Source organism: Pedobacter hiemivivus (genome assembly GCF_005144565.1).
GTDB classification, from domain to species: Bacteria; Bacteroidota; Bacteroidia; order Sphingobacteriales; family Sphingobacteriaceae; genus Pedobacter; species Pedobacter hiemivivus.
Genome location: NZ_SWDX01000011.1, coordinates 115,344 through 166,176, shown reverse-complemented (window position 1 = coordinate 166,176; position 50,833 = coordinate 115,344). Strand labels below are relative to the sequence as shown.

42 protein-coding genes and 1 pseudogene (1 of these 43 running past the window's edge) are annotated in these 50,833 nt (G+C 37.9%); 5 read left to right on the top strand and 38 right to left on the bottom strand.

Annotated features, from left to right (window positions below):
- The 29 genes and pseudogenes from FBD94_RS22460 to FBD94_RS22320 all read right to left on the bottom strand — a co-directional run.
- A pseudogene (locus FBD94_RS22460) lies at positions 1-188 on the bottom strand (IS5/IS1182 family transposase); the annotation flags it as partial.
- Between the two features lie 150 nt (positions 189-338).
- Complete coding sequence (gene metK, locus FBD94_RS22455) at positions 339-1,589, bottom strand: methionine adenosyltransferase (RefSeq protein ID WP_131609496.1); 1,251 nt, start codon at positions 1,587-1,589, stop codon at positions 339-341.
- A 41-nt stretch (positions 1,590-1,630) separates the two neighbouring features.
- Positions 1,631-3,244 carry a capsule assembly Wzi family protein gene (locus FBD94_RS22450; protein WP_136881879.1) on the bottom strand — a complete coding sequence of 538 codons (1,614 nt, stop codon included), beginning with the start codon at positions 3,242-3,244 and terminating at the stop codon, positions 1,631-1,633.
- Positions 3,245-3,251: 7 nt separating this feature from the next.
- Positions 3,252-5,204 (bottom strand): polysaccharide biosynthesis protein, encoded by a 1,953-nt coding sequence (locus FBD94_RS22445; protein ID WP_136881874.1) that lies wholly within the window; start codon positions 5,202-5,204, stop codon positions 3,252-3,254.
- 224 nt (positions 5,205-5,428) lie between these two features.
- Entirely contained in the window at positions 5,429-6,541 is a 1,113-nt protein-coding gene (gene gmd / locus FBD94_RS22440) for a GDP-mannose 4,6-dehydratase (RefSeq protein WP_136881873.1), read from the bottom strand.
- Between the two features lie 86 nt (positions 6,542-6,627).
- Positions 6,628-7,221 carry a sugar transferase gene (locus tag FBD94_RS22435; protein ID WP_136881872.1) on the bottom strand — a complete coding sequence of 198 codons (594 nt, stop codon included), beginning with the start codon at positions 7,219-7,221 and terminating at the stop codon, positions 6,628-6,630.
- Positions 7,221-8,429, bottom strand: a complete 1,209-nt coding sequence (locus FBD94_RS22430; protein ID WP_136881871.1) for a DegT/DnrJ/EryC1/StrS family aminotransferase — start codon at positions 8,427-8,429, stop codon at positions 7,221-7,223. The genes FBD94_RS22435 and FBD94_RS22430 overlap by 1 nt, the downstream gene beginning before the upstream one ends.
- Entirely contained in the window at positions 8,426-9,031 is a 606-nt protein-coding gene (locus tag FBD94_RS22425; protein ID WP_136881870.1) for a GNAT family N-acetyltransferase, read from the bottom strand. The genes FBD94_RS22430 and FBD94_RS22425 overlap by 4 nt, the downstream gene beginning before the upstream one ends.
- Complete coding sequence (locus FBD94_RS22420) at positions 9,024-10,232, bottom strand: glycosyltransferase family 4 protein (RefSeq protein WP_169472386.1); 1,209 nt, start codon at positions 10,230-10,232, stop codon at positions 9,024-9,026. The genes FBD94_RS22425 and FBD94_RS22420 overlap by 8 nt, the downstream gene beginning before the upstream one ends.
- A gap of 7 nt (positions 10,233-10,239) precedes the next feature.
- The gene (locus tag FBD94_RS22415; RefSeq protein ID WP_136881868.1) at positions 10,240-11,364 is read right to left on the bottom strand and encodes a glycosyltransferase family 4 protein; all 1,125 of its coding nucleotides are present in this window, start codon (positions 11,362-11,364) and stop codon (positions 10,240-10,242) included.
- Positions 11,357-12,157 carry a phytanoyl-CoA dioxygenase family protein gene (locus tag FBD94_RS22410; protein WP_136881867.1) on the bottom strand — a complete coding sequence of 267 codons (801 nt, stop codon included), beginning with the start codon at positions 12,155-12,157 and terminating at the stop codon, positions 11,357-11,359. Before FBD94_RS22410 ends, FBD94_RS22415 begins: the two co-directional genes overlap by 8 nt.
- A 1-nt stretch (position 12,158) precedes the next feature.
- Entirely contained in the window at positions 12,159-13,121 is a 963-nt protein-coding gene (locus FBD94_RS22405) for a GDP-mannose 4,6-dehydratase (protein ID WP_136881866.1), read from the bottom strand.
- Positions 13,118-14,584: an O-antigen polymerase gene (locus FBD94_RS22400; protein WP_136881865.1), complete on the bottom strand. Its 1,467-nt coding sequence runs from the start codon at positions 14,582-14,584 to the stop codon at positions 13,118-13,120. The genes FBD94_RS22405 and FBD94_RS22400 overlap by 4 nt, the downstream gene beginning before the upstream one ends.
- Entirely contained in the window at positions 14,547-15,854 is a 1,308-nt protein-coding gene (locus FBD94_RS22395; RefSeq protein ID WP_136881864.1) for a glycosyltransferase family protein, read from the bottom strand. Before FBD94_RS22395 ends, FBD94_RS22400 begins: the two co-directional genes overlap by 38 nt.
- Positions 15,851-17,272 carry a lipopolysaccharide biosynthesis protein gene (locus FBD94_RS22390; RefSeq protein WP_136881863.1) on the bottom strand — a complete coding sequence of 474 codons (1,422 nt, stop codon included), beginning with the start codon at positions 17,270-17,272 and terminating at the stop codon, positions 15,851-15,853. The genes FBD94_RS22395 and FBD94_RS22390 overlap by 4 nt, the downstream gene beginning before the upstream one ends.
- A complete protein-coding gene (locus FBD94_RS22385) occupies positions 17,273-17,773 on the bottom strand; it encodes an acyltransferase (RefSeq protein ID WP_136881862.1) in 501 nt (166 codons plus the stop codon).
- Positions 17,774-17,778: 5 nt separating this feature from the next.
- Positions 17,779-18,828 carry a pseudaminic acid synthase gene (gene pseI, locus FBD94_RS22380; protein ID WP_136881861.1) on the bottom strand — a complete coding sequence of 350 codons (1,050 nt, stop codon included), beginning with the start codon at positions 18,826-18,828 and terminating at the stop codon, positions 17,779-17,781.
- A 1-nt stretch (position 18,829) separates the two neighbouring features.
- Positions 18,830-19,294 (bottom strand): GNAT family N-acetyltransferase, encoded by a 465-nt coding sequence (locus tag FBD94_RS22375; protein ID WP_136881860.1) that lies wholly within the window; start codon positions 19,292-19,294, stop codon positions 18,830-18,832.
- Positions 19,291-20,319 carry a UDP-2,4-diacetamido-2,4,6-trideoxy-beta-L-altropyranose hydrolase gene (pseG, locus tag FBD94_RS22370; RefSeq protein ID WP_136881859.1) on the bottom strand — a complete coding sequence of 343 codons (1,029 nt, stop codon included), beginning with the start codon at positions 20,317-20,319 and terminating at the stop codon, positions 19,291-19,293. Before pseG ends, FBD94_RS22375 begins: the two co-directional genes overlap by 4 nt.
- Positions 20,316-21,038 carry a cytidylyltransferase domain-containing protein gene (locus FBD94_RS22365; protein WP_136881858.1) on the bottom strand — a complete coding sequence of 241 codons (723 nt, stop codon included), beginning with the start codon at positions 21,036-21,038 and terminating at the stop codon, positions 20,316-20,318. Before FBD94_RS22365 ends, pseG begins: the two co-directional genes overlap by 4 nt.
- Positions 21,035-21,805 (bottom strand): imidazole glycerol phosphate synthase subunit HisF, encoded by a 771-nt coding sequence (gene hisF / locus FBD94_RS22360; protein WP_136881857.1) that lies wholly within the window; start codon positions 21,803-21,805, stop codon positions 21,035-21,037. Before hisF ends, FBD94_RS22365 begins: the two co-directional genes overlap by 4 nt.
- The gene (gene hisH / locus FBD94_RS22355; RefSeq protein ID WP_136881856.1) at positions 21,806-22,402 is read right to left on the bottom strand and encodes an imidazole glycerol phosphate synthase subunit HisH; all 597 of its coding nucleotides are present in this window, start codon (positions 22,400-22,402) and stop codon (positions 21,806-21,808) included. It abuts the gene before it with no gap.
- Between the two features lie 2 nt (positions 22,403-22,404).
- Positions 22,405-23,562, bottom strand: a complete 1,158-nt coding sequence (locus tag FBD94_RS22350; protein WP_235884601.1) for an N-acetyl sugar amidotransferase — start codon at positions 23,560-23,562, stop codon at positions 22,405-22,407.
- A 2-nt stretch (positions 23,563-23,564) separates the two neighbouring features.
- Positions 23,565-24,209 carry a pseudaminic acid biosynthesis-associated methylase gene (locus FBD94_RS22345; protein ID WP_136881855.1) on the bottom strand — a complete coding sequence of 215 codons (645 nt, stop codon included), beginning with the start codon at positions 24,207-24,209 and terminating at the stop codon, positions 23,565-23,567.
- Complete coding sequence (pseC, locus tag FBD94_RS22340) at positions 24,199-25,395, bottom strand: UDP-4-amino-4,6-dideoxy-N-acetyl-beta-L-altrosamine transaminase (protein ID WP_136881854.1); 1,197 nt, start codon at positions 25,393-25,395, stop codon at positions 24,199-24,201. Before pseC ends, FBD94_RS22345 begins: the two co-directional genes overlap by 11 nt.
- Positions 25,395-26,411: a UDP-N-acetylglucosamine 4,6-dehydratase (inverting) gene (pseB, locus tag FBD94_RS22335; protein WP_136881853.1), complete on the bottom strand. Its 1,017-nt coding sequence runs from the start codon at positions 26,409-26,411 to the stop codon at positions 25,395-25,397. Before pseB ends, pseC begins: the two co-directional genes overlap by 1 nt.
- On the bottom strand, positions 26,411-27,514 hold the full coding sequence (locus tag FBD94_RS22330) for a Wzz/FepE/Etk N-terminal domain-containing protein (RefSeq protein ID WP_136881852.1): 1,104 nt from the start codon (positions 27,512-27,514) through the stop codon (positions 26,411-26,413). The genes pseB and FBD94_RS22330 overlap by 1 nt, the downstream gene beginning before the upstream one ends.
- Before the next feature lie 28 nt (positions 27,515-27,542).
- On the bottom strand, positions 27,543-30,017 hold the full coding sequence (locus tag FBD94_RS22325) for an SLBB domain-containing protein (RefSeq protein ID WP_136881851.1): 2,475 nt from the start codon (positions 30,015-30,017) through the stop codon (positions 27,543-27,545).
- Positions 30,018-30,214: 197 nt separating this feature from the next.
- Complete coding sequence (locus FBD94_RS22320) at positions 30,215-30,913, bottom strand: hypothetical protein (protein WP_136881850.1); 699 nt, start codon at positions 30,911-30,913, stop codon at positions 30,215-30,217.
- Between the two features lie 197 nt (positions 30,914-31,110).
- On the opposite strand from FBD94_RS22320, the gene FBD94_RS22315 reads away from it, so the two are divergent.
- A complete protein-coding gene (locus FBD94_RS22315) occupies positions 31,111-31,449 on the top strand; it encodes a helix-turn-helix domain-containing protein (protein ID WP_136881849.1) in 339 nt (112 codons plus the stop codon).
- Positions 31,450-31,474: 25 nt separating this feature from the next.
- Here FBD94_RS22315 and purU read toward each other — a convergent pair whose 3' ends face one another.
- The 3 genes from purU to FBD94_RS22300 form a co-directional block, all read right to left on the bottom strand.
- A complete protein-coding gene (purU, locus tag FBD94_RS22310) occupies positions 31,475-32,299 on the bottom strand; it encodes a formyltetrahydrofolate deformylase (RefSeq protein ID WP_136881848.1) in 825 nt (274 codons plus the stop codon).
- A gap of 64 nt (positions 32,300-32,363) precedes the next feature.
- On the bottom strand, positions 32,364-33,500 hold the full coding sequence (gmd, locus tag FBD94_RS22305) for a GDP-mannose 4,6-dehydratase (protein WP_136881847.1): 1,137 nt from the start codon (positions 33,498-33,500) through the stop codon (positions 32,364-32,366).
- A gap of 53 nt (positions 33,501-33,553) precedes the next feature.
- Positions 33,554-34,828 (bottom strand): nucleotide sugar dehydrogenase, encoded by a 1,275-nt coding sequence (locus FBD94_RS22300; RefSeq protein ID WP_136881846.1) that lies wholly within the window; start codon positions 34,826-34,828, stop codon positions 33,554-33,556.
- 580 nt (positions 34,829-35,408) lie between these two features.
- Here FBD94_RS22300 and FBD94_RS26530 point away from each other — a divergent pair.
- The 3 genes from FBD94_RS26530 to FBD94_RS22285 all read left to right on the top strand — a co-directional run bounded on the left by FBD94_RS26530 (position 35,409) and on the right by FBD94_RS22285 (position 42,552).
- The gene (locus tag FBD94_RS26530) at positions 35,409-36,620 is read left to right on the top strand and encodes an exosporium glycoprotein BclB-related protein (protein ID WP_136881845.1); all 1,212 of its coding nucleotides are present in this window, start codon (positions 35,409-35,411) and stop codon (positions 36,618-36,620) included.
- 31 nt (positions 36,621-36,651) lie between these two features.
- The gene (locus tag FBD94_RS22290) at positions 36,652-41,508 is read left to right on the top strand and encodes an Ig-like domain-containing protein (RefSeq protein WP_136881844.1); all 4,857 of its coding nucleotides are present in this window, start codon (positions 36,652-36,654) and stop codon (positions 41,506-41,508) included.
- A gap of 156 nt (positions 41,509-41,664) precedes the next feature.
- A complete protein-coding gene (locus FBD94_RS22285; protein ID WP_136881843.1) occupies positions 41,665-42,552 on the top strand; it encodes a PorP/SprF family type IX secretion system membrane protein in 888 nt (295 codons plus the stop codon).
- 29 nt (positions 42,553-42,581) lie between these two features.
- On the opposite strand, the gene FBD94_RS22280 is transcribed toward FBD94_RS22285, so the two are convergent.
- Positions 42,582-43,538, bottom strand: a complete 957-nt coding sequence (locus FBD94_RS22280; protein ID WP_136881842.1) for a helix-turn-helix domain-containing protein — start codon at positions 43,536-43,538, stop codon at positions 42,582-42,584.
- Positions 43,539-44,003: 465 nt separating this feature from the next.
- Here FBD94_RS22280 and FBD94_RS22275 point away from each other — a divergent pair, with 465 nt between their 5' ends.
- Complete coding sequence (locus FBD94_RS22275) at positions 44,004-44,891, top strand: PorP/SprF family type IX secretion system membrane protein (protein WP_131609307.1); 888 nt, start codon at positions 44,004-44,006, stop codon at positions 44,889-44,891.
- Positions 44,892-45,077: 186 nt separating this feature from the next.
- Here FBD94_RS22275 and FBD94_RS22270 read toward each other — a convergent pair whose 3' ends face one another.
- The 5 genes in view from FBD94_RS22270 to FBD94_RS22250 are tightly spaced (at most 47 nt apart) and all read right to left on the bottom strand, a layout consistent with a single transcriptional unit that may run on beyond the window.
- Positions 45,078-46,802 carry a hypothetical protein gene (locus tag FBD94_RS22270; protein ID WP_235884598.1) on the bottom strand — a complete coding sequence of 575 codons (1,725 nt, stop codon included), beginning with the start codon at positions 46,800-46,802 and terminating at the stop codon, positions 45,078-45,080.
- Between the two features lie 47 nt (positions 46,803-46,849).
- Positions 46,850-48,145 carry an MFS transporter gene (locus FBD94_RS22265; protein WP_136881841.1) on the bottom strand — a complete coding sequence of 432 codons (1,296 nt, stop codon included), beginning with the start codon at positions 48,143-48,145 and terminating at the stop codon, positions 46,850-46,852.
- A complete protein-coding gene (locus FBD94_RS22260) occupies positions 48,142-49,194 on the bottom strand; it encodes a glycoside hydrolase family 130 protein (RefSeq protein WP_136881840.1) in 1,053 nt (350 codons plus the stop codon). The genes FBD94_RS22265 and FBD94_RS22260 overlap by 4 nt, the downstream gene beginning before the upstream one ends.
- A 14-nt stretch (positions 49,195-49,208) precedes the next feature.
- A complete protein-coding gene (locus tag FBD94_RS22255) occupies positions 49,209-50,693 on the bottom strand; it encodes a RagB/SusD family nutrient uptake outer membrane protein (protein ID WP_136881839.1) in 1,485 nt (494 codons plus the stop codon).
- 23 nt (positions 50,694-50,716) lie between these two features.
- A protein-coding gene (locus FBD94_RS22250) for a SusC/RagA family TonB-linked outer membrane protein (RefSeq protein ID WP_136881838.1) crosses the window boundary here: on the bottom strand, positions 50,717-50,833 show its 3' end. The gene runs 2,961 nt beyond the window's last position; 117 of the gene's 3,078 nt are visible here — the last part of the coding sequence; its start codon lies off the right edge, out of view — the gene reads right to left on this strand; the stop codon is at positions 50,717-50,719.

Here is a 50,833-nt window from a genome sequence, read left to right as displayed (position 1 = left end):
TTAAACATACGGATCGGACTCTCCGCAGTACGTCCATTGGTGTGGCAGTACTTCTCGAGCAGTTCATCATAAATGAAACTGAAGTCTATTAGATCGTTGATCTTTCGAAGTAAATTGTCTTTGGGAATGATCAAATCATACAATCCTGAGTAGGCACTGAATTGAATCTTTTGTTGATGAGCTAACATTGGGCACCTTTTAAAACCTACTTTTAAGGTACAAAAAAAGAGCAGATAACCATAGTTCTTCTGCTCTTTTTGGACTCCAAATATTTAAAAGGACTTTTTCAGTGCCCTCACGACTGTTACAGCCCTTTTTAGCATCTTATGGAATTATGCTTACAAAGAAAAAGCAGCTTTCACTTTATCTACAAAATCTAGTTTTTCCCAGGTAAACAGCTCAACAGTGACTGTTTTCACTTCACCGTTTGGTGTTTTGAAAGTTTTAGTTACAGTTTCTGGAGTACGGCCCATGTGACCGTAAGCAGCTGTTTCGCTATAAATAGGATTTCTTAATTTCAAGCGTTGCTCAATAAAGTAAGGACGCATATCAAATATGCCCTCTACGATTTTAGCAATCTCGCCATCAGTTTTGTTTACTTTGCTTGTTCCGTAAGTGTTGATATAAATTCCCATGGGCTGAGCTACACCGATAGCATAACTTACCTGTACCAGGATTTCATCAGCAACACCTGCTGCAGCAAGGTTTTTAGCAATGTGACGTGTAGCATAAGCAGCACTTCTATCAACCTTACTTGGATCTTTTCCAGAGAAAGCACCACCACCATGTGCACCTTTACCACCATAAGTATCTACAATGATTTTACGGCCTGTTAAACCAGTATCACCATGTGGACCGCCGATTACGAACTTACCGGTCGGGTTGATATGGTATTCAATTTTATCGTTAAAGAAATGTGCGTATTGAGGGTATTTGGCAATGATTCTTGGAATCAGGATGTCAACCAGGTCTTTTTTGATTTTGGCTAACATTGTAGCTTCCTCAGCAAAATCATCATGCTGTGTAGAAATTACAATCGCAGCAATACGTACAGGTTTGTTGTCGTCTGAATATTCAAGTGTTACCTGAGATTTCGCATCTGGGCGTAAATAAGTGATTTCCTTGTTTTCACGTCTTAAGATCGCTAGTTCTTGTAGCAAAGTATGCGACAAGTCTAAGGCCAAAGGCATATAGTTTTCAGTTTCGCTGGTTGCATAACCAAACATCATTCCCTGATCACCGGCACCTTGTTCTTCTTTGCTGCTTCTATCAACCCCTTGGTTGATGTCCTGCGACTGCTCATGGATCGCGGAAAGGATACCGCAAGAGTTCGCCTCAAACATATACTCGCTTTTGGTGTAACCGATTTTACGGATTACATCACGGGCAATTTGTTGTACATCCAGGTAGGTAGTAGATTTTACCTCTCCAGCTAGAATCACCTGGCCGGTAGTCACTAATGTTTCGCAAGCTACTTTTGAATCCGGATCAAAAGCCAGGAAGTTATCAATTAACGCATCAGAAATTTGATCAGCGATTTTATCAGGATGTCCTTCGGAAACAGATTCTGATGTAAATAAATACGACATTTTAAATAATTAATTTTTAAGTAGGAGTATAAGTATATAAGTTAAAAGTCTTGATACAGGTTTCTAAAGGTACTACGCAAACCAAAAGTGAACAATGCTGTATTTGTATTCTTTATCCCATTTGTTTCTCTTCTCAACACCCCACCAACCTCTAATCGCAGGTTATATTTGGGATTGAGCAGATAAGCTACCCTTCCTTCCGCAAAATAAAGATCAGTAGCAATACCCTGACCGATATGACTGCCATATTCAACTGTTCTTGTCAGATAGCTCTTAAAAATATCCTTTCCGTAATTTGCCCCATCCGGATCCAGTCCATACCTAGCATACATCATTTGCCCTTGCAGGTCAAATCTTTTATAGCTATAATTTAATATACCTAACACCTCTCTAAAGTTAGCCCCAAGGGGGTGTGCCAACGGCTGGTTCATAGCGGAATAATTAGACACTCTATCAAAATGGGCATAGGTATAAGGTCTTGCTGTATTAAACTCTGCCAGATAGTTCAAATTTTTCACTTTAAACAAATCTGACCCTCTAAAACCCAATTGCAAAGCCCATTTATTTGCCCAATAGCCTTTACTGCTAAAAAACTCCTTAGCCGTAAACTCGTCAATCATAAACTGACCATACACAGTCGTTTTATCCAGAATCTCATATTTGGTATTGATACCCAAACGCATTTTGTCCGGAGAGTAAGTATTCGCGCCCTCTAATGGTCTTAAAAAGATAAAGGGATGTATGTAGTTAAAATCAAAACCACGTTTCCCTTCAGGCTGCGCATCAGCCCAGGTTACGGCTTGAAAAAAGCCAATAGAAAATCGGTTAGTTGCATTCCAATCAATATAATGCATAGCCGCCCATTTTCCTCTATCTCCTAAACGCCTATCAGTTGTCAGCTTTTCTGCTCCGGGATCCAACATATAACCAAATATGGTTTGGTATTGCACATTACCCAAAGTGGCCCGAATTCTTAAAAAAGAATAATTGGCCGCTACGTCAGACAACAACATGGAACGATAACCATCTCCAATAAAGTTCTTATCATAGCCCAGGGCAATATTTAGATGTTTGTTTGGTGTATAGGATAATAAAGCAGTAACGTAAGCCCAATCCTTTACACGCTTATCTACTTTAAGGCCACCTCCCATCTCACTGGGAACAACTTTAGTTGTATTGATAAAATCATTGATGTAATTCGCGAATACACCCTGGTTCTCAAAACCATTGGTATAAAAAGAGAATTTATCTCCTACTGTTCCCCCTATCTGAAATCCGCGTGTATTTTTCCAGGTAGTTGTATTCTCATTAAAATCACGACCAATCTGGAGATCAGGGAGAAAATCAGCATAAACAGTATAATCGTCTCCTTTAAAATTTAACAAATGCTCTTGCGTCAATTTTCTACGTACCCAGGAACGCTTGTTTAAAGAGTCAACACCTATTTCCATTAAATCCTGATACCGATTTACCAACAAGGAATCATCAGCATAAAACCCTTTAATGGCAGAGTGCGAGCGGCTATTCACATCATATACCGACTTATTCAGCTTCTGATAAAATGGATACGAATAAGGGATGTTTACATTAGGTGTCTGAGCCTTTAAGCTAAAAATAGCTACAACCAACACACCTAGCAATAGGTATTTCTTCATCATTAAATTAGGGATTTTCTTCTACTTGTACCTGGACATCCAACTCCTCATAAACAGAATTCTTACTGATAAATTCAGGTACAATTACTTTCATTTGTTGAACTACCTGTCTTGTATTATTCGAGGTAGCATAAAGTAACAATTGGTAAATTTGGACTTCAATTTCATTGAATATGTATTCTCTTACCTGCCCAATCATAATTTTTTCATGGTGGGTAGGTATTGTATTCTCACAATCATTGAGCAATTCTTCAAACAGTTTTTCTCCAGGTCTTAAGCCGGAATAAGAGATTTTAATATCCTGATTGGGCACCAAACCAGCTAAACGAATCATTTTCTTTGCAAGCTCTACAATCTTTACGGATTTACCCATATCAAATATGTAAATCTCTCCACCTTTACCCATACAACCTGCCTCCAGCACCAAACGACAAGCTTCAGGTATTGTCATAAAAAAGCGCGTAATCTCAGGATGAGTAACGGTAACAGGCCCTCCTTTTTCTATCTGCTGTTTAAAACGAGGGATCACAGAGCCATTAGAGCCCAATACATTTCCAAAACGGGTGGTAATAAATTTAGTAATTGGTTTTACATTGCCATCATTCAAATAGCTCAATCCATTAGAGAAAATCAGATCTGGATTGTTTAATGAATTGTTCAGTGACTGTACATAAATCTCAGCAATTCTCTTGGATGCCCCCATAACATTGGTCGGGTTCACCGCCTTATCTGTAGAGATCATCACGAACTTCTGCACGCCATATTTAACGGCTAGATCTGCAATGGTTTTAGTGCCCATTACATTTGTTTTGATCGCCTCTGCAGGATTACCTTCCATCAACGGCACGTGCTTGTAGGCCGCGGCATGATAAACATAATGCGGTTTATACGTATCAAACAAATGTTGCATACGTTTCTGATCTTTAACATCCCCAACAAAAGCATGAAAATTGGTATTGGCATGATGCTCCTCCAATTCAAGATAAATATGATGTAAAGCAGTTTCACTCTGATCACAAAGGATAATCAATCCCGTTTCGAATTTCAAAAGTTGTCTAACAATCTCGCTCCCAATGGAACCTGCAGCTCCGGTTATTAGAATCCGTTTACCCTTTAATTGGTTTTGAATCCCATCGATATCTATTTCAATCGTTTTTCTGTTCAACAGATCTTCAATATTGATATTCTGGATTTGCGCTGTAGTTACTTCACCTCTGGCCCAAACCTCCGGCGAGGGAATATTTAAAATCTTTATCTCATTTTCCAGGCAAATGTCTACTACCTGATTTTTACGCTCCAAAGGAATCGTATATGAAGCAAAGATGATTTCGTCTACTTCATGCTTTACAATTAAATGCTCTAATTCTCCAGCATCCAAAATCCTTACCCCATCAATCGTTTTACCGACCTTTCGCATATCATCATCTACAAAAGCGATAATTGTTTTGTTCACCTTAGCATCATGGTCAAAAGTTCTTTTTGTAGCCACACCAGCTTCGCCAGCTCCATAAATGATAATCCTTCGCTTGTCCAGATTAGCATTCTTGATGTACATAAAAAAGTACTTTACAATAACCCTGTAGGTGATCAATAAAAGGAAACTAAATAAAGTAAATATAACGATAACTACACTGCTAACCACACGTTCGCCAGTTATGACAATCGCAATCGCGTGTGAAAAAAATAGAATTAACGAGCTAAGAATTACCGAAAATAGAATTCGAAATGAATCCTGAGCAGAAGTATACCTCACAATGCCAGCAAATGTTTTCACGCTATAAAACACCAGTGAATTGATGATCACCACCATTACCACCGCTTTATAAAAGGCTAAAAAATCTATGCCCGTGATTTTAAAGTTATGCTGTAAGATAATAGCAAATAGCAGCGCGATGATACTTAAGCAAATATCAATGGTAAAAATAATCCAGCGAGATACAATTTGTAGTTTTGTAAACATAGACGTTACGTAAAAATAACCTCAACAAAACTAACAATAATTAAACCAAAAAGTAATTTGTGTTTTTATAGAACAAAAAATATAAAACACTTTCCTCTCTTAATCGACCTTAAACATCAATTTTGATGTCAAATAAATATAAATCAGAAAGTATTAATTTACCTATTCAAGTCCACCTAACCACACCAGCCATAATTAGCATCCAATTATTCTGATTCATAAAATTATTCAAACTGATTTTTCACAATATAACCAGCATCTCTCAACATCAATTCCTTACGGAAATGATCTACATCAGATATCATCATCTCCTTTACTAGCGCAGGCAAATCATATTGAGGTTTCCAACCCAATTTTGTTTTTGATTTAGTCGGATCTCCAATCAATAAATCAACCTCCGTAGGACGAAAATATTTGGGATCAACAACAACAACCTCTTTCCCAATTTCAATGTAAAAATCTGGATTTGAACAAGATTTCACAAATCCTCTCTCCTCTGAACTTTCACCTTTAAATTCAATTTCTATTCCCACTTCAGAAAAGGACATTTTTACAAAATCGCGAACGGTAGTAGTAACTCCGGTAGCAATTACATAATCTTCAGGAGTGTCTTGTTGCAAGATTAACCACATAGCTTCTACATAATCCTTAGCATGCCCCCAGTCACGGCGCGCATCTAAATTACCTAGGTATAATTTATCCTGCAGCCCTAAAGCGATCTTCGCTGTCCCCCTCGTAATCTTACGCGTCACAAAAGTTTCGCCCCTCAATGGACTCTCATGATTAAATAAGATACCATTACAAGCAAACATACCATAAGCTTCTCTATAATTTACCGTGATCCAATAGGCATACATTTTGGCCACGGCATAAGGAGAACGAGGATAAAAAGGAGTCGTTTCAGATTGTGGTACAGCTTGTACCAACCCATAAAGTTCAGAAGTAGATGCCTGATAAATTTTTGTCTTTTTTTCTAGCCCTAGAATACGTAAAGCCTCCAATAATCTTAAGGTACCAATCCCATCAGCATTTGCAGTATATTCTGGAGTATCGAAACTAACTTTAACATGACTCATCGCACCAAGATTATATATTTCGTCAGGCTGAACTTCCTGAACAATCCTTATTAGATTTGTTGAATCACTCAAATCCCCATAATGTAATTTAAATTTCACATTCTTTTCATGAGGATCCTGGTACAAATGGTCTATTCTATCTGTGTTAAATAATGAGCTCCTACGCTTAATGCCATGTACTTCATATCCCTTTTTCAGAAGCAAGTCAGCTAGGTACGCTCCATCTTGTCCAGTGATCCCGGTGATTAACGCTTTTTTCATTTTACTATATTTACTTTATGTCTTATATTGCCCGAATAAGATTCAATAATATTATTGATCTTATGCTAGTGTCCATCTTCAAATAACTATTTAAGCAAAATGGTTTTTATGGTTAAAAAAATAATCCCTATAGAACCAATGACCGTTTTACTTCTATTATATGAATTTAAATTAACTTTTATTTTATCAGGCATTATCACATCAACATAATACTTTTCAGGATTAGATTGGCGTTCAAGAATTTCATTTTCATTCCGATATTTAATAGATGCTAAATCAGTAATTCCTGGTTTTAAGTCTAGAACTTTTAATTCATATTCAGAGTAAAAACTTACGTACTTCCGTACCTCAGGACGAGGCCCAACTAAACTCATATCTCCAAAAAGTACATTAATTAGCTGAGGAAGTTCATCTAATTTATACTTTCTTATTAAAATCCCAATTGGTGTTATTCTTCGATCCTGATTACCTACTGTCAACAATCCTAATCTATCAGAATCCAAATACATAGATCTAAATTTTAGCAGTTGAAAATCTTTGTTATACTGACCAACTCGCGTTTGTCTATAGAAAGCTCCTCCTTTCGAAGTAAGCAAAATAATCAGCACAAGAATCAAAAAAATCGGTGCCAATATTATTAGCCCAAATAATGCAAATACAAAATCAAAAGCTCTTTTCATTAAGTTAAACTTTGATAAGCAAGATCAACTACATCGCAGATATATTTAACCTGATCATCACTTAGTTGTGGGTAAATCGGCAGCGATATTTCAACAGCATAGTTCGCATATGCTATTGGATAATCTGTCATTTTGTAACCCAAATTTTTAAATACTGTCAACATAGGCATCGGTATAAAATGCACATTAACTGCAATTCCTTTTCCTGTTATAAACTCTATCATTTCATCTCGCTGTAACTCACCTATGCCATGAATCCTTAAAGCGTATAAATGATTGCAAGAAATCCTCCTTTCATCCTTCAAAACTGGGCATTTTGCCCATGCTTTTAAAGAAAAAAAATCTTCATAGGATTTTGCAACACGCGCTCGATCCGCCATTAATGAAGCATACAAACGAATCTGCCCCAAACCTAATGCAGCACAGAGGTCCGGCATATTTACTTTCAATCCCGCAAAAAGAATATCGTATCTCCAGCCGCCAGCCTGCGATTTTGTAAAAGCATCTTTAGTTTGACCATTCAAAGACCATAGTCGCATTAATTTATATTCATCACTATTATCAAAGGGATCAGGCAAATTAATACAGATAATCCCTCCTTCTGCAGTGGTTACATTCTTAACCGCGTGAAATGAAAAAATTGTTACATCTGTGGCTTTTCCAGATTGAATTCCATTTAAACTTGCTCCTATAGAATGAGCGGCATCAGAAAGAACTAAAATTCGGCCCAATTTAGTTTGAGCTTCCGAGTTCGGACAAAATAGCTTAATAATGTCAGCATCTTGAACAATTGCATTTATTTCTTCATAATGACACATTAACCCAGCAAAATCAACTGGCATAACTACTTTCGTATTTCTAGTTATAGCTAATTTTAGTTTAATAGGATCTATAGTGAAATCATCCAATACATCTACCATAACAGGAATTGCCCCACAATGCAAAACACTTAAAGCAGTGGCAGAATAAGTATAAGCTGGGATGATTACTTCATCTCCTGGACCTACTCCAAACCATTTCATCACTAAAATGGCTCCAGAAGTCCAAGAATTTACTCCAAGGGCCTCGGGACAGCCAGTTAACTCGACGACCTCTTGTTCTAGAGCCTTAACTTTAGGACCAGTAGTTATCCATCCCGATTTTAATGTATCTACAACCTCTGCTATAATTTCCTCATTTACAAATGGAGGGGAAAAAGGGATTTTCATTTTTTTATTTCTTTATAATATAGGTTCATTTCTCGTTTGCCTTGAAAAAAAGATCTAACACAGATATAATTATTATTTAGATAGAACTTGTTAACATAGTGATTATTTACTGCGTCTGTAGTAAGAATTAACTCAGTTAACTCACGTTTAAAAAGCTCTTGCTCAAATGCCTCAAGTAGTCTTTTTCCAACCCCTTTAGATTCAAGTTGATTTGCTACACAAATGGATAATAAAACTGGTGCATCTTTGTGACTAGCTCCACTAAACGATAACAACGACCGTAATAATCGTGAAATATTGTACGGCTTAGAAATCAAATTTGGCAACGCAACAGCAAACATTTTCAAACTATTTGATATCAATATAGATTTATAAAAACCTGAATTATTATCAGCACCAATTGCAAAACCAATTAATTTTCCCTTATGAAATGCACCAATGCTTACCTCATTCTTATGTGATAAAACTTTCTCATAAAATACTTCCAAAAATGATTTGCCTAAAGAAGTCAGGAAAAAATCCTTGAATACATCATGATGTAAATCCGAGACCTCTTTTGCTTTGCGATGAGTCAATCTTTTAAGTTCTATTTCACTATGCATCACTTATACTTGTTACTAATTTTTGAAGATTTATTTCTTTACTAAAATTACTTAAACAATAATTGCGCCCATTATTTCCTAATTCCTGGAGTTCAGTAATTTTTAATTTACTTGCAGATATCATGGTCTTTCGCAACCATTCAACATCTTCAGGAGCCCCAACCCAACCACAATTTGCTTCTGCTATTGCGTTAAAAGTATCGCTATCGCTATCAACACATGCAAGAATAGGTCTTGCAGAAAACATATAAGCTGGTAACTTAGAAGGAATTGAACTACCAGCAGCCCCCTTTATTAAAGGAAGTAAAAGTACATGAGCATGGGATTGTGTCATAGCCACCTTGCCTGTAGGCACCTCCCAAAATTCTATATCAACTTTTGGATTTTCCTTAGCAATTTCCACGCACTCCTGCTTCTTTGTTCCATTCCCCGCAACAATAAGTTTCGCATCAAGGCCTGTCTTGATAAAAGCACTAAGTACAAAATTCAGGCCGGATACCGCACCTATATTTCCTAAATACATAAAAGTAAGCTTGCCTGGATTCCAATAGTCTTTATAAGCCTCAAAAGCATCATGATCTTGCCAATTTAAAACTACATCTATACTATTTTCCGGAATATTTCTTGTACTAGCTATATAGGCCTGCATTTTTTTTGAAATCACAATGACCCTAGATGCATTGTGGACAGAATATTTTTCTAATGGGAACAAAAACAAATTCACAGCCTTGCTAAATAGCCTGGGCAATCTATTGGTCAACGATTCAGGATAAACGTCCTGGATGTGCATCAAATACTTAATTTTCTTCGTTTTACACGCAACAGCAACGCCAAATTGGCCAAATAATGGCCATGTATTCATATAGACTGTATCTATGTTTTCTGAATTTCTTCTCACATATTTGAAAGCGGCCCAACCAAAAGAAATACTCTCCAATAGTCTTCCAAATATCCCTGATTTTGGATAGGTAAAGGATGGCAGTCTATATACCGTAAGTTGATCATTTACAACCTCCTTGTCAATCCCTTTCTTCTTAACAGTCCCATTAAAACTGAACCCAAATGGTCTTGAAGGAAATGGGGCAATTACCGAAACCGAGTGTCCCTCATTCGACAATTTCTCTGCCAGTGATTTGCCAAGTTGTGCCGAGACTACAGGCTCAGGATCGTAAACACAATTCACAATTAAAATCCGCGTCAAAATATTCTTAATTTAAGTATTCCTTATAAACATCTAAGGTTTGTTTTGCTGTTTGTGACCACGAAAAGCGCCTTCGGTTTTCCAAACCTGCCTCAATTAATTTTGTTGAGATCATTTCATTCTCTAAAATACTTAGTAATACGTCTGCAATCTCCTCAGATTTGTTTGGATTAAAATATTTTACAGCATCTCCCCCCACCTCAGGTAATGAACCAGCATTAGAAGAAGCGACTGGAACTTTACATACCTGAGCATCTAGTAAAGGAATTCCAAACCCTTCATATAATGATGGAAAAACAAATGTTTTCGCATTAGAAATTAAAGGTTCAACGTCTTGATCAGGAACAAAACCCGTAAATAAAACTTTATTTCCAAGCTTTTTTTCATCAATAATTTGTTTCAAATTTTCACTTTTATGCTGGTGTCCAACTAAAACGAGACTTAAATCAGGTATTTTACTAGAAATTATTTCGAAGGCATCTATTAGCTTTGGTATATTTTTATGTGGACTTGGACTACTGAAAGCGATAATGTACGGCGATTTAATATTATATCTTTTAAAGATTAATTCAGAGGGTTCGTATTGATTATTTATTACATCTGACGATCCAGACAATAAAGTAACCACAATCTTATTAGGCTTTGTGTTTGTATGCAAAACAATCTGTCTCTTTGAAAATTCTGATATTGTAATAATTTTTTTAGACACCTTTGCTGATAGCTCAACCATAAGTCCCAATAAGAATCTTTTATGCTTACTCATATTATTCTCATGTCCTTTATAATTAATATCCAAGATAGAAACTATTTTTTTTGCAGTACTAACTATGGGAGTAACGTAACCTAATGAATGTAATAAATCAATTCTATCAATGAATATATAATAAGGTAAAATTATCTGCTCCCAAAAATAACGAAGGTAAACGCTAGAGTAACCAAAATTTAAAACTCTAACACTAAAATTTGAACCAACTTCAAAATCGAAATGTTTGCAGTCCTTGTTCAGATAAATTACATATTTGTTGGAACTATCAAGTTTCGATATTTCTTTAATCAACTTTAAAGCGTACGTGACAGAGCCTCCCGCCAATTTAGGATTGATATATAAAAGATTTATTCCAATTCTATTCACTCCAAACCTTCTTTATAGTTACAAACTTGTTATTCAACTTACCTTCTACAGGAAAGTATTCTGAATGTTTCAGATGATCTCCCATTTTTACCTTCATATACTTTTCAATGTATCGGTTCAAGTGTGGACCTTCCTTACCAAACGACATAAAGCAAGATATCCTCTCTTGCTGGCTGTCTTTTATCAAAAAAGAAGGGAGCAAATTTTCTAATCGATAGCCCATGACTAAATTTGGCAAAATCTTTAAGCGAGCCGCATTACCACTATGCAATGTCCTAAGATTCCAAACAACCACATCTCCAGCTTTACTATCTATAAATACTCTCTTTCCATCAATCCCTTTATGAGATTTCTTAACAACCTTCAAACCTCCACTAAATTTATCGTGATCCTGCATATAAACACCAATTCGAATGATATCATAATCACCTTGCCAATCCTCTCCTTGATTTGCAATCCGATCAACATTGTCACGATGAAACCCCCTATCTCCTATTCCTATTTGATAGGTGCTATCCTGAAAATATACAGGTTTCTCCTCTAGAATAGTCTCTGCAATTTTCAAAATTTTATCTGATAAAAGTACTTCGTTTAAAGACTTGCTCAACAAATCGCCTTTAGGATAGTAAACATCTTTAAGATCACTTACAACCTTTTTGACTAATTTATTACTCTTATCTTCCTCAAGCGTTTGATAAGCCAATTGCCTAAATTTTTCAACTTCCTCTATCGTGAATACATTTTTAACTATAACGTATCCGTTTGCATTAAAAAAATCCCTATCAATTTTCATATTATAGATATTTAGAATTAAGTTCAGAATCAATCAATAATTCAATTAGGTTTCTTGATTTAATTTTAGCTTTCCATTTTAATTTATTATTTGCCTTTTGAGGATTAGCAAGACCTTTTTCAATATCTGTTGGTCTAAATAAACTATCATCAAAGCTAACATATTTCGTCCAGTCTAAATTTAGATATTCAAAGGCTATAATTATAAAATCTTTCAGGCTTATCGTCTCTCCTGTTGCAATCACAAAGTCTTCAGGTTCACTCTGTTGCAACATCAACCACATCGCTTCGACATATTCTGGCGCCCAGCCCCAATCTCTCCAAATATTAATATTTCCTAAAACTAATCTTTCATTACTTCCCTTAGCAATACGGCATGCAGCCGCAATAATCTTCTTAGTCACAAAACGTTCCTTTCGTAGAGGTGACTCATGATTAAATAATATACCTGTACACGCAAATATTTTATAAGCTTCTCTATAGTTAGCAACTTCCCAGAAAGCTGTAGCTTTAGCTACTCCATAAGGACTCCTTGGTCTAAAAGCTGTATTTTCATCAACAGCCTCAATTGCATTCCCAAAACATTCGCTAGATCCAGCATTATATAATTTAATTGGCAAACCAGAAAACCGAATAGCCTCTAAAAGACTTAAAGTTCCCACACTGATACTCTCTAAGGTTTCAACAGGCTGCTCAAAAGATAGTGCTACGGAACTTTGGCCAGCCAAGTTATATATTTCATCTGGCTTAACCTTCATTATAACTTGCAAAACACTTCTAAAGTCATGTACAGAAATCGAAACCAACTTTACAAGTTCTAACACACCTAATCTATTTAAATTTTCGAAGTTTGAACTCTGTGCATCTCTAGACCCACCATATACCTGATATCCCTTATCTAGTAACAATTTTGACAAATAAGCTCCATCTTGACCGGATACACCACAAATTAAGGCTGTTTTCATATATCGCATTTTCCCTTTTCAGTAATTATGTTTAAAATTAAAATCATTGGTATTAATGTCTGCAATACGCCAATTAACACACTACTAAAACTACTACCCACAAAAGACAAACCTATAAACATAAAATTAACTACATATATGATTACAATGTTAGGGTTTGCAATATTACTAAGAATAGTTTGATTAATTATCTTGATTAATAATCCTATTAAATAACAACCGATGATTACTCCTGGTATCCAAAAATTCCAAAATAGTTCAGCTATCAATCCGGGGGGGACCCCTCCAGATCCATATGTCGTCGCTCCAAAAACTTTAATCCCTATTGTATTATCAACATTCGTGACTGGTTTGTCAGGCCAAAATTCTCTTGGGATCCAAGCTATAAATATTGTTACTAATGTAGCACCATATTCATAATTCATTCTTGAAGGAATGGCATCCATAATATGAGCCGTTTTACTGACATCTATCATATTAGTAGTTAAGATTGCCGGTTCTAAAGCTTTAGTGATATTTAATTTTACATCTTCATTTTCTACATCTTTTACATTTCTTAATGTTGACATTAATTGAAATATCGCCAGCGCAAGAATTACCCCAACTGCAAATTTTAATTTTGGCAATTTAAAGCCTTTTAGGTAGTAACTTAGTGCTGTTAGTTGTACAAGTGTAAAAACGATTGCGGCCCTTTGACTAATGTAAAAATTAAAAAATACAAATGTAAGAAATGAAATAAGCCAAAAAAGATAAGCTATCCACCTCATTCTATTATACTTTAATAACCAGGTAGTAAGCAAAAACAAATTGATCCCAGAAAAAGAAACCAATAGCCTTAAATAAGCGTGAGGTGAGGCCTCAGCTAAATTATCTGAGACGCCACGATAACTTGATATACTTTCCATAGAGAAAAGACCTCCTTGAGCATTGATAAATAAGACTAATCCTCCTACTGAAATTAAAATTAACAATGAAGATGTAATAAAAAAGGCTTTCTCATTCCATTTTTTATTTTTAAAAATTTTACCATTAAGATTTAAGTTCAAACTTGTCGATAAATAACCTAACACTAACATAAAGACACCAACAAAAACCAATACCATTGCTGGCAACAAAAAAGATTTAGCTTTTCCGTATAGAAAAACATCATCAATTGCATTAAAATTTGGCATATCAAAATAAATATACAAGCACCTTATTAATACTCCCAATATGCTAGAATAGAATATCCAAGACCAAATCGAGAAAACATCGGTTTTAGTACGGATTACTAACGGTAAACTAATTAAAAAAACAATACAGACGGGAAAAAACACTAAGAAGAAATCATCAAAAAAAAAGCATAAAACCCCTAATAGGCAACAAATAGCAAGCGACAAAGGAAAAAACAAACGGACCTTCAAAATTGAAAGGCTGATTTCAGTTCTATTTCGTTTGCTTAATTCTATAAATTTTGTTCCCATAATCGTCTATAATAATATCAAAAAAAATATTTGCAAAATCTTTTCTAATAATTTTGGCTGCTAATTTTGAGCTCTGACCGTCAAAATTAGTATTGATTGTATCAACATAATATTTTGCTCTTTGCCTTGCATTAAAAGAAAGATCTGAAATTCTCAATATATGATTATGAATTTCATCAATTCTGGTAGAATAATAAACTAATTTATTTAAAGCAAAGCCATACCAATCGACATTACTTTTTAGCGGATCAAAATAAATACATGATATATTCAATAAAGTCGCCTCTAAATGAATATTAGAATCTCCGGCAATAATTAAGTTAACATCATCAAAAAATTTAAATGACTCCACTTTTGATGCATCAGAAAAAGTACAATTATATTTCCTTGATATTTGATACCACTCTTCCTTTCGTCTATCGGAGGGATGAGGTCTTAGGATGATTTTAAAATTTGGTAATTTCAAGCTAAAAAATTCTATTAATTTATCATAAGATTTCAAGTCATCAATCCCATTTGTACATATGCCAATTGAGTTAATTTTCCCATTTTTTTTTATCATTGAAAAGTATTGATCAAATTTTGGCATCCCTATTAAGAATAAATCTGCATTTATTGTGCCATTACGCTGGTATTTCACTAAGCTATCTTCTCCTTCCAATAAGGCTGCAGAAAAGACATTCAAGTTTGAAAAATTCTCGGTAACAGAAGCATGCTGTATATAAATTGTATTAATACTTAAATTTTTAGCAACGATTGCTAAACATCTATGATAGCAGCTTAGTTGATTAGCAATAATAATTGCTGAAGGTTTAATTTTATTCAAATATTTCTTTAAAATAATATGTGATGCATACGCTAGACAAAAGCCATCAAATGCATATTGATAAGATCGCTTGTGGTACAGATCGCTACATATAAAGTATCTATAAAAAACAACTGGGATAAAAAATATACTCAAAAAATAAATTCTACCCAAAGGATAACCGTTTTTGTAGTTATCAAGCCCAAACAAAACAGCGTTAGGGACATTTGTAATAACAGGTTTCACGCTGTTAATTTCATTTTGGGCCATGACAAAAAACAGTGTAGAATTAGGCTCAATAAGTTTTCCGTTGTCTTTCCTAAAGTTGTATTTCATTATACCTTTGAATAATGACAAGATTCTGAGAAGAATCCCTTTTTTCGGTAATGTGTCTGGAGGAAAATTTAAGTTACCTAACTTCTCTGAACAAAACTCATAATTTATATCATAAATATCTAACATCATTTAACATAAATATTTCTAAATTGCCAATAAAGTTCACGAATAGAGTGTATTTTAGTAAGCAACAATAACACTAGGAAAATAACAACACATACATAGCTTTGCAACAACGCAGAAATCACTATTAATACAAATAATAACTGTGTAGTCCAATTAAAACTTCTCCGGAGTTCATCTTGTAATAGACTAAACTTATTGGAAATAAAATAAATCAAAAGGTTTACAAAAAATAAACTTCCAATTACGTTAGAAATTACCAGCCATATGTAGGGTAATTTATTCAGACAGAAAACAAGTGATAAAACACCACTCACAACGACACTTAATAAACTAATTAATGCCATTTGATTATGCATTTTTCTTGCGATACAAAGCGTAACAAATACAAATCCCAAATTAAAAACAATTTGGTTCATCAATAAAATAATCAAACTAAATTCTATCGGTCTATATTTAGGAAGTATATAAAACAAAATTGGCAACGAACCAATACTAAGTAATACGATTATCAGTACTAATACTAAAAGCCTATTTGTGAATGAAACGAGATATTTTTGCAATTCATCCTTGCTCAAATTATTATCGGCCAGCCTTGCAATAATGGAAGGAAATATAATCCAAGTCACCGTGTCTAAGCCTAACATAATTGCGGTTGTTATATTATTTGCAAAAGAAAAATATCCCATCACCTCAATTGGATAAAAAGCTCCAATTAAGGTTCGAATCATCAAACCCATCAAATAATAACTAAACGCATACACTAACAACGGAAGCCCAGATTTCAAGAGCAATCTAACTTTACTAAAATTTACAGTGATTTTTTCGCTGTAAACTATCTTATAAAATAACACTATCAAGAGTAGAGACAAACCCCATACATAAAATAGAACATTAATTAGCTCAATACCTTCAAAAAAAAATATCACAACCAATAATCCGACAGCTAAAACCAATTCACCTACTATAACAGGTTTTAATTTTTTATTTACCCTAAAAATATTGACAAAAACCTGCTGAAAGTGAGTCAATATAGTTAAGGCAACTATGATTATCGCATACTTATATGAATTTTCAAACGGAAATAGTTTAAGCTTAAAACCATAAGCTATGATACCAATAAAGATTAATAATCCAGAAATAAGAAGTACTCCTGAAAATGCTGAATCAATTAAACTTTTACGTTCTTGCTTTTGCCCAACAGTTAATAATGCCAATTCAGCATTTAAAGAGTAATTTATTCCAAAGCTTGTATATGACATATATTGCTGATAAAGCATTAGATACCCATATATACCCAGGAGATAGGGGCCTAAATAATACGCAAGAACAAATCCTCTTATGGTCATAAGACCATAAGTTAGGTAACGTAACATGGTAAAAATGATTTCATTTTTACCAAAAAAAGTACTCTTACTTGACACTTATATATTTTTAAAACGAATAACCTTTGCTGGTATCCCACTACAAATAGAATTATCAGGCATATCCTTAATCACAACGCTATTGGCTCCAATGACGCAGTTAGAGCCGATCTTGACCCCTTCCTTTATAAATACTTTTGCTCCAATCCAACAGGCATCTCCAATCTCAACATTTGCTTTATTAGTCTTTTTTGGGGACAGATTAAAATCTTGATCGGCGAGGTTATTCTCCGTATATATCATTACGTAATGACTAATGGCAACATTGTTTCCTATTTTAACTTTATAACCTTTACAAGCGTAAATACTAGAATATCTACCTATATAAGAATTTTCACCTATTTCAATTGCCCCCTCTCCATAAAATTGAATCGATTCTCCTCCAAACCAAAAGGAATCTGGCACTTTATATTTCCGTCTATAACTTTTATAAACGATTTTCCAGTAATGCGTTTGTAAGGAACCGAAAAATTTTATTATTATCGAATGAATAATTGCCATCGTATTTATTGAATAAAAGCTAAATCTAACCTTTCCCCGCGTTCCAAATCTCTATTTACATTTTTCCCCAAAACACTTATAAAAAATTTAGGATGCAAACCATATCCGGGTCTTATAGATTTTATATTTTCAGAAGTAATTTTTTCTCCTGCTTTAATATTCTGAACAACATATAAGGATCTACAAAACTCTCTTCCTTTTTTTTGTTTATCTGTTAAATTATAATCAACGATGCCTATTGCTTTTTCAGCTTCCCTAACCGCTTTTACCATATCAGTAAACTCGATTTCATTCATAGAAAAAGATGCATCCGGCCCACCAATAGCCCTATCCAAAATAAAATGTTTTTCAATGATTTTAGCACCCATCACTGTAGCAACAATTGGAGCTGTACTCCCCAGTGTGTGATCAGAAAGACCCGAAACGACATTATATCGAGTAGCTAAATCCTTAATCATAATTAGATTAGCCTCTTCAATTGGGGCTGGGTAACTTGAAGTGCACTTCAGCAAAGCTATGTCATTATTGCCCATTCTTTTACAGGCATCAACAGCTAGGTCTATATCCTCGATCTCCGCAACTCCCGTAGAAATAATAATAGGCTTTCCTTTAGAGGCAACGTATTCTATTAACGGAATATCCGTTATTTCAAAAGAGGCTATTTTATATGCAGGAGTATTCAGTTCTTCCAGTAAATCAACCGCTGTAAAATCAAACGGTGATGAAAAACAAATTAGTCCCTCAGATTCAGCTGCATCAAATAATTCCTTATGCCATTCCCAAGGCGTGTATGCTTCCTGATATAAATCATATAAATACTTACCATCCCATATTGTCCCTTGCTTTAATTTAAAATCATCATTTCTAGAATCAAGTGTAATTGTATCAGCCGTATATGTCTGTAGTTTAATACAGTCAGCGCCTGCACGCTTTGCAGCTTTAATTGTCTCCAAAGCATTTTCAAGACTTCCATTATGATTAGCAGACAATTCAGCTATAATAAAAGTAGGGTGTTCATTCCCAACAATCCTGTTTCCAATATTAAAATCTTTCATATCATTTTTTTATTAATCGGTATGTTAGCCCATTTTTAACCATTATTTTAGTCCCATTCCCAAATCCAGCTTTTTCGAATACCTTATAAGAAGATATATTACCTTCTTTAATGTACGCCACTATAATTTCATCAGGGTGGAACTTTTTATAATCTATACATGCCAAATTTAACATTTCAGGCCCCAACCCCTTACCCCTAAAATGTTCATCAATTGAAAGTCCGATTATAATCTCGTCATCAAATTTATCAATCCGTACTTGACCAACGGCCTTAAAATTAGAATCTAAAAATAAGTAGAAATGGCATCTCTCATCCTTTAACTTATTCGTGAACCATCTTACATGATCTGAATAAGGTATTTCAGTCTGATTAAATGAATTCTGTCTTACTAGCGGATCATTACTCCATTTAAAATAAAGGTCTAGATCTTCTATGCATGCCTTTCTATAATTTAATTGAATCATAATGCAATAAACAGATCTTTTAAACGACGAGGTGATTGCCCGTCTATCAATACTTTTTGATTATAAACCATTTCATTAATCTCTCTTATATTAGTTAAAATTTGACCAAAAGAAGCACTAATTTCATCTTCCTCCTGTAAATTAAAATCCCCTAAGTTAAAGGCACATTTCCTATCAATTAGCCCTTTCAATACATCTTTTTGGTTCTCGGCAGTAAAACCTGTCACAATTCCTATACCAATAGCACAAATTTCAATTGAAATACCACTTGCAGGGCATATAGCCAATTGGCACTCTAACAAAATACTTTTCATTTTATCGCTATTTATACCATGATAAATATAAATTTCTGATAAGTGTTGATTATTATTAGTAAAATCGGTTATCATTTGTAAATAAGGATTAACAATCCCTATTACAATATGTATTTTCTTTATAATATTATACTTCAAAATTGCCCTAAGAAATTTCAAAGTATTATTTGGTAAATCTGCCCCTCCCATATTAATAAAAACAGAATCAATCGATCTAATTACTTTTTGCGGAAGAATAGCAGCTTCTAAAAAAGCTGACCTAAGCAAAGCAAAATCAGTCCCTAAATATAATTTAGTATTTCTTTCACACGAATAGTCCTCAGGTTTGACACCATTTGATACATTAATGATTGCATCGGCATAGAAGTGGGTATCATGCAAATCATCAATACATACAAATTTAAAATTTTGTTCCTTTAAGTCTAATTGAAGTTCCTTTGTTATCCCATAAAAATCTAGTACAACAATATGGCAGTTGTAAAGATGTGGCCAAAGATTTAAGAAGTTTCCTATTGGCGATGATTTCGATATTTGATCCACCTGGTAATGCATTTCTTTAATCATTTCAATGATCTCATGCTTATCTGTATCAATAATGAACTTTATATTAAATTCCTCCTGAAGCATCTCAGCGAGTGATAACGATCTCATCAAATGCCCCATGCCTACTTCACCTGAGGCTATAGTAACGAAAGCTATAGTCCTTTTCAAGCTTTCTTTTGTTCAATATGACTATTAATTTTTGCCAAAGAAGGATTTTGATCCATAATTTCACAAATACTTTTCATGCTTAACTTGTCAGCTTTATACTCTTCTATTAATAATTTAATGAGTTCAAAGTCCTCCTGAGTATCTAGTGTCAATCTATAGTTGCTATAATCAGCAGACTGTTTTAATTGAAATATGTTTACTTCCCCTGATTTATTTTTCCAAATGTAAGGGGTAACATGTTCAGCATCTAATTCATCATACGCATTTTCATACGCATTCTTTAGCTGGGCAATTGAAAAAATTTCGAAGTCCGCTCCTCTTGGAAAGGTTCTGTCTAATGTATTTGAAAAATATAATTTATCATCACTGAAAGACAAATATCTATCAATTCCTTGCTTCACTAATTCGGCATCAATTAATGGACAATCTGAAGTGACTCTGACAATTACCTCAATATCATTATGAACTGCACAATCATAAAAGCGCTTTAAAACATTCATTTCGCTACCTCTAAAGCAGTCTATATTATTTTTCAGACAAAACTCAACTATGGGCAATTCGGAGCCATCATCTGTGGTTGCAACTATTATGGGCACAGTCGTTTCCTTTAACCTTTCAATATGATAGGATAAAAAAGATTTCCCCGCGGCTTCCAAAAAAATCTTATTAGGCAACCTGCTACTATTTATTCTTGCCTGGGTTATTATTGCAATTCTCATAAATTTACCCCTTCATTTAAATGTTGATCGAAAAGCCTAACAGGATAACCACGTTTATTAATTGCAAATTTTATGTCAAATGGTGTATATTGAGTATAATGGAATATACTAGCGGCAGCAACTCCAGTTATATTCTTATTTAAAAATAAGTCTGGAAAGTGATCAGGTTTTCCAGCGCCACCACAAGCAATAATAGGTAGTGAGGTTTCTGAACTAATCGATTTAAAAAAATCCATATTAAAACCATTCATTAATCCATCATTCATCACGTCATTTATAAAAAGTTCGCCAGCGCCTAAATCTTGTACACTCTTGATAAAATCCAATGCATAAATGTCATTTTGAAATATTTTACATTTGTCTGCAGTCGTATCAACATCAATTGCTATAACAATACATTGACTTCCAAAAGTTTTTACGGCCTCTTTAATAAAATCAGGAGAATGGATTGCCGCAGTTTTGATAACAACTTTATCTGCGCCAATTTGAAGTAGGTCATGAATATCTTTAATGGAATCTATCCCACCACCAATAGTAACAGGCATAAAGCATTCATTAATAACTTGTTTTACAACACTCAAGTTAATCTTTCTATGTTGTTTGGTGGCAAATATATCAACAAAAATAAGTTCATCAACATTTCTGCTATTATATACCCTTGCAGCTTGCATGGGATTGCCAACCATTCTGGGATTTCCAAATTGTTTGGTTTTCACTAAAGCGAAACCATTAAAAGATAAAACCGGAATAACTCGTTTTTTAAGCATCTATTGTAAAAAAGACTTTAGAATTTCAAGCCCCTCAGATTGACTTTTCTCTGGGTGAAATTGTGTAGCAAAAATATTGTTTTTTTGAACTGCGGCCGTTATTGAATGGCCGTATTGAACTGTAGCAGCGATATCAGAATCATCTTCGACCTCAAAGCAATAACTATGTACAAAGTAAAAATTATTGTCCTGAATATTTGCGAAAAAATCATTCTTTTTTACATAAATCTCGTTCCAACCCATATGTGGAATTGGAAGTTCATGGTTCGCGATTGGCTTAACTGTACCTTTAATAAATCCCAATCCTGGCATTTCACCATCTTCAAGACCAAAATCAGCTAAAAGCTGCATCCCTAAACAAATACCTAAAAAAGGTTTTTTATCTTCTAAAACTACTTCATTCAAAACGTCAACCAACCCTCTTTCATTAAGATTCTTCATGGCTTGATTAAAAGAACCTACTCCAGGCAATATGACATGTGTACATTTGGTTATCTCTTCCCTGTCAGCAGTAATATTACTCATCAGTCCAATTTTTTTTAATGCCTTTTGTACTGATGAAACGTTTCCCATTCCATAATCAATGATTGCAACCATTCTTATATTATTTCATAATTTCTAATCAGGTTTTTATATTCGTCTCGAGCAAAACTACCATCTTCATTTTGTTTAAATAATACTGGATTTGTAAAAGAATCAATGACGTTATCGATCTCATCCAGAGCCATCCCGGAATATTCAACAAAAGATTCAACACCAAAGTGTGGGTATTTTCCATCATACTCTTTAACCAACTTCAGCCCCTCATCTCTAGTTAATCTCGCATTTCGAATATCTATACACACATGATCAGTCGCACGGCCGAAGCCATATTTAACGAACTTTAAGTAATCATGTAGCCCGACTAACCTTTCATCAAGATTTTCATAGTTAGTGTATGTACCTTCTATTGGGCCATCTCTTTTGATATCAAAATCAGTTTCCTTTAGTATAATGTCTAATTGTTTTCTAGCATCCCAAAAGAAATAATGTCCAAGAAATAATCCTCTAACTCCCACTTTTTCAATCTCCTCATCGGATGGATAAAAATAAGGAGTTAGCTCCTTAGTCGTTATTCCTCTTACACCAATCATATCCTGAATTCTGTTTCCCAACAGACCTCCAAATTCTTCTAGCCACCTTCTATTAAGAATAGGGGCTCTCGATGCTTCAATGGGGCCTCCATATTCTTGTTGTGGGTTCTCTCCCCATAGAATGATCGGAATATTAAATTTGACTGCAACCATTACAGGAATAGTAAAAATTCCTATGTGGTTAGGCCACATTTCATCTCCCACTCTGATGAAAGATTCCACAACCATTTTTTTATAGACATCGTGGTTTTTTTTGAAATGAATTAGGTCTATTCCCATCTTAGAAATACTATCTATATTCCTTCTTCCTAGCTCTGTAACGTATGTTGTCTCAAAGCAAACAGCTAATGGATTTAAACCATACTTCTTTGCCATATAACATTGATATGTGCTATCTTTACCTCCGCTTACAGGGATTAGACAATCATAACCAATTTCGTTATCTTTCTTTTTGAATTCGTTTATAATATGAACAAATTCCTGCTCTTTCGCTACCCAATCTATTACATCCTTTTTCTCAGAAGCAGCCTGACATGCTGTACACACACCTTCCTCATTAAAAAAAAGGTCCGGCTTAGTTTCAGGAAAAAGACAATTTTTACAGAACTTAATTTTCATTTCCATGTCTACTTTGATAGTAAATAAATCTCATCTTCGTTGCCTTTATCTTTTTCAGTAATATATGCCACTTTTTTCTTATCAACTAACTTCAAATCATTAAAACTCTTCAAGAAAATATCAGCAAAATCAGCTTTCCATAAAAATCCAGTATTACCTCGGTAATCAATATCAGTGGTTTCGGCTGCAAAATATTCCCATCCCATTATATATTGATTACTGCATCTATGCATTTCAGACATAATACGGTGATGGTCTTCTGGTGCGATATGTATTAGTACGCCATTGGTACATACAAGATCAAAATAACCATCCCGAAAAGGTATATCAAAACCTGATCCCTGAATGATATTTATTTTTTCAGTTATTTCTTTTGAACGTTCCACTGCATAATGCTGTAATTCAATACCATATAAATTTTCAAATCCCATCCTTTGGTATCCTCGCAATTGCATACCAATGTTACATCCTACCTCTAGTATTTTTATATCACGAGGTAAGTCTTTCATAACAAAATTATTAATTTCAATTTTTGACAACCCCCAGGTTTCTTCATAAAACTTATCCCAGTCATTATCAGATTGCCAGGAATTACGATCACTATACTCTTTCCCAAAGGTTTTACCCCAAAAATTTTCTTGATTAGTTTTCATTATTTAGAAAGTTTAATATTTTATTAATAACATATTTTTGTTCTTCGTTTGTTAAAGTTGGATACATAGGTAGACTTATACAGTGTTTATAATATTCCTCCGCATTAGGCATATCATCCACTTTCCAACCAAACTCCTTGTAATAAGGCATTAGATGACAAGGGATGTAATGAATTTGAGCAAAAATATTATTGGCTCTTAAATAATTATACAATCCTAACCTATTTTCTACCTCTATAACATATAAATGATAAGCGTGACCATTTATCACACCAGACTGTCCTTTTACAAATGAATTATTCTTGAACGCTCTATCATATACTTCCGCAATTTCCCGCCTTCTCGTTATACCATCATCAGCTCTTTTTAATTGACTCGAACCCAAAACAGCCTGAAAATCGGTTAATCGATAATTATAACCTAAATTTTGCATCTCCATGTACCATCCTGGATAACTATCACTGTCCTCACCTGCAGCAAAACTCGCAGAATTCACATATAGTCCTTCATTTTTTGTTATACCATGGGTTCTTAATTGCAATAGCTTGTGATATAAGTTTTCATCATTAGTAGTGATCATTCCACCCTCACCACAGGCAATATGTTTTACTGGATGAAAAGAAAAAATAGCTAAATCCGCATAATTACCATTGCCACAATTTTGGTGTTTACCCTTACTATCAATAAAATATCCCCCAGGGGCATGGCACGCATCCTCTATAATCCATAGATCAAACTCGTCTGCCAGCTTTCGGTAGGCTTCTAAATCAATCGCCCTACCAGCGAAATCAACTGGAATCAGTCCCCTATACGTCCCTTTAGGTGATGATTCCAATAACTCTTTAACTTTATTTACATCTAAAAGGTAGGTTTCTGGATTAATATCTGCAAAAACCACATCCCCGCCACAATAGCGGACACAGTTGGCTGAAGCCGCAAAGGTAATTGGAGTTGTTATAACTTTATCTCCTTTTTCTACACCTAATGACATAGCACATAAATGCAATGCAGCCGTCCCATTAGATACTGCCACAGCGTATTTACACCCAATATAGGTTGCAAACGCCTGTTCAAATTCAAGTATTTTAGGGCCCTGTGTTAAATAATCAGATTGCAAGACTTCCATTACCGCCTCAATATCATCTTGCGTTATATTTTGCTTACCATAAGGTATTGGTTCACTCATTACATTACAAAATTAGGATCAACATGCTCTTTAATTAATGCTCTTAACCCGTCAATTGTTTCCCACTCAGTATTTTCACCTGAATTATAAGCAAATCCTTGAGGAACAATTTTGGCATTAAATTTTTCTTTAAATTCATCTAAATTCCATCCAGGAGTAGAAGGTAAAATTGTATAATACTTGCCTAGATCGTAAGTGTAAAATGAATCAGAAGGTGTAATCATTTCTTCGTGAACCTTTTCTCCAGGCCTAATCCCCACTATAACCTGTTCGCATTCAGAACCGATAGCTGTAGCCACATCTGTAATCCTATATGAAGGTATTTTTGGAATAAAAATTTCTCCGCCCCAAGCATGGCTCAAAGCATGCATAACCATGTCAACACCACCTTGTAAAGAAATATTAAACCTAGTCATATTTGCATCAGTAATAGGCAATACTCCTTCCGCTTTCTTTTTAAGGAAAAAAGGTATTACCGAACCATTTGACCCCATTACATTCCCATATCTTACAACAGAAAAAACCACTGGATTATCCCCCTTAATGTTATTTGCAGCTACAAATAGTTTGTCAGAAGTTAACTTAGTCGCACCATATAGATTAATTGGCGCACAAGCCTTATCAGTCGAAAGTGCAACAACCCGTTTAACATTAGTCTGAAAACAAGCATGAATAACATTTTGTGCTCCCATCACATTAGTTTTAATACACTCATCAGGATTATACTCTGCAATTGGAACATGTTTCATAGCCGCTGCATGAATAACATAATCCACGCCTTTAAAGGCTCGTGTTAATCTTTGCTCATCTCTAACATCACCAATAAAGAATCTCAACTGTGGGTAGGCAGTTTCAGGGTATTCTTGGGCCATTTGAAATTGTTTTTGTTCATCTCTTGAAAAGATAATCACCCTTCTAACCTCAGGGTGTTTTAATAAAATCTCTTTCGTAAGTGCTTTTCCTAAAGACCCAGTACCACCAGTTATTAAAATACTTTTATGTTTTAAATCTAACATCAGTTTTCCTTTAAAATATGTTTAAAAATTAATCTAAGAGTAAAAAAAGAGATGACCACGAATACAGCTAATATGGCTCCCAAAGCAATCCCCTTCATTCTACCCATTTTGTCTATGGTCAATGGAAAAATGGGAGAATCAATAATTTGAATTAAAGGTGTTTCCTTATGCAAGGAAATTTTAGAAAGTTCAAGATTTTTAACTAATTCTGCAAGAATTGCCTTATTCGTTTCGGCATTAAATTGAGACCGTTGAATAGGTGCGATCCGCTGGATTTGTCTTGTGACATTTAAATTTGGTGTGGCATCAGATACAGCCGCGGCTTTATTAATTGCTCCGTCCATTACGGATCTCACAGAATCTACCTTTTCTTGTAGGATTTCGACATTCTCAATTGATTTTTTTGTTTTTGTTTGAACATAAAAATCATTAACATTTTTTACAATTTGGTCATTAAAATCTTTGGCGAATATTTCATCTAAGGCTCTAACTTCAGCTTTAATGATACTCAATTTCTTATCTGGTTTCCCTACAACTAGATACTTCTCCCCTATTTCTTTAACAATTGCTAAAAGTATACTATCTTGTAACCTTGTAAAATTAGATTCAGATAATCCTGAATCTAATTTCTTAAATCTAATTAAGTTCAGCTCGGGCTTACCTTTCCATTTATCTCTTAGCCCATTCATATCGATGTATCTATCGATTAGCAATTGCTTTTTGCCTAGATAATCAATTTCGGTCAACAGCGTCCTAGCAATCATAGTTCGAGACTTATACAGCTCCAAAATATTATCACCTTGAAAAATCCCACCACCGCCACCGACGTCTATCCCAACCATTGAGGCCAATCCACCTAGGCTTCCTAATGCACTTGCCCCATTTCCTGCATCTTCCAGTACAAATGTTGTTGTTGCTGTGTACATTGGCTTTTTAAAGAAAGCATAGGTAAATCCTAAAATCCCACCTAATCCCCCTATCAAGACAATTATTACCCATTTGGATAACAAATAATTACACCAATCTCGAAGATTAAAAAAAAGTTGTTTTAAAGAAATCTCATCTGAATTAATGGATTGCTTGTTTGGATCTTCCGAATTCATTTATTTATACATGTGTATTAAAAGTAACTTATCTCAACAAACTAACTATTATCGCCCCTAATGAAGCAACAGCTGTCCCTATACCAATCCAGCTCTGGGCTGTCATTCTTTCTCTCTCCGCCTTTTTTGGTACCAATATCTCCGCTCCCGGTTTCACTTTTGGATAATTGTTAAAAAACAAAAACTTACCCCCTGCTTCAACCGATCCATTTGCATATTTAATATAAGCACCCTTTTTCAATGCACTTGAAGTAAAACCTCCCGCACCATTTACATACTGCTTGAAGCTTTTCTCCGGCATATAGACTATACTGTTCGGATTTAAAACCTCTCCTGTTACTTTAACAGTCTGCAATTGTCTTGGCACACGAACCACATCACCATCTTCTACAATCAAATCATATCGTGAATGCGGTTTATGCAAAATCTGATCTAAACTAATCCCAACCAGATCTGATTGAATTAGCTTCTGCTCTACCTCCGCTTTAACCGTATCCTTAACCCCTGCTTCTTGTGCTCTCTTTAAATTTAAAAACTTCTTATTTTCCTCTTCCTTATTATCAATAGCATTCTTATCCTTTGGATTTACTTTTTCTGCCCCAGGCCGTTTTAACGAAGCGCCCTCTGCATAAGCGTAAGGTGTTAATCCCCCTGCTCTTTTAATCACATCAGAAATCCGCTCATCCTTGGAAGTAATCGTATAAAGACCAGGATACAATACCTCTCCTTCTAACTTAATTTGCTTTTGTGTGGAATAACCAGCCGAATTACGAACCGTAACAATATCAAAAGGTTTGAGTATAAAATCATTCTCTTCTATTTTTAACTGCGGATCGATGTTCACAGTAAACAACTCAGCAGTTATCGCCGATTTTGATAAGGAATCACTATTTTTCACCCTTCTTGAAATTTCAACCCGATTTGGTGTTGCCCCCTCTTTAAAGCCTCCTGCCATTTGTATGATATCCCCCAAAGTGATATAATCTGCGTATTCAAAAGTACCCGGTGCTCTTACTTCTCCTTGAATGCTCAACTTGTACTCATCTCTTAAATCAAACAATGAAGAAATTGTTACCTTATCTTCCCTTTGTAAGGAGATATCCTGAACCGTACCCGCAACAATTTTGGCGACATCAAATGAAATCAAACTCTGCGTATTGTCAGCATTTAATCGATTGATATAACCACGGTTCATAAATGCATCTTCAGTCAACCCATCCGCTTTATTGATCAAACCCCTAAGCGTAGCGCCCTTTTCCAATTCATAAACACCCGGGCGAAAAACAGCACCTAATATCTCTACCCTATTCTGGAACCTATCTAATATTGCTTCTATAACAAACTTATCGCCATTTTTAGGTGCATAAGTACTGAAATCAGCAGCAGCTACATCCGTAATGCGACGTTCCTTATCTGTATTTTGAAACGTTTTGATCTTAGCCCTATAAGCCTGTGTAGTAAAACCTCCAGCAAAACCAATCAGATCCTGTAAACTTTCACCTGCAACTACCTCAAATAAAGCCGCTGTCTTTACTTCTCCTTGTACCTCCACACGTTTATCAAAAACAGGCACATTAATAACATCCTGATCTTGCAAACGAATATTATTTTGCTGAATTCCCTTTAACAAGAAATCATAAACATCAATTGTAGAAACAACTTTATTGTTACGAATCACCTGGATTTTACGGAACGTACCATTTTGCGAAGGACCACCGGAAGCGTACAATGCATTATAAACTGTAGATAATGAAGACAAGGTATAAGTACCCGGTTTAGTCACCTGCCCGGTCATTGTTACTTTAATGCTTCTGATATTTCCTAAATTGATCGCCAAATTAGTCCGACCAGAACGCAATGAAGGGTAAGTTTTCCCCATCGCGGTACGAATTTTAGAGGTCGCCTGATCTATGGATAAACCACCAACAGCAATTCGCCCGACATATTGCAAATTAATGATCCCATCGGGGCTGACAGCTAAATTGTAACTAGCCTCATTATCACCTGTTAAATCAATCAACAACTTATCGTCCGGACCAATAATATATCCTTTAGGCGTAGCCATGCGAAGATTCGGCTCAAAAGTGATGCTTCCATTTTTGAACAGCTCAGATCCGAATACTTTCGGCCCAATTTCGTCATCTTTCACCTTCTTTTCGTTATTTACTGCACCACCATCCGTAGTTTCACTATTTTCCCTACCAGTACTTGCAGCCTTATTCTCAGGCTCCACTTCTTTTGAAGCCCCCTGTTTACGTACCTTTTCAACACGAAGTTTTAGCTTTTGAACCTCATCAGGCTTCATCCCTTGTGCTGCAGCCATTTGTTCTAACTGAGCTTCATTGTACCCTATTGATTCTGCCTTTTTAATCATCTGCAAAATCTGAGCATCTGAAAGCTCGTCAACTTTTACATTGGCATAATTAGATTGTGCAAAAACTGTTTGTGTGACCAAAACAGCAAATAGAAAAAATATTGCAGCAGTAGTTCTTTTAAAATTCATAATTGTGAGGAGAGCTTAATGGTTATATACTAAATCTTGCCCTAAAAATTGGGATTCGGCATCGTAATTCAGAATGGAGAGCTTATGACTTAAAAATTTGGTCAACTTAACTTTCATAGGGTAGATGTAGGTTTAGTATTGCTTGCAAATATATCAATTTAATTGAATTATGATGAAGGTATGACAAGAAGCATCCATCACCTATTACTCCCTATATTTACCTGAATCCCTATCGAGACAGGATTCAACAAAAACTCCGACTTATTGTATTTATTGAAGGTTCGGGTATTATTAATATCCAAGGTAACCGTCTCTTGTCGCTCATAGAAAACAAAAAAATCCAAACTCGCCTCCGCAAACAATGTAACTTGTGGTATTGGATTAATTTTGAGCCCCATTACTGGTGAAGCAATAAACCCCGATTTGCTAGCGTCAACCCCAGTAGCGGCCAGGGACGCGGTTTCAACAGCCATAGCTTGTATATTTTTAGAAACCATTGTCCCCTCAAATTTATTATACCGATACCCTATATCAAAGCCAAAATACGGCTGTATCCTGGAGAAATTAAAGTTCTTTTCAAAGCCCAGCTTAAAGCTATAATCCGTCATTTTCCCATTAGCCTCTTCACAGTTCAGACAGTTATTTACGATTTGAACATTCTTTTTAAGGTAGCTTCCACTCAGCCTGTAGCTAATCTGGTTATCATTGAACTTTAACATTCCGCTATGGAAAGACGTTTCTGTCAATTTCCCCACTTCTTTTTGATTTAAAATCCGTGGCATCTGCATCAGGTTATAGCCCCGGACAGCGATGCTATAATTATAATCCCCGTTTATCTGCGAGAAGGCAGTACTACTAAGCAAAAGAGAGAGCATAATTAGTACTTGTTTTTTCATTTATCTTGTGAACTTATTTTTCTAATCAAATCTATGATAATAAAATACAATTTTAATCAAATCTAACGATTCATTCATAGTCATTTTTTATGCCAACATTCTAAAACAGGTCAATGTTTTTTCAATAAAAAAAATAAAAACTTAATAGATTGTGTGGTTGCTTCATTGGCTTTTGAATATCTTAAGGAGAAAACGACATGAGCGACGTAAGCAAAAATATTAAGACACTGCGCAAGAAAAACGGATGGAGCCAAAGACAAGCCGCCGAACAATTAAACATCTCAGTCCCAGCCTTCTCTAAGATAGAAACAGGAACCACCGACTTAAACATCTCCAGATTGAACCAAATTGCGCGATTATTTAAGGTAAGTCCAATGCAACTCATGGCAGTAGATGAAGATCCCCAAGTCCTACATGCCTTAAATGTAGGACAGTTAAAAATACAAATTGCCAAAAAAGAAGCAGAAGTGATTCAACTTCAAGATGAAATCATAGTGCTCTTCGAAAGAATTAGAACCAAGAAAAAAGGTGGGTAAGTCTCAATTTATGAAACTGTTGTATTTACTCAAATACAACAGTTTTGTTCTTATAAACAAACACCCGATCATTCAAGACCAAGTGCAACGCTTTTGCTAATACTGAAGTCTCAATCTCCTTTCCCGACTTCACCATATCAGCAGCGGTAAAAGAATGGTTTACGGGAATGATTTGCTGTGCGATAATTGGCCCCTCATCCAAATCATCCGTTACAAAATGAGCCGTTGCACCAATCAGCTTAACCCCTCTTTCAAAAGCTTGCTTATAAGGACTTGCCCCAGCAAATGCCGGCAAAAAAGAATGATGTATGTTGACCACCTTATTGGGGAAGTTGGCCACAAACTGAGGCGAAAGGACACGCATAAACTTCGCCAACACAATATAATCAGGCTGATACGCTTTGATTTTAAAAATAATATCCCGCTCAGACACCGCCTTGTCCTCATGATAAGGAATCAGAAAAAACGGAATATCAAACCGATCGCAGATCTTTTGAAGCACACTATGGTTACCAATTACACAAAGCACAGTGGCTCCCAACGTACCGAAATTATTCCGGATCAGAATATCAGCCAAACAATGGTACTCCTTAGTCACCATCACTACGATCTTTTTATCAGGAACAGGGTTCACGCTAATCATTGCCCCTTTAGGCAAAATCTGTGTCAGACTTAATTCCAATGGGATTTCATCCGCAATGCCATCCACTTCCAAACGCATAAAAAAGCGATCTTCAGCTTTATCCACATGCTCACGCATAGAAATGATGTTCAGCTCTGCTTCAGATAATATTCTGGAAATGTCTGCGACCAGACCTACCCGGTCCTTGCATTGGATAATGATGATCATTAGGATATCGCGCTAAATTAAAAAAGCAAGATAGCAATATCCTTTAATGATTAACAAGAAATAGCTATTCGAAATAATTTAGGGTTTTAAAACCACCTTCTTTTAGGTATTCGTCTTTCTTCATCAGGTGTAAATCCGATTGAATCATGTCCTCCACCAATGCAGGTAAGTCATACTTAGGTTTCCAACCCAATTTGGTATTGGCCTTAGTTGGATCACCCAATAAAAGATCAACTTCTGTAGGACGGAAATATTTTTCATCCACCTGTACCACAACAGTACCCGGGTTTAAGTTCTTATCATTTAGGCCAAGCTTCACAACCATTTCCTGATCTACATCAATGATTACTCCACGCTCGTGCTCATCCTTACCACTAAACTCAACCTCAATACCGAGCTCAGCAAAACTCATTTTTACGAAGTCTCTAACCGTAGTGGTTATCCCGGTAGCAATAACGTAATCTTCAGGCTGTTCCTGTTGAAGAATCAACCACATCGCTTCGATATAGTCTTTAGCATGCCCCCAATCTCTTTGCGCAGAAAGATTACCCAGATACAAGCAATTTTGTAGACCCAAAGCTATTTTACAAGCAGCCCTGGTAATTTTACGCGTTACAAAAGTCTCCCCTCTAAGCGGACTTTCGTGGTTAAACAAAATCCCGTTACATGCATACATTTTATAAGCTTCCCTGTAGTTTACTGTAATCCAGTACCCATACATTTTGGCTACTGCATAGGGAGAACGCGGATAGAAAGGAGTCGACTCACTTTGCGGAACCGCTTGCACCAATCCATACAATTCAGAAGTTGAAGCCTGGTAGATTTTTGTTTTTTTCTCCATTCCCAAAATCCGTATCGCCTCTAGCAACCTTAAAGTACCAATACCATCCGCATTAGCGGTATATTCAGGCATTTCAAAGCTCACATGAACGTGGCTCATCGCGGCAAGGTTATAGATTTCGTCCGGTTGAGTTTCCTGGATAATGCGAATTAAATTGGTCGAATCGGTCAAATCGCCATAATGCAATTTCATTTTCACACCTTGCTCATGCTGATCCTGATACAAATGATCGATCCGATCCGTATTAAATGACGAAGATCTACGCTTTAAACCATGTACAAAATACCCCTTTTTTAGCAAAAATTCTGCTAAATATGCACCATCCTGTCCCGTAATACCGGTTATTAAAGCTACTTTCATCAATATATGTCTTTTAATTTGCAGGCGTAAACATACGAAATTATTTAATTTCCCTACAAGCGTGCATCAGCAAACTTGCGATCAATAAAAGATTTTGTATCAAAAATAATGGCTCCATTCTGCTTATAGCTAGCATAATCCAGGTTCAGGAATTCATCATGCGCAACAGCAATGATAATCGCCTTATAATTTTTTTCGTCTAAGTTTTGCGCTAAGGTAATGCCATACTCCTCATGCACCTCCTCGGCAATGGCCCAGGGATCATACACATGAACATCCATTCCAAATTGCTGCAACTCCGTATAAATGTCGACCACTTTAGTATTTCTCACATCCGGACAATTTTCCTTAAAAGCAAAACCCAGAATAAGCGCTTTCTCCCCTTTTACAGAGGAACCATTCGCAATCAGCATTTTTACGACTTTACTTGCCACAAAAACACCCATATTTTCGTTCACCCGTCTTCCCGACAGGATCACTTGTGGCGTATAGCCTAATGCATTTGACTTATAAGCGAGATAATATGGGTCGACACCAATGCAATGTCCACCTACCAATCCTGGTTTATATTTTAAAAAATTCCATTTCGTTCCCGCAGCAGCGATCACATCAGCAGTATCAATCTCCATTTTATCGAAAATCAAAGCCAACTCATTTACGAAAGAAATATTCACATCACGTTGTGCGTTTTCTATGGCCTTTGAAGCTTCCGCTACTTTTATACTTGGCGCTTTATGTGTACCCGCAGTAATGATGCTCGAATACAGTCCGTCGATCCAATCCGCCACTTCAGGTGTAGAACCCGAGGTCACTTTCATAATTTTTGTCAGCGTATTCACTTTATCCCCTGGATTGATTCTTTCTGGCGAATAACCACAGTAAAAGTCGACGTTATATTTTAATCCTGAATATTTTTCTAGCACTGGTACACAGTCCTCTTCGGTACAGCCCGGATAAACGGTAGATTCGTAAATCACGATATCACCTTTGGACAGATATTTCCCCAACATTTCTGTAGCAGCTAGAAGCGGTTTTAAATCCGGCGACTTAAACTGATCAATGGGTGTAGGTACGGTAACGATATATACATTACAGTCTTTTAACAGACTTAGATCCGAAGAAAGCGCAAGTCCATTGCCCAAAACATCCTTTAAGGCACCTAAGTCGGCTTCTTTAGTAATATCTCTATTTGCCGAAAGGTCTGTTATCCGGGTCTCATTGATATCAAAACCAAGGACTTGATATTGTTTGGCAAACTCGATGGCTAAAGGTAATCCAACGTAACCTAAACCTATGATTGCAATGTGTGGCTTTTTTGCTGCTAACATGGCCGCAAACTTACGAAATAATTTAATTCGACAAATGTTGCCAAAAACAATCGTTTTCAGGAAAGTAATTCCAAGCATCAACCGATTTCAGCAGTAAACAAACAAAATCGAGAATAAAAAATGTAAGACTAACGAAAATCAGCAAACAATTCAATATACAAACGGCGTTGTAAGCCTGCAAACGGAGCTTTCAGGTATAATAATGAATAGGGGATAAATAGGAAATGAGTAGCTAGTAAGTTGGTGGTTGCTTTACCCTTGCCTTACCCTTGCTTTAGGGTTGCTATACCCTTGGTTTACTATAGGGGTAAAGCAACCCTAAGCCAACCCTAAAGCAAGGGTAAAGCAACCCCCTATTCATTCCCAATTTTAGCCTTACTCATTCGCTATTCATAACGATGCCTCCCAACAACCTGATAAAATCTGACCTAAAGCTAAACGCACACCAAAAAAAGAATAAGCAATACTGGAAAGCTTCCCTTTTCGAAAAAAGTGGTTCGGAATTATAATCCTGAACTACTTCATCTGCCAGAAATTCTAGCAGATGAAGTAATTTCGAAAGAAATTTTATTTAAAAAACATGAGAAAAATATTTACTTTTTTAATCTTTACTTTAATTGCGCTCAATACTTTCGCACAAACTCCTCAAAAAATCAACTACCAGGCAGTAATCCGAAATGCTACCGGACAACCTGTGCCGAATCAGGCAGTAGGAATGCGGCTTACGATACAAAACGGGCCAGTAGGTGCCCCCATTTATACGGAAACGCAATTGCCAACCACAAATGCTTTTGGATTGGTGAACCTGCAAATTGGAACCGGAACCGTAGTGACGGGTACCTTTTCACTCATCCCCTGGTCTACAGGTAATAAATATCTCAAAATCGAAGCAGATATTGCCGGCGGAACGGCTTATACCTTACTGGGTGTTGTCGAGCTGGTTAGTGTCCCTTATGCTTTAAACGCTTCGACTTCAATAACCAGCAACGATAACCGCTGGGCAGCTGCGGGCGCAAACATCCTGAACAACAATACCGGAGGTGTCGGAATCGGTCCCGGATCGGGTACATTCCCTGCAAATGATGCGGTATTGGACATCTGGTCTACCACCAAAGGTATCCTGATTCCAAGAGTAGCTTCAGCAACAGCGATCACTTCACCAAGTGATGGTTTACTGGTTTATCAGACCAACGCACCTAAAGGTTTCTATTATTCAAAAACAGGTGCATGGGTAAGACTTACCGATGCCAACGATGCTTCCGGTGGTTCTAATGGTGGTGCGATTATTCCCTTCTCATCAGGTGTTCCTGTATCGCTGACCACCATCGCAGGCGGACTTTCCGGTACACCGAGCTTTATCGGTTTTGGCAGCAGTGCACCCAGCCCTTCTATACTTGGTTCGACAATTGATCTGACGGGCGCAGCAGGTACACCGTTGAACTTTGCCTTTTCTATGCCAAGAAGCGGGACGATAAAAAGCATGTCTGCCTACTTTAGCACTACAGCCGCATTAGCGCTGATCGGCTCAACGGTGACCATTACTGCACAGCTTTATTCCAGTACGAGCCCCGACAACAGCTTTACCGCTGTTCCAGGCGCATCGGTTACTTTAGCCCCTTCATTATCGGGTATCATTAGTATAGGTTCCATATCTAATGGAATTACAACTGGGCTCAACATTCCGGTAACGGCACAAACACGCTTTTTATTGGTGTTCTCTTCTTCAGCTGCAGGGATATCACTAATCACTACCGTAAATGGCTATGCCAGTGCCGGATTAAGTATTGAGTAAACAAGTTAAGCAGATCACTAAACATATTATTATGAGATACCTCAAAACAATTATATTGTTGTGGGTTTCGATTTTGGCTTGCCTGACAGCAAATGCTCAATCTGCGAATAGCCATACAACCAGTGCCGGGGGCGGTAGCGTATCGCTGCCCGGAGGGAACACGCTGGGTTTCACCATTGGAGAGCCTTTTATCAGCACCATCGGAACAAACCCGCAGTTCACACAGGGCTTACATCAAACCTTATTGTCTTTTTCAGTAACAGATGTGAACTCTCCAAATGTAATCACGGCTTACAAAGAAGGCGGAGTGGTTCTTGTCACGGTTACCTTTAATCAGCCTGTTCTTGTAACGGGCATACCTGAACTCGCGCTGAATAGTGGAGGAAAAGCCCTTTATACATCAGGATCAGGAACCACCGTGCTTACCTTCACTTATACCGTAGCTGCAGGAGAAAACTCCACAGATCTGGACTATAGTGCTATCGGGTCATTAACCCTGGCTGGTGGAAGTACCATTCAAAATAGTCTTGGTGCAAATGCGCCCCTGACCTTACCGGTTCCGGGTGCTGCTGGCTCTTTGGCTGCAAATAAAGACATCATAATTGATACTCAGGCACCGACGCAAACGATCGCTACTGCTCTATTTTCCAATGACGCGAATGCATCTGGCACTTATTTCCTTACCAATACAGCTAATCAAATTGTTTCGGGCACTTTAAGTGCCAATCTTGTGGCCGGAGAAATTGTAGAAGTATCGTTTAACAATGGTACAAGCTATGCACCGGCAACAATCACTGCAGGAGATAATGCCTGGTCAATAGCCACAACATTAACCGCCAGCAATACCCTAAAGGTTAGAGTTGTTGACGCTTTGGGTAATACCGGAACGGAATACTCAAAGGGATATGTATATGACATCGTCCCTCCGACAGCAACCCTGGCTCTCGCGAGTTCTGCCTTAAAGATCGGATCAACTCCTTTGCTGACGATTACCTTCAGCGAAGCGGTGACTAATTTTGCTAATGCTGATCTGACCATTATGAATGGTACCTTAACAGCTGTCACCACTGGTGATGCTGGAGTTACCTGGACGGCCACATTTACCCCGACCAATAACTTTACAAGTCTGGTTAATTCCATCACACTGGATAAAGAAGGTTTAACGGATCTTGCTGGAAATGCCGGAGCAGGAACATCAGCTACGGCCAATTATACAATTGACACACAAGTACCAACACTTTCTTCGGTAGCTATTGTATCTGACAATACAGTTCCTACACGCGCTAAAGTTGGGAATACTGCAACATTAACCTTTACGGCTAGTGAAACCATACAGACACCAACAGTTACCATCGCTGGCCATGCTGTTGTTCCAACTGCGACAGGTAACAACTGGACTGCAACTTATACTTTTGTGTCTGGTGATACAGAAGGATTGGTACTTTATAACATCGCCTTCAGTGATCTTGCCAGCAATGCAGGTACAGCCGTTACAACAGGCACAGGATCTGTAACTTTTGATAAAACGGCTCCTACATTAAGTGCAGTAAATATTGCGTCTAACAATGCTACACCTACACTGGCGAAAGTCGGAGATGTAGCTACGCTGACTTTCACATCAAGTAAAACGGTACAAACACCAACAGTTACCATCGCCGGTCATGCGGTTACACCAACAGCTGTTGGCAACAACTGGACAGCAACTTATGCTTTTGTATCTGGTGATACAGAAGGCCAGGTTGCTTACAACATTGCTTTCAGCGATCTTACTGGTAATGCTGGTACAGCGGTTACTACAGGTACAGGATCTGTAACGCTTGACAAAACTGTTCCTACCTTAAGCGCAGTAAACATCGTTTCTAACAATACAGTACCTACACTTGCTAAAGTTTCCAATACGGCTACGATTACTTTCACTGCAAGTGAGGCTTTAAAAACTCCGGTAGTTACTATCGCTGGACATGTGGTTACACCGACAGCAGCGGGCAACAACTGGACCGCAACTTATACTTTTGTATCGGGTGATGCAGAAGGGCTGATTACTTACAACATCGCTTTCAGCGATCTTGCCGGCAATGCGGGTACAGCCATTACCACCGGTACAGGATCTGTAACCTTTGATAAAACAGTGCCTACCTTAAGTGCAGTGAACATTGTATCTGACAATACAGTTCCTACACGCGCTAAAGTTGGTAACACTGCAACATTAACCTTTACGGCAAGTGAAACCGTTCAGACACCAACAGTGACCATCGCTGGTCATCTGGTTGTTCCAACTGCTACGGGAAATAACTGGACTGCAACCTACACTTTTGTATCTGGTGATACAGAAGGACTGGTGGCTTACAACATCGCCTTCAGTGATCTTGCCGGCAATGCAGGTACAGCCGTTACCACAGGCACCGGATCTGTAACTTTTGATAAAACGGCTCCTACATTAAGTGCAGTAAATATTGCGTCGAACAATACTACACCTACACTTGCGAAAGTCGGAGATGTAGCTACGCTTACTTTCACATCAAGCAAAACAGTACAAACACCAACGGTAACCATCGCTGGTCATGCGGTTACACCAACTGCTACGGGCAACAACTGGACTGCAGTTTATACTTTTGTATCTGGTGATGCAGAAGGACAGGTTGCTTACGCCATTGCTTTCAGTGATCTTACTGGTAATGCTGGTACTACAGTTACTACAGGTACAGGATCTGTAACGCTTGATAAAACTGCTCCTGTAATTCCTGCAGGTTTAGCAGCAACATCTGGTAATATACAGATCATCCTTAACTGGACTGCTAACGCGGAAACTGACCTTTCGAAATACAGAATTACGTATGGAACAAACCCTGCCTCACTTACTTCAACAGTAGACGTTGCAGCAGGAACTACAACCCATACAAACACAGGATTAACAAACGGTACTACCTATTATTACCAGATTCAGGCCCTTGACCAGACGGGAAACATCAGTGCCACAAGTGCTAATGTATCTGCCATCCCAAAAGCCAATCAAAGCATCACTTTCAATGCGATCGCTTTGAAAACTTATGGTGATCCAACATTCCAGCTTGGAAATGCAAATTCATCAGGAGGTCTTCCGGTAACTTATATTGCGACCGATCCTACAGTGGTTTCTATTGTTGGTAATGTGGCTACAATCCTGAAATCAGGAAATACGGTCATCACCGCAAGTCAGGCTGGAACGATCAGCTTCAATGCTGCAGCAAATGTTCAGCAGACGCTAACGGTAACTCAGAAGGTATTGACCATAACAGCTAATAATCGCGTTAAAACTTATGGTGATGCAGTTACTTTCACAGGAAATGAGTACACTCCTGTCGGCCTGTCAAATGCCGATGCGATTACTTCGGTAAATTTAAGCACGACTGGTGCAGCAGCAACAGCAACGGTTGTAGGTTCAACCTACCCGATTGTGGCTTCGGCAGCAACGGGTACAGGGTTAAGTAACTATAACATCACTTACCTGAACGGTGCGTTGACTGTTGCCAGAAAAGCTTTAACCATTACTGCGGATCCTAAAGAAAAATTCATAGGTACGGTAAATCCTGCATTGACAGTGAGTTACACTGGGCTTGCGAATGGGGAGACCAATGCTATATTGACTACTCAGCCAGCGATCACGACCACTGCGGTTACAGGCAGTCCAACCGGAGATTACCCAATCACGGTCAACGGGGCAGCGGCGGCCAACTATGCCATCAGCTATGTGGCTGGCAACCTGAAAGTAAAAGCAGGAGTGCCAACAAGTATTACACTCGCAGCAATCACCTTATATGAAAACGGTGCTTCAGGAACAAATGCAGGTACACTAAGCAGCACCTCTGATGATCCTTCAGCTACCTTTACCTATACATTGGTGGCTGGCACAGGTGATACTGACAATGCATTATTTGGTATCGCCGGAAATAAGCTAAACACCAATGCAGTACTGGATTACGAAAACAAAGCTGTTTACAAAGTAAGGCTGCGTTCAACTACTCAATACGGTCAGTCGCTGGATAAGGAGTTGAGCATTACTTTAAGTGATGTAAATGAAATCCCGACACTTGCTGCCATCAGCAATCAGGCAATCTGCTTTACCACAACAGGACAAATTGTGGCTTTAACAGGCATCAGTGCTGGCCCTGAAACGGCACAGACTACAGCTTTAACGGTTAGTAGCAACAACCCTAACCTGTTTGATGGCTTAACGGTAACTGGCAGTGGAGCTACGGCAACGATTAACTACCGGATAAAAGCCGGCGCTATAGCCGGGACAGCTACCGTAACAGTAACCGTAAAAGACAATGGTGGTACAGCCAATGGTGGTGTAGATACTTACAGCAGAACTTTTACCATCACAGTAAATGCTTTACCTGTTGTTTCTATCAACAGTGACAAAGGTACTCAGATTAGTAAAGGTGAAAAGGTGTATTTAAATGCTACTGGTGGCACCAACTATGTTTGGGTAGCCAACAACAGTATCCAAAGCGGACACAATACGGCTACAATTTTGGTTAGACCAATGGAAACCACGACTTACACCGTAACGGCAAGCAATGCCAGCGGATGTTCGGAGACAAAAACCTTTACCCTTACTGTATTGGATGATGTGGCTAAAGTTAAAGCCATGAACATCATGTCGCCAAATGGTGATGGAGTGAATGACAAATGGTTGATTGACAATATTGATGCTTACCCTAACAATGAGGTGAAAGTATTTGACAAAGGCGGTCGTTTGATGTACAGTAAAAAAAGTTATGACAACAGCTGGGATGCCACCTTAAATGGTTTACCACTGGCCGAAGGCACTTACTATTACGTCATCGATTTTGGGCCAGATAGACCTAAAGTAAAAGGTTTTATAACGGTTACCAGACCAAGTTAATATCAGACATGTCAATAACACGAAACTAAATAACACGCTCAGCAATAATACGATCGTCATGCTGAGTTCATCTCAGCATCTCTCAAGAGAAAGTTCCCCCTTTTATTGCGAGGTCCTGAGATGAACTCAGGATGACGAATCGTTTAAAAAAAACACATGAAAACAATATATAAGACAGCTCTACTATTGGTCTTCGCTGCAATGGCCACTTCGGTAAAAGCACAATTAAACCCGCTATCAGCGCAGTACTTTACCAATCAATACCTAATCAATCCAGCATTTGCCGGTGCTGGAAATGGTTTAAAATTAAATGGTGCCTACCGCAAACTATGGAGCAATGTTCCAGGTTCTCCTCTAACCCAAAACCTAACTGCCGATTATGGCTTTAACAAAGTAGGTTTGGGTTTAACGGTAAACAATGAAAGCGCAGGTTTGCAAAGAGAAACCCGCGTAGTAGGTAGTTATGCTTACCACTTGCCATTAAACGACAACGGACAACAGTTACACTTCGGGGTGTCGTTAGGCTTTATGAGTCAACGTCTGGAGAATGCCGATATTTACGGTAATCCGGCCGATCCGAGCGTAGGTCAATACAACGACCGCAAAACTTACCTGGATGGTGATTTCGGGGTTGCCTATACGTCGAACAAGCTGAATGTACAGGCTGCTATACCGAACCTTAAAAGAGTGTTGAAAAAAGATGACATTGAAACAGCTGATGTGGCTACATTTTACACCGCTGCAAGTTACCAGTTCAACCTGAGCACAGGTGCTGAAGGGGTAGATTTAGAGCCTAAAGTTGCTTACCGTGGCGTAAAAGGCTTTGACAATATCTTCGATGCTGGTGCACAACTGAGCATTGCAAACAAGCAGGTGATGTTGTTGGGTATGTACCACAGCACCAAAAATGCGACTTTCGGTTTAGGTATGGATTACAAAAAGAGATACTTAGTTAGTGGTACTTATACCACACAGACTTCTGCATTGAGTAGCTACACTAATGGTAGTTTTGAATTGAACCTTAGGGTAAATTTAAGCAAGTAAAATGAAGGTCTGATTATCCTAACGGATGATCAGACCTTTTGCTTTTGAAAATAAATTTGCGGGCTGGCTCCTACTCTCTTTTTAAACTCAGTAAAAAAGGTGCTTTTAGAAGAAAAGCCAGCATGACGTCCCACCCCCTCCATACTGTATTGGCCCATGTTGACCTGATCAGCGAAATGTTTAAGGACATAATTGATCCGGTAACGGTTGATAAAACTGTTGAAATTTTCGCTAAAATATTCATTCAACAGGTATGACAGTTCGTGCGGCTTAATCTTAAAATGGGAAGCGAGTTGTTGGAGCGTGAGCTTCTTTTGCAGATAGGGCTCAAACACCTCCATGCTGATCAGCATACTTTCCCGCGACAATTGCTGATCTAATACCTTTTGATCTTTCGTCTTATTGATCATCTTTTGAAGTGTGGCATCCTTAAGATTCAAAAAAGATGCTGCAACCGACAAAGGAATGCGCTCGACATGATCTGGAAATGCTTTCAGAAAATAAGCATATTTATCCGCTAAGCTCCCCATCCGAATAAAGATAGAGCGGTAATGCGCCTGTGTGTAGTACAATTCCAGGATCTTACGAAAAAGCGCATTCATTTCCGGATATCGATCATACAAGCCATGGAAATAAGTGGAACACATGGCCAATAAATGAGAATCTTCCTCGGCCTTCACATCTTCAACGCAGGGCTTATCCCCGTACATCCCTTCTATAGCAGAAAGAAACTCTCCATCTACCGTAATGAAACTGGTAACCGTTTCTTTTTCATTGCTCACCTGTCCGCAGACGACACCTTTTAACACAAAATAAACATGCGTACTCAGCTCTCCTTTCCGCATCAGGTACTCATTTTTCTTTAAAGAAATTTCGAAACTATTATCCGAAAAGTCCTGAATTAATTCATCGCTTAAAGGATGAAAAGAAGAGAATTGTTCGATAACAGCATTTACGGCGGGAGAGTTAGATAGCGTTAAGGGCATAATTATATACGATCAAGTATCGGAATAAAATCACAGGTTAAATTAAAGCGTCTTGCTGTTTAAAACAAGAATAACTTTCATGCGAAACTAAAAACATTTCGCTAAGCTAACATATTAATGCTAAACTAGAAATGAAATGACACCTATTATTCGCGTTACTTAACTGAAGGAACATACTTTTATGTGATCGATTTTGGTTCGGATAAACCTAAAGGAAAAGGTTTTGTTACGATCATCAAAACAAATTAGTAATATTACGTCAGAAAATACTACGGACGTAAATCCAACATAACGTAAATGAGTTGATCATCAATAATACGGTCGTCATCCTGAATTTATTTCAGGATCTCTCAAGAGGAAATCCGCCCTTCTATTGCGAGATCCTGAAATAAATTCAGGATGACGAATTGCTTAAATAACCATTAAAAATTATAACCAATTAGACACAAACACCACAAAAAATATATGAAGACAATATTTAAAACGGCTCTGCTATTTGCCTTCGCTGCAATGGCGACTTCGGTAAAAGCACAATTAAACCCGCTATCAGCGCAGTACTTTACCAACCAGTACTTAATCAATCCAGCTTTTGCTGGTGCCGGACAAGGTTTGAAATTAAACGGTGCCTACCGCAAACTATGGAGCAATGTTCCAGGCTCACCTTTAACCCAAAACTTAACTGCCGATTACGGTTTTAACAAAGTAGGTTTGGGTTTAGCTGTAAACAATGAAAGCGCAGGTTTGCAAAGAGAAACCCGCGTAGTAGGTAGTTATGCTTACCACTTGCCATTAAATGACAACGGACACCAGTTACACTTCGGGGTGTCGTTAGGCTTTATGAGTCAGCGATTGGAGAATGCTGATATTTATGGTAATCCGGCCGATCCGAGCGTAGGTCAATATAACGACCGCAAAACTTACCTGGATGGTGATTTCGGTGTCGCCTATACTTCAAACAAGCTAAATGTACAGGCTGCGATACCGAATCTTAAACGTGTATTGAAAAAAGATGATATTGAAACGGCCGACGTGGCTACATTTTACACAGCAGCAAGTTACCAGATCAACCTAAGCACAGGTGCTGAGGGTGCAGATTTAGAGCCTAAAGTGGCTTACCGTGGTGTAAAAGGCTTTGACAATATCTTCGATGCTGGTGCACAACTGAGCATTGCCAACAAGCAGGTAATGTTGCTGGGTATGTACCACAGTACCAAAAATGCAACTTTCGGTTTAGGTATGGATTACAAGAAAAAATACCTGGTTAGTGGTACTTATACCACCCAGACTTCGGCATTGAGTAGCTATACCAATGGTAGTTTTGAATTGAACCTTAGAGTAAATTTAACGAAGTAATAGCCATTCATATATTGCAAATGCCCCTGTGAATAATCACAGGGGCATTTGTTTTTATGCGTATCGTCATCCTGAGTTTATCTCAGGACCTCGCACTGGCTAATCAGAACCTGCATAAGCGAGATCCGAAGATAAACTCAGGATGACGACCGATTTAGGACAACCAATTCATGATGACGATGCGCTTTATTTGTAATTGTAGTCAACCACCACACCATCAATTAGCATTTGCTTGTTTTTAACTTGTAGTTTTTTCCCCACGGGAACACAAACCAATACCACGGATTGCTGTGCAGGAATCAACACTTTAGCGCCCTTAGCTAAATTACGCGCGATAAAGCGTTGCGCCACGGCATCATAAACATCAGTTTTTCCTTTAGCGCCCTTTGGCACCTTAAACAAAATGGCTTTAGCCGATTGATAAGGATTATAGAACAAATAAGTTGGATAAGCTTTTTGGCGATAAAAATCAGTAGCCAGCAAGTCTAGCCCAAGTATTCCTTTAACCTCAGTCTCCTTCACAATACCTCCAAAAATACCAGCATGTGCACTACCATATACGCTGAACTGCGAAACTTCAGGATTTTTACCTGGCACCCATTTCGGTCCATCGCCCTGCGCTACCGGTGCTTTTAAAGTTTGATACAGCGTATCGAAAGTAGAGGCTTTGGCAAAGCCTTCGTAAGCAATTACCCCTTTTGTTACACCTGCAAGTGCGGGTATGGTTTGATGCGCTGTTGGCATATACTGCGGATAAAATAACCGGGAAGCATTAACGGCATTCAACATCCATTTGCCTATTGCATTGGCATATTCCGTTTTATAACGAACCATGGGCACCAATGGCCATGCGGCATCAAATGTGTTCATTAAAAAAGCATAACCGCCATGATCAACGGTGCTGCCAACTGTTCCAGAAATGTCGTAGCCATTCCAGTTGCCCACTAAAAAGCCCCAGCCTTCGCGACAAACAGCAGTCCCATCAAAAGTCCAGTCCAGCATTTTCCCCGTATCAAAAGTAGTCCCCTGCTCTGCGTTTATCCTTGCCGCCAAATAGGCACCAAAAGGCATCAACAACTCATAGGTAGGGTTAATTTTCTGGCTCTCTAATGCTTTCATCGCACTGATTGCCCCCTTTAAATAGCGTGGATCACCAAACTTTTTATAGGCCGAATACAATACATAGGCGTGTCCGGCCGCAGCATCAGGTTGCGCACAAATCTGGTTAGTCATCGGCTTCATTTGTCCATAATCGAAATAGGAGTAATTGTAATTGCCATTTAAGATAGAATCCGCTTTATAAAATTTCTCGGCTATACTTCTGGCCATCCGCTCAAACTCGGGCTCTGCCGAGTACTTATCATAGATGGCATAAAACAACACATTTGGATATACATCATACCACCAGTCCCTACCATAACCACCACCCAGCAGGGCCACTTCTGGCGCGGTATTGTTCATCATAATATCCCAACCGTTATCCTTATTGAAGTAGTTTTTGAGCATCCCGACATAGTTGAATGCTTGTTTACTTTTATCCAATCCAACCAGTGTAGCGCCCAAAACGGAGCCCATATTGGCCAGCGACTCATGGAACATTCCTTTGTTGTTTTGTGGTCCTTGCCTTACATCGCCAACCGCGGTATACATACCCAATGTCGGTTCGTTAAAATTCTTACCTGTGCTATCCATCCAAACCATTGGCCAGTATTCGCCTTTGGCCTTAAAATCATATATGGTACGGTCAAAATCAAGCGCCATCGCTTTCCAGTCGATGATTTGTAAGGGCTTAGGCAAATCTGCCATCGCAGCCACACGGCCAATAGGAACTTGTTTAACCTGAGCATAGCAAAGCGCAACAATAAATAAGGAAAGGAATGTAAGTCGTACGGTCAGTTTAAATCTCATCATTATGGTGTTCAAAATATATCAAAAATAACTTCAGGTATTGTAGGTTGTTACACGACCGAATGGCTAGGGTTAACCACACTGGCCATACTTTTTTCTTCAAGTTCTAATTCTTCGTTCATAATTTTCCCTTGTTTAAGGATTCCCTTGGCTACCCAATATGAGCTTAACTGCAATACAGCTACAATAATGATGGCATAACGCAGGGCGATTTCATTGGAGAAAAAATAGGCGAGCAGTAAAAATGTTCCGGCACCGGTTAAGCGACCGATGTATAAACCTGCTTCATGATTTAGGATGTAGGCAAACTCGCTTCTTTTCTCCTTTTTAGTCAAAATATCGATTACGCTAAACTGGATAGGGAAATAAGCAAGGTCTAGCAGTGGTTTGGCCAGCAACAGGAACAGCATAAATAAAATCACTCCCATTTCATTGAACAAAATTCCATTGATCAGGGCTGCAATGGTAAATAACACCAATCCAGTTCCAAACACATAAATTCTATGCTCTGGTCTGGTATTACGACCAATGATATACATCAGTATGGCGGCAAATATAGCCCCTACAGATTGAGCTGTCCCCAATGCACCTTCTTTCCCTAACAGCAACATGATCAGCATTGCCGGTGCAGTAACCAGGAAGCCTTGTACCAAGCCCTTTAATACCGCCAGGAACATTAACCTGTACCAATAAGGATCAAACTTAAAGTAGATAAACTTCTTGTTGAGCGGATTGCTGAACTTGCCGGTAAAGCACATAATAGAGGCTCCAATGGTTACGACCAATACGATACCGGTCACAATTTTATAAGCCAATTTCGCGTCACCAGTTCCTGCAAAACTCTCTATAAACCAGCCAATCATCACCGGAATGACTACGGCAATAATGGTATAAAAAAAGGTTTCTAGTCCATAGTAGTAATTACGATTGCTGTCGTTGGTGGTGGCCAGAGCCAGAAAATCCCTATTAGCCCAGTAAAACCCGAAGGACATCCCCATCACAATACCAGCAATCGCAATTCCGGTAATATCCAGCGTGGTTAGGGACATCATGATGATCATAGAAATCCCACTCAGCACCATCCCCAAAGAATACAGCACCTTAATTGGAAAGCGGTTTAGCAGCCAGCCATTGATTAAGAAAGTTAATGGGATTCCGGTGTAAATAGTTAATTGATAAACCACCACCTTCACCGGATCGTTGGAACTACGCATCACATAGGCCGCCACAAAAATATCAATCACCGGCAACACAATGCTATAGATCAGATTGGTTAGGGTGAGCACTTTGAAATTGTGCGACTGCGCTTTAAAATGCGCTATTTCTGTTTTTAATTTACTAATCATGAGGGATAGGTTAGGGAGGTCAGAATTTCAGCAATTGAAAATTTAGCAGCACATACAAACTCATCCGCAGCCCCATAATAAATGGTCAGTTCATCACCATTAACCACGTGACCATTGGTAAAGACTACCTGACCAAAGAAACCGGTTAACTCGTAATCTGCGGTGGGCACCATAATGGGTTCTCCGGATCTGGCGAGTACAATAGAAGGATCGTTAAGGTCTAGTAAAAAAGCACCCAGACAGTACCTGTGGGCTTTGTTTGCGCCATGGTAAATCTCGAGCCAACCCTTTTCTGTTTTGATGGGCGCAGCCCCCGCGCCTACCCTTGCACTGTCCCAGCTGTCCTTTCGGGTGGTAATGATGCATTTGTGCTTACCCCAATGGATGCCATCGGGAGATTCGGCAATCCAAATGTAATTACCCCCAATATCAACGCTACTTGGACGGTGCAGGGCGTAAAATTTGCCGTTTACCTTTTCTTCGAAAATGGCGCAATCTTTATTGTGCGGCGGAATGATCATCCCCTCTGACTCAAAGCTCTTCCAATCTTTTGTTTTACGTAAACCCACCCCAACGCCTTGTTCTGAAACGGCGGTATAGGTAAGGTAATAGGTTCCATCCAGCAGGGCTACGCGGCAATCTTCGACTCCGAAGGCTTCCTGGCCGGTTTGGCCTTGCAATAAGGGATAACCTTTCGGCTCATAAAAGCTGATCCCATCATCGCTGCAAAGCAGTCGCAAATGAGATAGCGTGGTTAAATAGTCTACGCCTTTATAATTAATTACCCTCGGATCGCTGGCATTCAGTTCAGGATCACTAGCTGATATTTCTATAATTTCAATGCCATCTCCTTTCAATACCGGAAAGGAGATGATCCCTTCTTGCTGCGCGGGTCTTTCGGCCACACGCACCAGCAACCAGGTTTTTCCTTGAAAGGTAAAAACCCCAGGATTTAACAGGCAGACAATTTCTAATCCTGCTCTGCTCGGTTTCAGGTCCTTTGGTGAGAGTAAAGGATTTTGTATAAATCTTTGCGCTTGATCTTTCATAAGTAAGAAGGGTATTAATAACCTGGATTTGGCGTTAAAGTTCCGGCAGAGGCATCAATTTCATTCTGAGGAATTGGATACAAATAATGTTTATCCAAAAAGTTCTTCCCCTGTGCCGTTAAGACTGCCTTTGCTATTTTCCATCTCTTCAAATCCAGCAACCTTTGAGATTCAAATCCAAGTTCTACTCTTCTTTCCGAAATTAGCCAGCCTTTTATCACCTCCTTATTTGTAGATGCAGGGCGATCAGGCAAAGTCCCCGCCGGTGGGGTAGTCCCGGTAGCGGTAACTGTAGTTCTAGCTCTTGCCCTAATTCTATTGATTAAGGCAATGGCTTCCGGATAACTTGCTTTTTCATTGTACGCTTCAGCTTTCCAAAGCAATACATCGGCAAAACGGATATATACTTTATTGGTTGGCGCATCATCATTCCCCTTATTTCCCCCGTTTAGCGTGCCCAGCATTTTATTTACATTTTGATTGGGAACATCCACGGTATAGAGTTTCCTGGGATCATTCGGTTCAAAAGCATTCAGGAAGTCGGTGCTTGGTGCAAAAAATCCCCAGCCTAGCGGTGCACAGATTCCATTTCCATTTCTTGGGTTCTGATCACTGATATGATCATAAGAAAAAATCACTTCATCATCCGTAAACTCTTTAGCCGTGCTAAAGCTGTCAAAGTAATTGGCATTTAGATTATAGAAATGCAATCCCTCCAATTCTGTCACCAGCGTAATTACATCATCCCACTTTTCTGTATACAGTGCGGATTTTGCTTGCAATGCGATCACTGCACCTTTAGACACTCTCCACTTTTGAGTAGCAGAGCTGAACTTAGTATTTGGCAACATGGCCTTTGCAAGCACCAAATCGGACTTAATTCTATCCCAAACTACTGTTTTATTTGCTCTCACAGCCACTTTAAAGGCCTCCTGAAAACTTTTAACCGTCTCCGTAATTAATGGTACATCACCAAAATTAGTCACCAGCGAAAAATAATAATAAGACCTTAAGAAATAGGCTTCGGCCAACAACTGATTTTTTCTGGCTGTCGTAATTCCCGTAATTGCCTCAATATCTGTTTTAGTAAGCAAGCCAATAGCGATATTTAATCTTTTAATTCCTTCATAATCATACTTCCATAAGCCATTTGGGCCGCCATTGCTAGATGTAAAAGTGAAGTTATTGATATCGTCCATCCATGGCTGATCACCATCGGGATTCCATTTTTTTTCCATGTCATCAGAAGCGATATCCTGCATGATATAATCATTCTGAAAAACCAATCCACCATTCCAATCCCATTCCGCTAATAAATTGAGTCGGTTTGAAAGCAGCAGATAAGAAGAATTGACAGAATTCTCTACCGTATTTAACGTAGGTGTAGAATTTGCCTTTTCTAATGTTGTTAAGCCAATAGCTTCTGTGGTAAGTGTTTTTTTACAGCCGGCTAAAGTAGCGAGAGCAAACAGCACACCTATTATTGATAAATTTTTCATAACAAATATTTTTAAGATGGTGTTTAAAGTTTAATTTTTAACCCAAGAATGAATGCCTTAGACTGCGGATAAGTACCTTTATCAATCAAGGATGTTGATTCAGGATCAAGCCCTGTATAATCCGTAACAGTAAGCAGATT

Coding starts and splice junctions, on each gene's coding strand:
- metK (WP_131609496.1), bottom strand. CDS start 1,589: ATGTCGTATTTATTTACATCAGAATCTGTTTCCGAAGGACATCCTGAT.
- FBD94_RS22450 (WP_136881879.1), bottom strand. CDS start 3,244: ATGAAGAAATACCTATTGCTAGGTGTGTTGGTTGTAGCTATTTTTAGC.
- FBD94_RS22445 (WP_136881874.1), bottom strand. CDS start 5,204: ATGTTTACAAAACTACAAATTGTATCTCGCTGGATTATTTTTACCATT.
- gmd (WP_136881873.1), bottom strand. CDS start 6,541: ATGAAAAAAGCGTTAATCACCGGGATCACTGGACAAGATGGAGCGTAC.
- FBD94_RS22435 (WP_136881872.1), bottom strand. CDS start 7,221: ATGAAAAGAGCTTTTGATTTTGTATTTGCATTATTTGGGCTAATAATA.
- FBD94_RS22430 (WP_136881871.1), bottom strand. CDS start 8,429: ATGAAAATCCCTTTTTCCCCTCCATTTGTAAATGAGGAAATTATAGCA.
- FBD94_RS22425 (WP_136881870.1), bottom strand. CDS start 9,031: ATGCATAGTGAAATAGAACTTAAAAGATTGACTCATCGCAAAGCAAAA.
- FBD94_RS22410 (WP_136881867.1), bottom strand. CDS start 12,157: ATGAAAATTGATAGGGATTTTTTTAATGCAAACGGATACGTTATAGTT.
- FBD94_RS22405 (WP_136881866.1), bottom strand. CDS start 13,121: ATGAAAACAGCCTTAATTTGTGGTGTATCCGGTCAAGATGGAGCTTAT.
- FBD94_RS22400 (WP_136881865.1), bottom strand. CDS start 14,584: ATGGGAACAAAATTTATAGAATTAAGCAAACGAAATAGAACTGAAATC.
- FBD94_RS22395 (WP_136881864.1), bottom strand. CDS start 15,854: ATGATGTTAGATATTTATGATATAAATTATGAGTTTTGTTCAGAGAAG.
- FBD94_RS22385 (WP_136881862.1), bottom strand. CDS start 17,773: ATGGCAATTATTCATTCGATAATAATAAAATTTTTCGGTTCCTTACAA.
- pseI (WP_136881861.1), bottom strand. CDS start 18,828: ATGAAAGATTTTAATATTGGAAACAGGATTGTTGGGAATGAACACCCT.
- FBD94_RS22375 (WP_136881860.1), bottom strand. CDS start 19,294: ATGATTCAATTAAATTATAGAAAGGCATGCATAGAAGATCTAGACCTT.
- FBD94_RS22365 (WP_136881858.1), bottom strand. CDS start 21,038: ATGAGAATTGCAATAATAACCCAGGCAAGAATAAATAGTAGCAGGTTG.
- hisF (WP_136881857.1), bottom strand. CDS start 21,805: ATGCTTAAAAAACGAGTTATTCCGGTTTTATCTTTTAATGGTTTCGCT.
- hisH (WP_136881856.1), bottom strand. CDS start 22,402: ATGGTTGCAATCATTGATTATGGAATGGGAAACGTTTCATCAGTACAA.
- FBD94_RS22350 (WP_235884601.1), bottom strand. CDS start 23,562: ATGGAAATGAAAATTAAGTTCTGTAAAAATTGTCTTTTTCCTGAAACT.
- FBD94_RS22345 (WP_136881855.1), bottom strand. CDS start 24,209: ATGAAAACTAATCAAGAAAATTTTTGGGGTAAAACCTTTGGGAAAGAG.
- pseC (WP_136881854.1), bottom strand. CDS start 25,395: ATGAGTGAACCAATACCTTATGGTAAGCAAAATATAACGCAAGATGAT.
- pseB (WP_136881853.1), bottom strand. CDS start 26,411: ATGTTAGATTTAAAACATAAAAGTATTTTAATAACTGGTGGTACTGGG.
- FBD94_RS22330 (WP_136881852.1), bottom strand. CDS start 27,514: ATGAATTCGGAAGATCCAAACAAGCAATCCATTAATTCAGATGAGATT.
- FBD94_RS22325 (WP_136881851.1), bottom strand. CDS start 30,017: ATGAATTTTAAAAGAACTACTGCTGCAATATTTTTTCTATTTGCTGTT.
- FBD94_RS22320 (WP_136881850.1), bottom strand. CDS start 30,913: ATGAAAAAACAAGTACTAATTATGCTCTCTCTTTTGCTTAGTAGTACT.
- FBD94_RS22315 (WP_136881849.1), top strand. CDS start 31,111: ATGAGCGACGTAAGCAAAAATATTAAGACACTGCGCAAGAAAAACGGA.
- purU (WP_136881848.1), bottom strand. CDS start 32,299: ATGATCATCATTATCCAATGCAAGGACCGGGTAGGTCTGGTCGCAGAC.
- gmd (WP_136881847.1), bottom strand. CDS start 33,500: ATGAAAGTAGCTTTAATAACCGGTATTACGGGACAGGATGGTGCATAT.
- FBD94_RS22300 (WP_136881846.1), bottom strand. CDS start 34,828: ATGTTAGCAGCAAAAAAGCCACACATTGCAATCATAGGTTTAGGTTAC.
- FBD94_RS26530 (WP_136881845.1), top strand. CDS start 35,409: ATGAGAAAAATATTTACTTTTTTAATCTTTACTTTAATTGCGCTCAAT.
- FBD94_RS22290 (WP_136881844.1), top strand. CDS start 36,652: ATGAGATACCTCAAAACAATTATATTGTTGTGGGTTTCGATTTTGGCT.
- FBD94_RS22285 (WP_136881843.1), top strand. CDS start 41,665: ATGAAAACAATATATAAGACAGCTCTACTATTGGTCTTCGCTGCAATG.
- FBD94_RS22280 (WP_136881842.1), bottom strand. CDS start 43,538: ATGCCCTTAACGCTATCTAACTCTCCCGCCGTAAATGCTGTTATCGAA.
- FBD94_RS22275 (WP_131609307.1), top strand. CDS start 44,004: ATGAAGACAATATTTAAAACGGCTCTGCTATTTGCCTTCGCTGCAATG.
- FBD94_RS22270 (WP_235884598.1), bottom strand. CDS start 46,802: ATGATGAGATTTAAACTGACCGTACGACTTACATTCCTTTCCTTATTT.
- FBD94_RS22265 (WP_136881841.1), bottom strand. CDS start 48,145: ATGATTAGTAAATTAAAAACAGAAATAGCGCATTTTAAAGCGCAGTCG.
- FBD94_RS22260 (WP_136881840.1), bottom strand. CDS start 49,194: ATGAAAGATCAAGCGCAAAGATTTATACAAAATCCTTTACTCTCACCA.
- FBD94_RS22255 (WP_136881839.1), bottom strand. CDS start 50,693: ATGAAAAATTTATCAATAATAGGTGTGCTGTTTGCTCTCGCTACTTTA.